Origin of the sequence: Clavibacter tessellarius (assembly GCF_001618005.1) — a bacterium.
Classification (GTDB): domain Bacteria; phylum Actinomycetota; class Actinomycetes; order Actinomycetales; family Microbacteriaceae; genus Clavibacter; species Clavibacter tessellarius_A.
Map to the genome: position 1 here is coordinate 56,388 of NZ_LQXA01000061.1, position 55,933 is coordinate 112,320.

Genomic DNA, 55,933 nt, shown 5'->3' on the forward strand with positions numbered 1-55,933 from the left:
GGAGCTTCATGCGGTTCCTCTTCCTGTCGTGATGCGTGTCGGGGTGGTGGGGGATCGGGTGACCGTCGGTCACTCGAGGTTCGCGTGGCGCGGCCACAGGTCGTCGGCCGAGAGGCCGGACGCCTGCCACAGCGCGTGGAACACGGCGTCGCCGACGAGCGCGACGGAGAGCTCGAAGAGCCCGCCCGCGTACTGCTCGGAGACCGTGCCGCCGTGGTCCTGCTTGGCGGCCGCGGGGATCAGCACGGTCACGTCCGCGAGGCCGGCGAGCGGCGAATCGTCCGCCGTCGTGAGCGCGACGATGCGGGCGCCGACCTCGTGCGCGATCTCGGCGGCGCTGACGATGCCGGCCGTGGTGCCGGAGCCGCTCGCGACGAGGAGGACGTCGCCCTCCTCGATCGCGGGCGACGTGCCCTCGCCGACGACGTGCGCGTGGAGACCGAGGTGCATGAACCGCATGGCGGTCATGCGGAGCGCGAGGCCCGAGCGGCCGGCGCCGAGCGCGAAGACGCGGCGGCCGTCGCGGATCACGCGGGCGGCCTCGTCGAGGCGCTCCGCGAGGTCCGGGTCCGTCAGCGCGCGGGCGACGCGGGTGTTCTCGTCGGAGATGAGCGTGAGGGCCGCGGCCACGTCGACGGGGGCGTCGCCGGTCGGGCGGGGGTCGGGCGTCGTGTTCGTCATCGTGTCCATGGTGGCCGCGCCGCGGCGTGCGCGCTGCCCACCCGACGGGTGGATCCGCCTACCCGTCCGGGCAGGTGCCGCTCGCCACGGCCGCACTTCCGGGTGGGCGTACGGTGGCAGGATGCCGTCCCGGACCCACCCTGCCTCGCCCGCCGCCCGTCCGTCCGCGCTCGCCGCCGCCGGCGCGGTCGGCCTCCTCGACGGCCTGCACGACGCGCTCGCCGCCCCGTTGCAGGAGGTGGCCGGCGCCCTGTCGACGCTGCTGCAGCCGGTGGTCGCGCATCGCGCGCTCGTGATCTTCACGGAGGACTGCACGGGCCGCCCGCGCAAGAAGGCCGGCGAGGCGGAGGTGGTCGAGAACGTGACCATCGCCGAGCTCGACGGGATCCTCGCGAGCCTCGCGGCAGGATCCGACGACGACGGCTCCGCCTGGGCCGTCGAGCACCCGGTCGGCGGACGCCCGCGCACTGTCGCCGCCTGGCGCGCCGACACGGGCGCGCTCCTCGTCCTCGTGGATCCCGTCGCCGCGCACGACGACGTGCCCGCCGCCCGCGAGCTGGTGCGCGCGCTCTGGCGGAGCGTGGCCCACGGGATCCGTCAGCAGGTCGCCGCGGCCCCGCCCGCCTACCTCGCGGAGGCCCGCGCGGTCTCCTCGGAGCGCGCCCGCGTGGTCGCCGAGCTCGGCGACGCGCACGCCACGACCCTCGAGTCGCTGCTCGCGGTGCTGCGCTCCTCCCGCACGGGCGACGCGGCCGCGCGCCAGACCGCCGCCGACCTCGCGACCAACGCCATGGTCGAGCTGCGAGCAGCGAGCGATCGCGACCGCTCGCTCGGCGAGGAGCCCGTCGCGCGCGCCTTCGCCCGGCTGCGCGACGACCTCCGCCCGCTCGTGCGCTTCCGCGACCTCGACGTGCAGTTCGTCGAGCCGCCCGTCGACGGCCGCGCGCTGCCGGGCGAGGTCGCGCACGCGGGCCGGGCCATCGTCCGCGGCGCCGTGCTCGCGCTGGTGGAGGAGCCGGACGTGACGCGCGTGCGCATCCAGTGGGACTGCGACGGCAGCAACCTCCTCGTCGGGATCCGCGACGACGGCGCAGGATCCACCACCGCCGACCTCGACGCGCTCCGCCGCCTCACCGACCGGGTCGCCGCGCTCGACGGCACGCTGGAGGTGACGGCGACGCCCGGCTGGGGGTCCGAGATCGCCGTGCGCCTGCCGCTCGACGCGCCCGCCGCGGGCCTCGACGCTGCGGGGGAGGCGGGCCTCAGCGCACGCGAGCGGGAGGTGCTCGCGCTCGTCGCCGGCGGATCCCGCAACCGCGCCATCGCCGCCTCCCTGGGGATCAGCGAGAACACAGTGAAGTTCCACGTCGCGAACCTGCTGCGGAAGATGGGCGCCTCCACCCGCGCGGAGCTCGCGGGGCTCGTGCGGGGCTGACGCGGGCGGCGGGCGCCGGGCGAGAGACGCCGGGCGAGAGGCGCCGGGCGCCCTCGGAGCGGGTGCGGGAGTTAACCCCATGGAAACCTCGGCTACGTAAGGTATTGGGCATCCCCACCACCCGCCCGCCCGAACGAGGACGTCCCCGCATGCGCTCTGCCCCCACCCGCCACCCGTCCGGGGCCGCGCGCTCCGGCGCCGTCCGCACGGGCGCCCTCGCCCTCGTGGCCGGTCTGTCCGCCGCCGCCCTCGGGCTCGGCGCCGCCCCCGCATCCGCCGCCGAGGGGGACGTCGCCATCGACGTCTACTCGATCAACGACTTCCACGGCCGCCTGGAGACCACGTCGTCCACCGCGGGCGCCGCCGTCATCTCCGGCGCCTTCCAGCAGGCGAAGGCCGCCAACCCGAACAGCACGCTCATCTCCGCGGGCGACAACATCGGCGCGAGCACCTTCACCTCGCTCTCGCAGCAGGACCAGCCGACGCTCGACGCGCTCAACGCGATGGGCGTCTCCGTCTCGACCCTCGGCAACCACGAGTTCGACCAGGGCCGCGACGACGTCGACGGCCGCGTCGTCCCCGCGTCGGACTTCCCCTACATCTCGGCGAACCTCTACGAGAAGGGCACGACGGAGCACGCGTACGCGGCGTACGACGTGCAGGACATCGGCGGCGTGCGCGTCGCGTTCGTCGGCGCCACGACCGAGTCGCTGCCGGAGCTCGTGAGCCCCGCCGGCCTCGCGACGCTCGACGTCGGCAGCGTCGTCGACTCCTCCACCGCGACCGCCCGCGCGCTCCGCGACGGCGACGACGCGAACGGCGAGGCGGACGTGGTCGTGCTCGTCGTGCACGAGGGCGCGTCCACCTCCGACGAGGCGTCCCTCACCGACGACTCGGTCTTCGGCCGCATCGTGACGGGCGTCCAGCAGGACGTCGACGCGGTGATCTCGGGCCACACGCACCTCGGCTACGACTACGAGCTGCCCGTCGCGGGCAGGGCGCTCCCGCTCCCGGTGCTGCAGACCGGCAGCTACGGCACGAACCTCGGGCACCTGTCGCTCACGGTGGATCCCGCCACGAAGGCCCTCACCTCCATCTCCTCCGAGCTCGTGCCGCTGCTCACCGCCGCGGGGAAGCCGGCGTTCCCGGCGGATCCCGCGGTGCAGCGCATCGTCGACGACGCGGTCGCGAAGGCCGAGGTCATCGGCAGCCGCACGGTCGGCGAGATCACGGGCGACATCAGGCGCGCCCGCCAGGCGGACGGCGCGGAGAACCGCGGCGGCGAGTCCACCATCGGCAACCTCGTCGCCGACGCGCAGCTGTGGGCCACGCAGGCGGACCTCGGCACGGAGATCGCCTTCATGAACCCCGGCGGCATCCGCCAGGACCTCACCGTGGCGTCCTCGGGCGCCGGCGACGCGGAGGGCGAGGTGACGTACAAGGAGGCCGCCATCGTGCAGCCGTTCGCCAACACGTTGACGACCGCGAAGATCACGGGCGCCGGGATCCGCGCGGTGCTCGAGCAGCAGTGGCAGGGCGAGGGTGCCACGCGCCCCCTCCTCAAGCTCGGCATCTCGCGCGACCTCACCTACACGTACGACCCGACGGCCGCGCGCGGCGAGCGGATCACGGGCCTGTTCTTCCGAGGCGCGCCCGTGGATCCCGCGCGCGTCTTCACGATGGTCGCGAACAGCTTCCTCGCGGAGGGCGGCGACGGCTTCACCGAGCTCGCGAACACGACCGAGCAGAGCGACTCGGGGCGCGTCGACCTCACGGCCTTCGTCGACTACGTGACGGAGTTCTCGCCGGTCGACCCCGACTCCGCGACGCGCTCCATCGGCGTCGTCGACACGACGGGCGCGGCGCCGCGCGCGGGCCAGGAGCGCTCCTACGAGCTGTCGTCGCTCCTCGTCTCGAACGCGCCCGTGCAGGACACCGAGGTGGTCACGCTCATCGACGGCGAGGAGGTCGCGCGCACGCCGATCGACGCCGCGGTGGTCGACACGACCGACGAGCAGGGCCGCGCGAGCGTCCGGTTCACGATCCCGGCCGACCTCGCCGCGGGCGCGCACCAGCTCGCGTTCCTGCTGCCGAGCACGGGTGCCTCGGTGCTCTTCGCGCTCGACACGGCGAGTGGATCCGTCGTCCCGTCGGGCACGGGCGTCGTGCCCGCGCCCAGCACCGAGCCGACGCTCGCGGCGACGCGATCCGAGGCGGGGCCCGTCCTCGGCACCTCGCTCGCGGCGCTCGCGCTCGGCCTCGCGCTCGTCGCGTTCCGCCGCCGCGCATCGGCGGCCGCGCGCCGCTGACGATCGCGGATCCCCAGGACGGGGCGGGTGCCGGGACGACCGGCGCCCGCCCCGTCCGCGCGTCCGGCCCGGCCTACGCTGGACCGGTGTTCGCACTCCACCACCTCAGCGCCCAGGATCAGTGGGACCAGCTCCAGCGCGGCGAGGTCACCCCGACCGAGCTCGTCACCCACTACCTCGAGCGCATCGAGCGGCTGGATCCGGGCCTCGGCGCCTTCACGACCGTCAACGCCGACCGCGCCCTCGACCGCGCCCGCCACGTCGAACGCGAGGTGCCGCGCACCGCGCCGCTCTGGGGCCTGCCGTTCGGCGACAAGGACCTCTCCGAGCGCGCGGGCGTCCGCACCACCTTCGGCTCGCGCCTCTTCCGCGACCACGTGTCCGAGCGCACCGACCCCATCCCGCAGGCCCTCGACGACGCGGGCGGCATCAGCCTCGGCACGACCAGCGCGCCCGAGTTCGGTCTGCCCTCCTACACGGAGAGCCTCGTCGCGCCGCCCGCGCGCACGCCCTGGGACACCACGCGCGGCGCCGGCGGATCCAGCGGGGGAGCGGCCGTCGCGGTCGCCGCGGGCCTGCTGCCGTTCGCGCCCGGATCCGACGGCGGCGGCTCCGTCCGCATCCCCGCGGCGGCGACCGGCCTCGTCGGCCTCAAGCCCTCGCGCGGCCTGGTGCCCGCGGGATCCGGCCAGGAGTCGCTCGCGGGCCTCGTGGTGCCCGGCCCGCTCGCGCGCAGCGTCGCCGACGCGGCCATGCTGCTCGACGCGATGATCGGCCGTGTCAACGGCCGCATCCCGCACCCGTTCACCCTGCGCGCGCCCGAGGACCACGACGGCGACCTGCTCGGCGCGGCCGTCCGCGGCGAGGGCCGCTTCCAGATCGGCGTGATGACCACCACGCCCTGGGACGACGCCTACGAGATCGCCCTCGACCCCTCCGCCCGCGACGCGCTGGCCCTCGCGGTCCGCGAGCTCGCCGCCGTCGGCCACGGCCTCGAGGACCTCGCGCTCCGGCCGGATCCGACCTACGCGCCCGCGTTCCGCACCATCTGGCAGGCGGGCGCCGCGGGGATCCCCGCCGAGGGCGCCGAGCTCGACCTCCTCGAGCCGCTCACGCGCTGGCTCGTCGAGCGCGGCCGGGCACTCAGCGCGCGCGACCTCGCCCGCGCGCTCGCGCAGCTCACCGCCTACGAGCGCAGCGTCATCGCCCAGTTCGCGCACGTGGACGCCGTGCTCACGCCCGCGCTCGCGCAGGAGCCGCGCCCGATCGGCTGGTACGACGCGGAGGACGGCGAGCGGAACTTCGCGCAGCAGGTGCAGTACACGCCGTACACGTCGTTCGCGAACGTCACGGGCCTGCCCGCCATCACGCTCCCGGTGCACCTCACCGACGACGGCCTGCCGATGGGCGTGCAGCTGATCGGGCGGCCCGGCGGCGAGGCGACGCTCCTCGCGATCGGCCGCCAGCTCGAGCGGCGCCTGCACTGGCAGCGGCGGCACCCGCCGCAGTGGTGAGACGCGGCGTCGTCGACGCGGGGGCTACGCGAGCGCGCTGACGCCCTTGACGATGGCCGTCGCGGCACCGGCGAACGAGATGACCACGACGGCCGTGCGCGCCCCGCGGCCCGGGATGCGGGGCGCGAGCAGCGTGCCCGCGCCGACGCCCGCGACGAGCGTCACGACGATGCCGATCCACGCCGCCGCGCCGAGGTCCGGCCAGCGCTCCGGCGCCAGCACGAGCTTCGTGATGAGCGACGCCGCGCCCGTCGTGAGGAAGAACGGCTGCAGCGTGGCCGCGAACCCGCGCTGCTCCCAGCGACTGACGACCGCGTAGACGCTCACGCTCGGGCCGCCGATCCCGGCCGCGGCGTTCATCACGCCCGCGGCGAAGCCGAAGCCGGCCATCACGCCGGGGCCGTCGACCACGCGCGTCGTCCGCCGCAGCGCGAGCGATGTCGTGAGCGCGGCGACCAGCAGCACGCCGATCCCGATCTCGAGCGCCGGCTCCGGGAGCAGGTAGGCGAGGAGCGCGCCCGGCACGATGCCGACCACCGCGGGCCCGGCGAGCAGCAGGTAGCGCCGCCACTCCACGTCGCGCCGCACGGCCGAGAGGACGAGCGAGGCCGAGAGCACGCTGCAGAGGTTCACGATCATCACGCCGTCGAAGGGCCCCAGCAGGATCACGAGCACGGGCGCCACCACCAGCGCGAACCCGAGGCCCGTCACGCGCTGTGCGATCGCGCCCACGAAGACGGCGACGAGGACGGGGGCGATCACCCTGACATCCTCCCGTGGATCGGGCGCCCGATCCGCTGCCCGCCCTCGACCGCTGAGGTTAGGCATGCCATACTTAGGCTGTGCTTACCTCCACTGCGACCCACGCCCGCAGCACCGCCGCCGTGGAGCCCGTGGTCGAGGAGCAACCCGAGGTCGAGCGCCCCGCCTACCGGCCGTTCGCCGCGCGCGTCGCCCGCACGGAGCGCGTGAGCCCCACGTTCCTCCGCATCACGTTCCAGAGCGACGACCTGCGCGACTTCGGCGACGAGTGCCTCGACCAGCGCATCAAGCTGCTGCTGCCCGTCGCCGAGCACGGCCTGCCCGACCTCTCCGGGGTCGGCGGCGACGACTGGTTCGCGTGGTGGCGCGCGCTGCCCGACGCCGAGCGCAACCCGCTCCGCACCTACACGTCCCGCGCGGTCCGCCGGGAGCTCGGCGAGGTCGACGTCGACTTCGCGCTGCACGGCGACATGGGCCCCGCCTCCCGCTGGGCCGGCGCCGCGGCCGTGGGCGACCCCATGGTCCTCATCGGCCCCGACGCCCTGAGCCCGGCGCGCGGCCTCGGCATCGAGTGGCACCCGGGCGCCGCGCGCTCGCTGCTCCTCGCGGGCGACGAGACCGCCGCCCCCGCCATCTGCAACATCCTCTCCTCGCTGCCGGACGATGCCGTGGGCTGCGCCTTCATCGAGGTGCCCGTCACGGGCGACCGCCTCGAGGTGCGCGTGCCGAAGGGCGTGAACCTCACGTGGCTGCCGCGCGACGGCCGCCCGAACGGGTCGCGCCTCGAGGAGGCCGTGCGCCACTGGGTCGACTGCCACGTGAAGGTCGGCGCCATCGCCACCCCCGAGGTCGCGCTCGCCGACGCGGCGCAGCCGCTCGCCGAGGACGACGCCGACGGCATCGTCTGGGACGCGCCCGTCGTCCACGAGGGCTCGACGCTCTACGCGTGGCTCGCGGGGGAGTCTGGCTGCATCAAGGCCATGCGCCGCTTCCTCGTGCGCGACACCGGCATCGACCGCCGCCAGGTCGCGTTCATGGGCTACTGGCGCCGCGGCGCGGCCGAGGGATCCTGACCGTGGCCGGATCCACCCGCACGCGCGCCGCGAAGGGCACGAAGCGGCAGGTGCTGTTCGTCACCGACGAGACCGGTCTCGCCCAGACGCAGGCCGCGCTCGCCGCGCTGCCGATGTGCACGCGCGGCAGCGTCTTCGTCGAGGTGCCGGATGCGTCCGTCGAGGTCGCGCTCGCGCATCCGCCGCGCATGGTCGTCACGGTGATCACGCGGGACGGCCGGGGCGTCGACGGCGCGCCGGCCGCGCCCATGACCGCGGTCGCCCGGGCCGTCGGCGCCTGGGCCAGCGAGATGATGGTGTTCGCGGCGCCCATGTCCGACGAGCACCCCGTCACCGAGGTCAGCGTGCTGCTCGGCGGACACGTCGGCGGCCACGACGACCTGCTGCACCTGCTCGCGACGCGCTGACGCACCGGCGGCTGCGCGTCGCCGACGCCGCCTGCCGTGCGCGCCTCAGCGCCGGGCGGATCCGTCGGCGCCGACCGCGAGCTCCAGCGCCGCCCACAGGTCCCGCCCCAGCTGCCGGTCCGCGGCCTGCGCGGTCGTCTTCCCGTCGGGCGTGAGCTGGTCGAAGTAGGTGCCGTTGGCCGCGCCCAGATCCGGCACCGACGCGAGCTGCACGAGCGGCACCGCGCCCACCTCCGCGGAGATCCCGTAGGCGCCCATCGAGAGCGCGAGCACCGCGCGCATCACGGTGCTGTCGGATCCGAACGACGTGCGCACCAGTCCGGGATGGAACGAGACCGCCTCGATGCCGCGCGGGCCGACGCGCTCGGCGAGCGTGCGCATCATCAGGATCATCATCGCCTTCGACGTGCCGTACGCCTGCCAGCCGCCGAGCCACGGGCGCTTCCGCCACTCGAGGTCGTCGAGGCGCACGCGACCCCAGAGGTTCGCGCGGCTCGCGGTGCCGATGACGCGCACGGGGCTCTCGTCGGCGCGGAGGTCGCGCTGCGTCTCCTCCAGCCGCGGCAGCAGCAGGCGCGTGAGGAGGAACGGCGCGAGCACGTTGCGCTGGAACGTCGTCTCGTGCCCGTCGACCGTGCGGGCGCGCCGCGGCACGAGGCTGCCGGCGTTGAGGGCGAGCACGTGGATCCGCGGGCACGTCTCGAGGAGCGTCGCGGCCAGCCGCCGCACGTCGGCCAGCCGGTCCATGTCGGCGACGACGTGCCGAGCCCCGAGCTCCGCCGCGATGCCGCGCGTGCGCTCCGGATCCCGGCCGACCACGACCACGTCGGCGCCGCGCGCGTGCAGCTCCCGCGCGGCGATGCGGCCGATGCCCGAGCTCGCGCCCGTGATGACGATCGTGCGCCCGTCGAGCGGGCCCGTCACCGGTAGCCGCCCTTCTCCAGGCCCGCCTCGATCTCGAACCGGTTGCGCAGCGGATCCCGCCCCGCCCACGCGTAGAGCAGCGGCATGAGCAGGCCGTACCGCCGCCACTGCGTCACGTGAACGGCCTCGTGCTCGAGCACCGCGGGCCCCGCGTTGTCGCGGGTGAGGTACACCCGGCCGATGCACGTGCCGCCGCGGCCGAAGACCCACGACGGCAGGCCGGTGAGGACGATGAGGTCGCCGTGGCGCCGCACCTCGCCCGTGCTGAGCGGCAGGCCGATGGACAGCGCGATGCCCGTGGCGACGCCGCTGCCCGCGCGCGAGACGGGCGAGTCGAGCAGGACGCCGCGGATTGCGCCCGCGACCGCGCCGAGGCCGGCCCGGATCACGCGGTCGGCCGCCCGTACGTCTCGAGCAGGCGCAGCCACACCTCGCTGATGGTGGGGTACGACGGCACGGCGTGCCAGAGGCGCGTGAGCGGCACCTCGCCGACGACCGCGATGGTGGCGGAGTGCAGGAGCTCGGCGACGTCCGGGCCGACGAACGTGACGCCGACGATGACGCCGCGGTCCTCGTCGACCACCATGCGCGCCTGGCCCGCGTAGCCGTCGGCGTGCAGGCTCGAGCCCGCGACGGAACCGAGGTCGAAGTCGACGACGCGCGAGCGGATGCCGGCGTCCTCCGCCGCCTTCGCCGTGAGGCCGACGCTCGCGACCTCGGGGTCGGTGAACGCGACCTGCGGCACGGCGCGGTGGTCGGCGGTCGCGACGTGCACGCCCCAGGGGGAGTCGTCGACCGTGCCGCCGGTCGCGCGCGCGGCGATGACCTCGCCCGCGGCGCGCGCCTGGTACTTGCCCTGGTGGGTGAGGAGCGCGCGGTGGTTGACGTCGCCGACGGCGTACAGCCACGGCGCGTCCGCGTTGACCTCGCCCGTGACGAGCATCGTGTCGTCCACGTCGAGGTACGCGCCGGGCTCGAGGCCCACGGTGTCGAGGCCCAGGTCGTCGGTGCGCGGGGTGCGGCCGGTGGCGACGAGCACCTCGGCGGCCGTGACGGAGGATCCGTCGGACAGCTCCACGAGCACCTCGTCTCCGTCGCGCGTGACCCGGGAGGGCGAGGCGCCGAGGCGCACGTCGACGCCCATGCCGCGGAGGCTGTCGGCGACGAGCTCGCCCGCGAAGGGCTCCTGTCCGCTGAGCAGGCCGCTGCGGGCGATGATCGTCACGGTGCTGCCGAGGGAGGCGTACGCGGTGGCCATCTCGGCCGCGACCACGCCGCCCCCGATGATGATCACCGAATCCGGCACGACCTCGACGCTCGTGGCCTCGCGGCTCGTCCACGGCTGCGCCTCGGCGAGGCCCGGGATGTCGGGGAGGAGGGCGGCGGTGCCCGTGGAGACGGCGACGGCGTGCGTCGCCTCGTGCTCGACGACGGATCCGTCGGGCGCGGTGACCGTGACGCGCCGGGGCCCGGAGATGCGGCCGTGGCCGCGCGCGAGGTCGATGCCGATGCCCTCGAGCCAGCTCACCTGGCCCTGGTCGTCCCAGGAGCTCGTGAAGGAGTCCCGGCGCTGCAGCACGGCGGCCACGTCGAGCTCGCCCGTGACGGCCTCCTTCGAGCCGGCGACGGCGCGCGCCGCGCGGAGGGCGCTGCCGGAGCGGAGGAGCGCCTTGCTGGGCATGCAGGCCCAGTAGGAGCACTCGCCTCCCACGAGCTCGGACTCGACGACGAGCACGGAGAGCCCGCCCTGCTTCGCGCGGTCGGCGACGTTCTCGCCGACGGGGCCGGCACCGATGACGATGAGGTCGTAGGAGGTCATGGTGCCGACCCTACGCCCGGCCCCCGTCACGCTCCCGGGGCCGCTTCGGCGAGCGGATCAGCGTCCGACGAAGTCCGCCGGGCGCCGCTCGGCGGCGGCCCGCATGCCGCGCGCGGCGTCCTCGGATCCGGCCAGGCGCACGAGCTCTGCGGGCAGCGTGGCGGCGGCCGCGTCGTGGCCGTCGCGCTGCGCGGCCCGGGCGTTCCGGAGCGTCGCCTGCACGGCGAGCGGGGCCTGGGCGGCGATGCGCTCGGCGATCCCGACGGCGGCCTCCAGCTGCTCGCCGTCGGGCACGACGAGCTGCACGATCCGCATCCGCCGGGCCTCCTCCGCATCGAAGAGGTCGCCCGTGAGCATCCAGCGCATGGCGTCGCCCCAGCCCGCGACGGCGGGGAAGCGCAGGGTCGCCCCGCCGAACGGCAGGATCCCGCGCGCCACCTCGATCTGCCCGAAGCGCGTGCCGGCGGACGCCACGACGACGTCGCTCGCGAGCGCCAGCTCGATGCCGAGCGTGAGGCACGTGCCCTGCACCGCGAGCACCACGGGCTTGCCGACGCCGGGACCGGCCACCCGCCACGGGTCGACGCCGTCGTCGGGCACCGTGTCGAGGCCGCCGCCCGGGCCACGGCCGATGTGCGGCGCGACGTCGGCGAGGTCGAGCCCGCCCGTGAAGTGGTCGCCGATCGCGTGCACCACGCCGACCCGCAGCTCCGGGTCGCGGTCGAGCAGGCCGTAGGCGCTCGCGAGCTCGCGGAGCATGCGCATGTCGGCGGCGTTGCGCTTGGCGGGCCGGTCGAGGCCCATGAGCAGGATGTGCCCGCGGCGCTCGACGCGCACGCGGGGAGCGTCGTCGTCGGCCGGGCGGGGCGCGTCGGGGGCGGATGCGGTGCGGGCGTCGTCGTCGGTCACGGCGGTCTCCTTCGATCGTCCCCGCCAGCCTCGCAGGGCGCGTCGCGCGCCGCGACCTCCCGAACGGGAGCAGGGACGCACCGGAGCGCGGGCGGCGCCAGGCCGGGAGCGCGGGGCGCGACGCCGCGCCCCGCGGATCAGACCGGCCCGGTGAGCGCTCCGATGACGCGGAGGATCGTGCCCATGTCGTCCACGGCGGCCGCAGGGGAGGAGGGCGCGAACTCGGTGATGCCCGCCCCCGCGAGCCCGTACGACCGGCGGAGCGCCTTGATCGCGTCGGTGAGGACCTGCACGTCGAGCCCGAACGGCTCGGGGAAGCCGACGCCGGACATGGCGCCCGGATCGAGCACGTCGAGGTCGACGTGGATGTGGACGTGCGTGGCGCCCGTCGCCGCGACGGCCACGACGAGCGACTCCGCGTCGAGCGCGTCCACGGGCAGGTGCGCGATGCCGGCGCTGGCGACGAACGCGGCCTCGGCCTCGTCCAACGCGCGCACCCCGGCGAGCACGACGCGGTCGGCGGTGACCGCCCCGATCGGGAGCGCGAGGCCGTCGGCGCCCTCGCCGAGCACGGCGCGCAGCACCATGCCGTGGAACGCCCCGGACGGGGAAGACGCGGGCGTGTGCAGGTCGGCGTGGGCGTCGAGCCAGACGATCGCGAGGCCCGGATGCGCCTCCGCCGCGTGCCCGATGGACGCCAGCTCGACCCCGCCATCGCCGCCGATGGTGATGACGGGCCCGTCCGCGGCCCGGAGCGCCGCCTCCTGGCGGGTGCGCACCGCGAGCAGCGACGCGTACCGGTGGATGCCGGTGCCGAGCGACTCCCCGGCTTCGACGGGCACCTCGACGACGCGGGTGGCCGACGCGGGCAGGTCGCCGCGGATCGCCTCCGCCCCGTCCGCGAGCCTCATGGCGCGGGACGAGCCCGAGCCCTGCCATTGGGGGACGACGACGAAGGAGGCGGGCACGTCCCCAGTATCGCGTGCGTCGCCGGACATGGCGATGCCCGCCCTCGCCGCGGTGGCGGGAGGACGGGCATCGACCCGGGGAGGAGCGGGGCTACTCCATGTCGCGGTAGCGCTTCGCCTCGGCGAGCGCCGTGCGGAGACCGTCGGCGTCGAGCGCCGGACCGTAGCCGGGGGTGTCGCGCTGGATGCGCCAGCCCTCCGCGAGCGGTCCCGCGTCGACGGTGTCGTAGCCGAAGGAGTCGAGGATCCCGGTGACCGTGGCCTTCGCCTCGGCGTCGTCGCCCGCGATGACGAGCGCGCGGCGGTTCGGCGTGCCGGCGGGGGTGCCGTGCTCCGTGAGGTCGGCGGCGTAGATGTGGTTGAAGGCCTTGACGACCTTCGACTCGGGGAGGTGACGCTGCAGCATCTCCGCGGTCGTGGTGGTCTCCTCGTCGAGCTCGGCGATGTGGCCGTCGCGCTCCGGGTAGTAGTTGTCGGTGTCGATGACGACCTTGCCGGCGAGGGGCTCGACCGGCACGCTGTCGATGTCCTTCAGCGGGATCGTCACGACGACGATCTCGCCGGCCTCGGCGACCTCCTGCACGGTGGCGGCGCGCGCGTGCTCGCCGAGCTCGGCGATCAGGTCGGTGAGCGTCTCCGGGCCGCGGGAGTTCGCGATGACGACGTCGTGGCCGGTGGAGGTGAACAGGCGGGCGAGCTGGCTGCCGATGAGTCCGGCGCCGATGATTCCGATGTTGGTCATGCAGGGGGGAACGGCTGCCACCTGGCAGGCATTCCCCGCGGACGACGACGGGCGCCGCCCCGGAGGACGGCGCCCGCGCATCTGGCCGGTAGGGCTACTCGCCGGACGTGACCTGCTTCGGCGCGGATCCGCCGGACTTGAGCGCGGCCAGGCGCGCCTCGACCTCGGTCAGCTCGCCGAGGTCCTCGAGCTCCTCGAACTGCGCGTCGAGGCTCGAGGCCTGCAGCTCCTCGGCGCCGCGGACGCGGGCCTCCTCGCGGCGGATCTTCTGCTCGAAGCGGCTCACCTCGCTGGTGGGGTCCATGATGTCGATGCTCTTCATCGCGTCCTGCACCTGCGACTGCGCCTGCACCGTCTTCTGGCGGGCGTTCAGCTCGTCGCGCTTGGAGGAGAGCTGCTGGAGCTTGCCGCGCATCGTGTCGAGGCCCTGCTTGAGCTTCTCGACGACCTCGGTCTGCGACGCGATGGTCGGCTCGGCGCCCTTCGCCTCGCTCTCCGACTGCATCTGGCGCTGCAGCGCGACGCGGGCGAGCGCGTCGAACTTGTCGGCGTTCGGGGTGTTGCCGGAGTTCCGGTACTCGTCCGCCTTCTGGCTCGCGGCGAGCGCCTTGCGGCCCCAGTCCTGCGCGGCCTGGACGTCCTCGCGGTGGTCCTCCTCGATCATGCGGAGGTTGCCGATGGTCTGCGCGACGGCGCTCTCGGCCTCGCGGATGCTCTCCGTGTAGTCGCGGACCATCTGGTCCAGCATGAGCTGCGGGTCCTCGGCCTGGTCGATGAGGTTGTTGATGTTGGCCTTCGCGAGCTGGGCGATGCGGCCGAGGATGGACTGCTTGGACATGGGTGCTGCTCCTTCTCGTCTGGTGCTTCGTCGGAATGGGTTGATCATGGGTCGCTCTCGTTCTCGTCGTCGTGCCGTCGTGCGTGCGATGCGTGGGGTGCGCGGATCCGCTAGAAGTCGCCGCCGCCGAAGCCTCCGCCGCCTCCGCCGCCGAAGCCGCCTCCGCTGAAGCCGCCGCCTCCGCCGCCGAAGCCGCCCCCGTCGAAGCCGCCGCCTCCGCCGCCACCCCAGCCGCCGCCTCCGCCGCCCCCGCTGAGGAGACCGCCGAGGATGCCGCCGATGATCGCGCCGCCGAAGGCGTCGCCCCCTCCGCCGCGGCCGCCCATCATGCCGCCGCCGTAGCCGCCGTACCCGCCGCCCTGGTCGAGGTCGCGCTGGGCGGCCTCGATGGCCTGGGCCGAGTAGGAGGTCGCGGCCTGGGCCGCGGCGACCGCGCGCACCGGATCCCGGGGAGCGGCCTCGTGCGCGTCGTCGAGCGCGCGCTGCGCATGGGCGAGGCGCGTGCGCGCCTCCTCGCCGACGCCGCCGCGACGGGTCGAGATGAAGTCGCGGGCCGTCGCCACCTGGCTCTCGGCCGTCGAGAGCGCGCGCGGCAGGTAGCCGATCGCGCGCTGCACCTGCTCCTGCTGCTCGCGTACCGGCGCGAGCGCCTCGTCGAGCCGGGCCTCCGCCTCCTGCAGGAGCGTGACGCTCGTGAGCGGATCCGCGAGGCGGCCCTGCAGCGGCTTCGCGTCGGCGATCGCCTGCTCGGCGGCCTCCACGAGGCGCGTCAGCTCCGGCATGCGCCCGCCGCGCTGGGCGGCGCGGGCGTCCTGGATGTCGCTGCGGACGTCCGCGATCTCCTCCTGCACGCGCGTGGACGCGTGCTCGAGGTCGGAGGACACGCGGTCGACCACGTCGAGGAGCTTCCCGGCCTGACCGACGGACTGCTGCGCGGCGCGGACCTTCACCGCGATCTCGCCGGTCGAGGTCCGGTCGCCCGCGCGGATCGCGTCGGCCGCCTCCTGCGCCGTGTCGGTCGCGAAGGAGAGGAGCGAGCGGGCCTGGTCGACGTTGCCGGTGACGGTCGTCATCGACGGGCCGGCGTAGCGGCGGCCGAGCAGCTCCACCGCCTCCTGCGTGCGCTCGATGCGCGACTTCAGCGCCTCGGCGTCGGTGACGATGGCGGCGAGCGTCTGCGGCGCGTTCTGCTCGAGCGCGCGCAGCTCCTCGAACGACGCGGCCTGCGCGTCGAGCTCGGCGCGCGCCTCCTCGCACAGGTCGACGATGCGGGCGGCCCACGTGCGGCGCTCCTCGTCGGTGTCCTCGATCGTGTCGTCGAGCTTCTGCTTGAGGGCGAAGGCCTCGCGCACCTTGCCGCCCGCGGAGACGAGCACCTCGCGGTAGGGCCCGACCGCGCCGGATCCGAACTCCGCCTCCGCGAAGCCGACCTCCTGCTCGCTGGTCTCGAGCGCGTCGTCGAGCTGCACGAGCATGCTGCCGGCGCGCTGCTCGGCGGTGCGCATCTCCTCGAGCACCGCCTGCCGCTTCTGGGCGACGGCCTTCTTCTTCTTGCGTCTACCGAGCAGGGTCGTCACGACGGTGGCCAGGAGGATCGCGCCGAGCACGTAGAGGAGGACGAGGCCGAAGTCGATGCCGGAGCCGTTCCCGGTCGAGGGGGTGGATCCGGTGCCGGTCTCGGCGACGGTGCCGGTCTGCGAGATGGACTGGAGCCCTTGCGCGGCGTCGATCGCGGCGCCGGACCAGTCGCCGTCCTCGAGGCGGGGCTTGACCACGCCGTTCTCGAGCTGATCGCGCTGGGCGAGGGAGACGCTGTCGGGGACGCCGACGACGAACTGCCGGCCGTCGACCGCGACCGCGACGATGGCGTCGTTCGAGCCGAAGCCGTTCGCGGCCTTCGTGGCCTCGCCCCAGGCCTTCTGGCTCGCCGCCCCCGTGAACGTGTCGACGTACGCGACGTGGAGCGTCACCCCGGTCTGCTGCTGCAGCTGGTCGATCGCCTGCTGGATCTGCTGCTCCTGCGCGGAGGTGACGGCACCGGCCGGGTCGAGGATCGACGCCCCGCCGAACTGCACCGGCTCCGTGGCCTGCGCCATCTGGGGCACGAGGGCCCCGGCCAGACCGAGCGCGAGCGCGGCCCCCAGCAATCTCGCGGACCGCGGCATGCGACTCCTCCGTCGTCTCAAGGTCGTGCTCCGTCCAGGCTAGTGGCGCGGGTGCCGTGCGGGGCCGCGGGGACGGCTCCCGTCCGGGTCACGCGAGCTCCGTGGTCGTGCGGTCGCGGGGGTCCCAGCGGCGGAGGCCCGCGACCGGGGCGGCGACCGGATCCAGCCGGCCGAGCGCGTCGACCGCCCGGCCCAGCTCCTCCGCGCTGAGGCGCAGCGCGAGGGAGACGTGCGGGGTCCAGGATCCGGGGCGCGTGTGGGGGACGACCTCGACCGGCTCCGCGCCGGCGTCCTCGTGGTCGCCGTCCGCGGCCGGCTCCGCGAGGCAGGCGTCGACGGCCGCGTGGATCCGCCCGTGCAGCGCGAGCAGCGCCTCGTCCACCACGACCTGCCGCGCCAGCACCAGGCCGCGCGGCGGGACGCCGAAGACGAGGAGGCCGCCCAGCCGGAGCGTCGGCAGGGGAGCGGACGCGGCGATCGCGCGCACGGCGTCGTCCGCGGATCCGACCAGGCCGTGCGCCGCGAGCAACGTCACGTGCGGCCGGTTCGTCGCACCGGCGTGATCGGCGAGGCTCGGGACCGCGGCGTCGGCGAGGGCGCGCCACATGCCGCGGACCGCGGCGTCGGACGCCGCGTCCAGCGTGAACTCGACGCTGCCGGCGCTCAGGGGCGGGGCGGGGTCGGGGGCGGCGTCGGGCCCTGGCCGCGGCCGCCGTCGGGGCCGAGCTTCCGCAGCTGGTCGTCGGCGGCCCGGCGCGCCTTCTGGATCTTGTCGGCGTGCTTGCTGCCGGTGGCCTTGTCGGCGATGCCCGACACCTTGTCGATGGCGGTGCGGCCGACGTCCTGGCCCTTGGACGTGCGCAGGAATCCGGTGGCGGCGGCGGCGATGCGGGACAGCTTCACGGGTGGTCTCCTATGTAGGGGATCGGGTGGGGCCGTGCCCGGGCGGCGCGGCGGTCGTCCTCCGACCATCCTGGCGGGTCGCGCCTGTGCCGGAGCGGGGAGTCTCCTCGGGAGAGGGAATGCGACGGCCGCGCGCGAGCCGGACACGCGCCCACCGCGGACGAGGGAGGCGGCGCGGCGGGCGTCCCCGCCGGTGCTACCCTGGATCCGCGCTCGCGCGCACCCTGGCCCCCATAGCTCAGGGGATAGAGCACTGCCCTCCGGAGGCAGGGGCGGAGGTTCGAATCCTCCTGGGGGCACACCTTCCCATATCCCGTGTTGGTGCGGTGAGCGGCCGGTCCCGTCAGCGGGGCCGGCCGCTCGTGCGTACGGGGTCGGGCCGTCGCGCTCGGCCGGCATCCCACGGGCGATGGAGTCGCGGCGAAGACACGCGGCGAGGCCCGAGACGGGTCTCGGGTCCCGCCGCGCGATGCTGGGCCCAACTGGGGGGCGGGCCTGTCGATGACGTTAGGGGAGGCCGCCGCGGCCGAGAAGGCGCGCCGGTACTGGAAAAGGCCAGTGGAGCAGGGGCCAATCCGATCCCCTCCGGGTGCCGAACGGCCGCTCCGGCGCGCCCGCGACGCCTCTGCCCGTCGCCTCCCGGCACCCCCGCACAGGCGGCCTAGGCTCGGCGCATGGCAGACGACGACGACTCCACCTCCCTCCGCGACCTCCTGAAGGGCGCGAAGCCGAAGCCCCACGACTTCCCCGAGCTCGACCCGGCCGCGCTGCCCGGCGACCCGATCGACCTCGTCATCGACTGGATCCGCGACGCCGTCGCCCACGACGCCGCCGAGGTGAACGCGGTCGTGCTGGCGACCGCGGACGCCGAGGGCCGCCCGAGCGCGCGCACCCTCCTCCTCAAGGACGTCACGCCCACCGTCGACGACGAGCCCGGCGCCCTGTGGTTCTCATCGCTCGCCGACAGCCCCAAGGGCCGCGACCTCGAGGCGAACCCGCGCGCGGCGCTCGTCGCGTACTGGCGCGAGCGCGGGCGCCAGATCCGCGCGACGGGCCCCGTCTTCCACGGCGACCGCGAGGTCAGCGAGCGCGACTTCCTCGCGCGCCACCCCGCGTCGCGCGCCGAGGTCATCGCGGGCGACCAGAGCGAGCCGATGCCCGACGCCGCCGAGCGCGACGCGCGCGTGGCCCGTGCGCGGGAGGCGGTGGACGCGGATCCCGAGCTCGTCGCCGAGTCGTGGCGCGCCTACGTGCTCCAGCCGACCGTCGTCGAGTTCTGGCAGGCGACGGAGGACCACGGGCAGCTGCGGATCATCTACCGCGCCGATGCGGACGGCACCTGGTCGCACACCCTCGTCTGGCCCTGACCGGCGTCGCCGGGCGCGGGCCGCGAGCGTGTTGCGGCAGATGACGCGGAGGGTGCGGCGCCGCACCCGAGCCCGCACACTGGATCCATGCCCGCACCCCTCCGCCGCCTCGCCGTCGTGCAGGTGACCCGATCCCGGCCCGAGGCCGTCGACTACCACCGGCTCGTGCAGGGCCTCAACATGCGCGTGGCCGAGGTCGCGGGCCAGGCTGGCTGGGTCGTGGAGAACCTCGCCGCGGAGGACGAGGGCGTGGAGTCGCTCCTCGAGCGCACGCGCGACGCGGACGCCGTCGTCATCATGGGCGGCGAGGACGTCGCGCCCCGCTTCTACGGTGGTCCCGCCGACTACGAGGGCCGCTCGCCGCACCGCGAGGTGGCGGACGCCGGCCAGATCGCGCTCGTCCGCCGGGCGGTCGCCGAGGGCACGCCGCTCCTCGGGATCTGCCGCGGTGCCCAGATCGTCAACGTCGCGCTCGGCGGCACCCTCCAGCAGCACATCGGCGGCGTGGGGGAGCACCGCAATCAGGCGGACGACATCACGGCGGTCATGCGCGACCACGACGTGCGGGTCGCGGCCGACAGCCGTCTCGCGCGCGTCCTCGGATCCACCGCGCTCGTCGTGCGCAGCGCCCACCACCAGGCGGTCGACCGGCCGGGCGCGGGACTCCGCGTCGTCGCCGTCGCGCCCGACGGCGTGCCGGAGGCGGTCGAGCACGAGACGGCGCCCATCACCGGCGTGCAGTGGCACCCTGAGGATGCCGCTGCCGAGCGCGACCAGCTCCCCGCGCTGCTGGCGGCGCTCGCCGAGCAGTGCGCCCGCCGCGAGCCCGCGCGGGCGGACGTCGCGGCCTGAGCCGACGCGGTCCGAGAACGCACGGCCCGCGCACGACGCGACCCGCCCGCGTCGTACGCGGGCGGGTCGCCGTGGTCCGGATCCCGGTGGGCGTCAGGGCATGACGTCGCCGCTGTTCGGCCCCAGGGTCTGGCCGACGAAGAGGTTGCCGTCGGGATCGGCGGCGAGCATCACCGCGACCGGCGCCACCTCGTCGACCGTTCCGAATCGCCCGAGGGGCAGCTCGCGCCGCTTGGCGGCCTTCCAGTCCTCGGAGATCCCGTCGACCAGCGGGGTCTCGATGGGCCCCGGCGCGATCACGTTGGCCAGCACGTTGGAGGCCGAGACCTCGAGCGCGAGCGACTTCGTGAACGCGATGACCCCGGCCTTCGCGGCCGCGTAGTGCGCGAGGCCCGTGCCGCCCTTCTGCCCGAGCTGCGAGGCGATCTGGATGATGCGGCCGTCGCGCCGGGCGAGCATCCCCGGCAGCACGGCACGCGTGACGAGGAAGACGCTCGTGAGGTCGACGTCGATCGTGCGCTGCCAGGTCGCGAGGTCCATGTCCGCGACGTGCGCCTCGGTGAGGATGCCGTGCGACGAGACGAGCGCGTCGATCCGGCCGAGCAGGGCCTCCGCCTCCGCGACGGCGCGCGCGACCTCGCGCTCGTCCGCGAGGTCGGCCGTGACGGCGCCGTCCGCGCCGAGGTCGGCGGCGACGTCGTGCACCGCGGCGGAGCGGTCGAGGAGCACGACGCGCGCGCCCGCCCGGAGGAAGTGCGCCGCCACCGCGCGGCCGATGCCGCTCGCCGCGCCCGTGACGAGGGCCGTGCGCCCGAGGAGCCGCTCGCTGCGGGCGGGTCCGGGCGCCGTCACCGCGCTCACTCCTGCATCGCGACCGTCAGGCCGCCGTCGACGGTGATGCACTGCCCGGTCACGTACGCCGCGTCGTCGGAGGCGAGGAACGCGATGACCGCGGCCACGTCCTCGGGACGGCCGACGCGGCCCGCCGGGATCCGCTCGGCAGCCCGGCGGAGGCCGTCGGGACCGAGCGAGTTGACGCCGTCGAGGGACTGCGGCGTCTCGATGAGGCCGGGGATGACGGTGTTGGCGCGGATGCCGCGCGGCGCGAGCTCCACGCCCACGCTGCGGATGAGTCCCACCACGCCGGCCTTCGCGGTCGCGTAGTGCGCGTGGTCGCCCCAGCCGTAGACGCCGCCCGCGATGGAGGAGACGGCGACGACGGAACCGCCCGCGCCGAGATGGGGCTCGGTCGCCCGGACGAGGCGCATCACGCCGCCGAGGTCGACGCCGAGCACCTCGTCCCACCGGTCGTCGGTCATGGCGCCGAGGGGCGCGCGGCGGAGGATGCCCGCGGCCGCGACGACGTGATCCACCCGGCCGTACGCGTCGAGGGCGGCCTGCACGAACGCGTCGACGGACGCCGTGGACGACACGTCGAGGTCCACCGCGACGCCCTCGCCGCCGACCGCGCGCACGGCCGCGAGCGTCTCGCCCGCATCGTGCGGATCCGCGGGGAAGCGCCCCACGACCACGCGGTCGCCGCGCGCGGCCAGCCGCACCGCCGTGGCCCGGCCGATGCCCGACGCTCCGCCGGAGATCAGCGCGACGGGCGCGCCCGCGCCGCCGCCCGCGCTGCCGCTCACGCCTCCGCTCCCCGCGACTCGCCCGTCGACTTCGCGAGCAGCATCACGAGCGCCGACGCGAGGATGCCGCCCGCGCCCACCCACAGGGCCGCCGTGCCGAAGGTCATCGACCCCGCCGTCAGCGCCGTGAGCAGGAAGCCGCCGATGATCGCGCCGGGCTGGCTCATGGCGCCGATGAAGCTGGACCCGGTGGCGCGGCAGTCGCTGTCGAAGCAGCCGGCCTGGAAGAAGAGGATGGCGGCGTAGGGCCCGAGCAGGAAGAACAGGCCCACCATGTACGCGACGAGGACGAAGCCCGCGTCGTCCGGCCCGAGCAGCATCGTGGCGAAGGCGAGGCCCGCGATGAGCCAGCCGCCGACGATCACGTTGCGCCGCCCGAGCCGGTCGCCCAGCCAGCCGTGCACGAGGTAGCCGAGGACGCCCACGCAGTTCGAGCCGATGACGAGCAGCAGCGCGTCGGACGCGTCGATGTGCTTGCCCGACTCGAGCACGGTCGTGCCGAGCACCGAGAACGTCTGGATCCCGAACCAGTTCAGCAGCCACGCGACGCTGAGCACGATCGTGCTGCGCAGGTGCTTGCCCTGGAAGATGCGCGCGAGCGGCGCGGACTTCTGCACGTCGAGGCCGGTGGCCCGCGCGAAGGCGGCGGCCTCGTCCTCGAGGCCGGCGGCGCGCAGCCGGCGGATCCGCTGCTGCGCCACGAACTGCGGGCTCTCCCGCAGCGTGAGGCAGACCGCGGCGACCACGAGCGCCGGCACGGTGGCGAGCCCGAACGCGATGCGCCACTCGCCCGGCCCGAATACCGAGGTGATGAGGGTCACGAACGCCGCCGCCAGCAACGCCCCGATGGGCCAGCCCGTCTGCACGATGGCGTAGACGAAGCCCTTGTTGCGGCGGATCCGCTCGTCCTCCGTCAGCTCGTAGATCTCGTTGAGGTACGTCGCGTTGATCGACTGCTCCGCGAGTCCGAGCCCGCTGATGCTGCGGATGCCGACGAGCGAGGCGGCGCCCGCGCTGAGGGCCGTCGCGCCGGACGACATCGCCGTGCCCGTGACCGAGACGACCATGCCCACGCGGCGGCCGAGCCGGTCGACCATCGGGCCGACGAGCAGCACGACCACGGCGGTGCCGACGCTCACGAGCGTCGAGACGAGCAGCGCCTCGCTGGTGTCCCAGCCGAAGTCGCGCGAGATGTCCGGCAGCAGCGTGCCGAAGAGGATGAAGTCGTAGACCGCGATGGTCCACGCGAGGAACGCGATGCCGGTCACGCGCCGGGTCTGCCGGACGCTGACGGTCTCGAGGGCGGCGGGCGCGGAGGAGCCGCCCGCCGGGGAGGCGGTGGGACGGGAGGTGCCGGTGCTCATGGTCGTGGTCCTTCCAGGGCGTCGGGGTCAGCGGACGCGCGGCGAGCGCGCCTGGAAGTCGCGGGCGATCTCGTCGAAGGTCGCCCAGCGGACGCCCTCGTGCGAGTTGATGTGGGCGATGAGCCGCTCGAGCATGAGCAGCACCTGCGGCCGGCCGGAGACGTCGGGGTGGATCGTGAACGTGAAGACGCCGTAGTCCTGCTCGCGGTAGACCCAGTCGAACTGGTCGCGCCACATCTCCTCGAGGTGCCGGGGGTTCACGAAGCCGTGGCTGTTCGGGCTGCCCTTGACGAACATCATGGGAGGCAGGTCGTCCAGGTACCACGACGCGGGGATCTCCACGAGGTCGGTCTCCTCGCCGCGCACGAGCGGGTGCATCCAGCTGGCGGCGTCCTTCGTGTAGTCGACGCCCTGCCACGTGTCGCCGACGCGCACGTAGTACGGCTCGAAGTCGCGGTGCATGAGCGAGTGGTCGTAGCGGATGCCGCGCTCGATGAGGAGCTCGTTCGTCACGCGGGAGAACTCCCACCACGGCGCGACGTAGCCGCTGGGGCGGCGGCCGGCCCGCGACTCGATGAGCTCGATGGAGCGGTCGAGCACGTCGGCCTCCTGCTGCCGCGACATCTCGATGGGGTTCTCGTGGCTGTAGCCGTGCGCGCCGATCTCGTGGCCCGCGGCGACGACCTGGTCGAACTCGCGGGGGAACGTCTCGATGGAGTGGCCCGGCCAGAACCAGGTGGAGGGGAGGTCGTGCTTGGCGAGCAGCGCGTTGAGGCGGGGCACGCCGACCTCGCCCGCGAAGAGCCCGCGGGAGATGTCGCCGGGGGAGTCCTGGCCGCCGTACGAGCCGAGCCAGCCGCTCACGGCATCGACGTCGATGCCGAACGCGATGATGATGTCCTTGGCCATGGGTGGTCCTTTCGATCGGGTGATGCGGGTCAGGCCGGCGTCGGGCTGTCGGCCGGGTGGGGGAGTGCGGTCGCGGGGGCGGCGGCGGCAGCCAGCAGGCGGCGCGCGTCGTCGACGGGGTGGTGGTCGAGGAGCAGGGCGATGGCGATGCGCGCCTGGGCCACGGAGAGGTGGCCGAGCGGGACCGCGCCCGCGCGCACCGCGTCGGCCGCGCCGCCGTCGCCGTAGATCGCGGCGACGGGTCCGTGGGCGACGCGCGTGCCGAGCGCGACGAGGATCCCGGCGCGCGTCGCCGCCGCGATCTCCGGGATCAGCGCGCGGTTCGTGTTCCCGGCGCCCGTGCCGATGACGACGACCGCGCGGGCCCCCGCGGCGACGGCGGCGCGGAAGAGGACCGCGTCGGATCCGGGGTGCACGCTCACGCAGTCCACGCGGATGCCGTCGAAACGGGGCGACGGCAGCGGCAGCGGCGGCAGCGCCCGCTCGGGCGCGAGGAGGGTGACGTCGTCGCCCGCGACCCGGCCGACAGGCTCGCCGTCGCGCGGGGCGAACGCGTCCGCGTCGAGCGTGCGGGCCTTGGCGACGCCGTCGGCGGCGTGGATCCGGGAGGCGAAGACGACGAGGGCGCCGGCGCCGCGCGCCGCGCGCGACGCGGCCACGACGATCGCGTCCCGCAGGTTGCCCGGTCCGTCGCCGCCCGGGGTGTCGGCGGCGCGCTGCGCGCCCGTGAGCACGACCGGCCGCGCGTCGTCGCCGACCAGCTGCAGGAGCGCCGCGGTCTCCTCGAGGGTGTCGGTGCCGTGCGTCACGACGACGCCGTCGACGTCGTCCCGGGCGAGACCCGCGGCGACCGCCTCGGCGATCGTGCGGAGGTCGGCGTGCGTCAGCGCGAACGAGTTGGCGCGGAGCACGTCGTGGCTCTCCACCGTGATCGCGGCGGGCAGGGCGGGCATGGACGAGAGGAGGCGCTCGGCGGGATCCGCGGCCACGGCGGCGCCGTCGGGGCGCGTGCGCGAGGCGATGGTCCCGCCGGTGGCGAGGACGAGGACGTGGGGCATGACGTCGATCCTGAATTCCGCAAACGATTGCGTCAATGGTTCTCGTGGAACGTTCGTGTTGCCGTCCTGTTGCGCGGGTGTTTCGGCGCCGGCGGGGCGGATGCCTCTCCCGGCGCCCCGCGGACGCTGTGCCATGCTGATCGGGTGAGGAGGCGCGAGTGACCCAGAAGCGCCGGCCGCCCACCACGCAGCGCATGATCGCGGAGCTCGCGGGCGTGAGCGTCACCACCGTCTCCCGCGTGCTCAACTCCCGCGAGGAGCACCCCGAGCGGTGGGCCGGACCCGAGACCGTCGCCGCGATCCTCGACATCGCGCAGCGCAGCGGCTACCGGCGGAACCCGCACGCGGCGAGCCTCCGCACGTCGCGCTCTGACCTCGTGGGCGTGCTCGTGCCGCGGCTGCAGGACTTCGTGCTAGCCACGGTCTACGAGGGCATCGACGAGGCGGCGACCGAGCGCGACGTCTCCACCTTCGTCACCAACAGCCTCGACCGGCCGGAGCTCCAGCGCACCCGCACGCGCAGCATGCTCGACCGCCGCGTCGACGGCATGATCTTCGGCGACGCCCACCTCGACGACCCGCTCCTCGACGAGCTGGCGGAGGAGGGCGTGCCGTTCGTGCTCGTGTCGCGCCGGCGTGGCGACCACGTCGCCATCACGTGCGACGACGTGGCCGGCGGGCGCCTGGCCGCCGAGCACCTCATCGCGCAGGGGCGGACGCGGCCCGCGGTCCTCGCCGGGATGCCGTTCGCCTCCACGGCGGTGGACCGCACGGCCGGGTTCCTCCGGGCCTATGCGGACGCGGGGATGCCCGTTCCGCCAGAGCGCGTGATCCACCTCGGCTTCGACGCGCCCGCGGGACGCGAGGCGGCGGAGACGGTGCTGGCCGCCGGTCCGGGAGCACGGCCGGACGCGCTCTTCGCGACCAACGACTTCGCCGCCATCGGGGCGATGGGCGCCCTCCGCGACGCGGGCCTCCAGGTGCCGGACGACGTCGCGCTCGTGGGCTACAACGACACGCCGCTCGCTGCGTCCGGGTCCATCGGCCTCACGAGCGTGCGCTCGCCCGCCCACCGGATGGGACGCCTCGCGCTCGAGGCGCTGCTCGCCCTGGTGGACGGGCGGGAGCAGGAGTCGCGGCTGCTCGAGCCGACCCTCGTCGCGCGCGACTCGAGCGGGCCGCACGGAGCCTGACCGCGTCCTCGCCGGGCGGTGCGGGTGCGCGCGCCGACCGGGGCGCGCGGCGCGCGGCGCCCGCCGCGGATGCCACCATGGACGCATGCGCCGCGACGTCTCCTCCCTCCTCGAGCTGCAGGTCGCCGGCGGGAGCGAGATGGCCTTCGCGGTCGCCGTGGCCCGCGGCGCCGACATCGCCTCCGAGACCCTCGAGTTCGCGCTCGACGGCCGCCCCGTCGCCGCGACCGAGGTAGTCGACCGGCACGACACCCGCCTGCACGTGCTCGAGGTCGGCGCGGGCGTGCTCACCATGGAGTACCGCGCCACGGTCACCGGCCGTCGGGATCCCGCGCCCCTCGACGATGTGGACCTCTGGGTGTACCGCCGCCCGAGCCGGTACTGCGAGTCGGACACGCTCTTCCCCACGGCGCGGAGCGAGTTCCGCGGCCTCGACGGCCTGCCGCTGCTCCAGGCCGTGCGCGCGTTCGTGGCGGACACGCTGCGGTACGCGCCCGGCTCCAGCCTGCCGACCGACGGCGCCGTCCAGACGCTGCTCGCCCGACGGGGCGTGTGCCGCGACTACGCGCACCTCGTCATCGCGATGCTCCGGGCGCTCGACGTGCCCGCGCGCCTCGCGGCCGTCTACGCGCCGGGCCTCCGCCCGATGGACTTCCACGCGGTGGCCGAGGCATGGGTCGACGGCGCGTGGCACGTGGTCGACGCCACCGGCCTCGCACCGCGGCAGAGCCTGCTGCGGATCTCGACCGGCCGCGACGCGTCGGACACGGCGTTCCTCACGAACACGCGCAGCCTCGTCACCATCTCCCGGATGGAGGTGCTCGCCACGGTCGACGAGCTGCCGGTCGACGACGCGACCGCGCCGGTCCGCCTGGGCTGAGCCGCGCCGGATCAGCCGCCGACGGTCTTCAGCACGGCGTTGCCGAGGTCGGCGTGGTCGCCGGGCTCGTAGAACGACGCCGAGCGCATGACGACCATGTGCTTCGACGCGTAGATGGTGGAGACGCCGACCGCGTCCTGCAGCTCGAAGTAGGCCTCGACGCCCGACGGGTAGCCCGCGATGGGGTCGGCGAGGAGGATGGCCGCGTCCCGGCGGGACTTGAGCTCCGCCGCGACGGGCTGCGCGACGTCGATCTCGACGGCGGTGCCGTCCGAGGCGCGGAAGGCGCAGGCGATGCCCTGCATCGCGAGGATGTCGGCGCGGAGGCCGTCCGTGGAGGTGTCGGCCGGGAGCGCCGTCACGGCGAAGCCGGGGCCGAAGGACGCGAGGTCGGGCAGGAGCTTCTGGCACGTGGTGGTGACCGGCGTGCCCTTCGGCGGCGCGGGCGTGGGCGAGGCGGTCGTGCTCGCGCCGGGACGGTCCGCCGGCGCCTCGGCGGCACCGCCCGCGCTCGCCGTGGGATCGGGCGTGGCGGGCTGCAGCGGCGCGGGGTTCGTGCACCCCGAGAGCAGGAGCGCGAGCGCGAGCCCGACTGCCGCGACGGCGGGCACGGAGCGCGGGGCCAGGGGGCGTGCGGGCGCGGGGAGGCGGACGGGCAAGGTGGTGCTCCTTCGGATCCGGTCGCGCCGCGCGGTGCGGCGCCAGGCGCGCGGCATCGTGCCACGCGCAGGGGAGGCGGGATCGCCACCCTACCCACCGCGGTCGCCCCGCCGCTGGGACGCTCCCCGTCGCCGCGGCCCGCACGGCGACGCGCGGGCGGGCGGGCGCGCGTCCGCCGGTAGGATCGATCCCCATGACGACCCCTGACCTGACCGGCGCACTGTTCGACATCGTGGCCGAGACGGCGGGTCGACGACCGGGGTCCGACGCCCTCACGCTCAGCCCCGACATGGTCGTCCTCGAGCGCCCGCGCAACCGCGACCACGGCGACTGGGCCACCAACATCGCCATGCGCATCGCCAAGCCGCTCGGGGAGAGCCCGCGCGCGCTCGCCGCCGAGATCGCGGAGGGCCTGGGCGCGCTGCCGCAGGTCGCGAAGGTCGACGTGGCCGGGCCCGGCTTCATCAACATCACGCTGGAGGCGGCCGCCGCGGGCGCCCTCGCGCGCACCATCGTCGAGGCCGGCCCCGCGTACGGCCGGGGCACGACGCTCGACGGGATCCGCATCAACCTCGAGTTCGTCTCCGCGAACCCCACGGGCCCCATCCACCTGGGCGGCGTGCGCTGGGCGGCCGTCGGCGACAGCCTCGCCCGCATCCTCCAGGCCGAGGGCGCGCTCGTCACGCGCGAGTACTACTTCAACGACCACGGATCCCAGATCGACCGGTTCGCCCGCAGCCTCCTCGCGAGCCACCTCGGCGAGGACACGCCCGAGGACGGCTACGGCGGCGCCTACATCGGCGAGATCGCCGAGCGCGTGGTGGAGGGGTACGACGGCGACCTCGACGCCCTCCCGCGCGAGGCGCAGCAGGAGGTCTTCCGCAGCGCCGGCACGGAGCTGATGTTCGGCGAGATCAAGCAGAAGCTCCACGACTTCGGCGTCGACTTCGACGTGTTCTTCCACGAGGACTCGCTGCACGAGTCCGGCGCCGTCGACCGCGCGGTCGCGCGCCTGAGGGAGCTCGGCCACGTCTTCGAGGAGGACGGCGCCGTCTGGCTCCGCACCACCACGTTCGGCGACGACCGCGACCGCGTCGTCATCCGCTCGTCGGGGGAGCCCGCCTACATCTCGGGTGACCTCGGCTACTACCTCGACAAGCGCGAGCGCGGCTTCGAGCAGAACATCATCATGCTGGGCGCCGACCACCACGGCTACGTCGGCCGCATGATGGCGATGGTGCAGGCCTTCGGCGACACCCCGGGCGTCAACCTCCAGATCCTCATCGGCCAGATGGTCAACCTGCTGCGCGACGGCGAGCCCGTGAAGATGAGCAAGCGCAACGGCACGATCGTCACGCTCGACGACCTCGTGGACGCCGTGGGGGTGGACGCCGGCCGGTACGCCCTCGTGCGCTCCTCCGCCGACCAGAACCTCGACATCGACCTCGCGGTCCTCGGCAAGCGCACGAACGACAACCCCGTCTTCTACGTGCAGTACGCCCACGCGCGCACCTGCGCGGTCGACCGCAACGCGGACGCCTCGGGCGTCGACCGGAGCGCCTTCGCGCCGGAGCTGCTCACGCACCCCACCGAGTCGGCGCTGCTCGGGCTCCTGCAGGAGTTCCCGCGCATCGTCGCCCAGGCCGCCGAGCTGCGCGAGCCGCACCGCGTCGCCCGCTACGTCGAGGAGCTCGCGGGCTCCTACCACCGCTGGTACGACAGCTGCCGTGTCGTCCCGCGGGGCGACGAGGAGGTCACCGACCTCCACCGCACGCGCCTGTGGCTGAACGACGCGGTCCGCCGGGTCGTCGCGAACGGCCTGGACCTCGTGGGCGTCTCCGCCCCCGAGCGCATGTAGGGGAGCGGATCATGGCGGGGCGGTTCCTGGGCACCGAGGTCTTCGAGGCGCCCGAGCGCCGCGATCCGCGGGAGGCCCGGCGGCGTCGGCGTGGGCCGCGCGGCGGCACCGTGTTCATCTGGCTGCTCGTGCTCGCCATCATCGGCGTCGGGCTCGCGTTCGGCCTGCGGATCATCGACCAGACCGTCCGCGGCGTCGCCGAGGACCAGGCCGAGCAGCGCATCGCCGAGCAGCTGCCCGGCCGCGTGTCGGGCAAGGTGAACGTGTCCATCCAGGGCGACTGGGTCATCCTGCAGCTGATCCGCGGCACGCTCGACCGCGTCGTGCTCGACGGGGCGAACCTCCAGGCGGACGGCACGCCCTTCCGGGCGCACATCGTCGCGACGGACGTGCCCACCGACCAGGAGCGCACGGTGGGGAGCGTGGTCGCGACCGTGTCCATGGACCAGGCGCCCGCGAGCGCGCTCCTCGCGAAGACGGCCGGCACCCCGCCCGACCTGCGTTTCGGCGACGGCACGCTCGGCTACACCGGGTCCACGAGGATCCTCGGCCTCACTCTCGGCTACACGGTGGCCGCGGAGCCCGTGCTGCGCGACCCGTCCACCGTGGTCATCACGCCCACCCAGGTGGAGCTGCAGGCGGGGTCGCTGAAGGTGGACCTCGCGCAGACCATCCAGGGCATCCGCGACATCACCTACCCCGTGTGCGTGGCGCAGTACCTCCCGGCGGGCGTCGCGGTGCAGGACGTGACGATCGCGGACGGGAAGGCGTCGATGACCGTCGCGTCGTCGTCCATGAAGCTCACGCGCGACTCGCTCGGGGCCACCGGCAGCTGCGGCTGAGCCGGGCGGTGCCCGTCGCCGTCACATGGCCCGGGCGCCCCGATCGGCCTCGGTAGGATGCTCTCACCGCCTCCTCCTCCGGCTTCAGGGACCGCACCGGGTCCGCTCGCCATCCCGCACGTCCGCCCCGCGTACGAACAGGTGACTCCGTGACCGCGAACCCGCTGGCCCCGTCCTGGCTGCTGCCGCCCGACGACGCGAACGCGCTGGACGCGCGCGTCTGGTCCCGCGGAGCCGACCGCGACGCCGACGGCGTCCTCCGCATCGCCGGGGTCGCCGCCCCCGAGCTCGCCCGCCGCTTCGGCACGCCGCTCTACGTGGTCGACGAGGCCGACGTGCGGGGCCGTGCCGCCGAGACCCTGGCCGCCTTCGAGCGCGAGGCCGCCGCCGTCGGCACGACCGCGCGCGTCTACTACGCGGGCAAGGCGTTCCTCAGCATCGAGGTCGCGCGCTGGATGGTGGAGGCGGGCCTCCACATCGACGTCTGCTCCGGCGGCGAGCTGGCCGTCGCGCTCGCGGCGGGCGCGGATCCGGCCCGCCTCGGCTTCCACGGCAACAACAAGTCCGTCGCCGAGATCGACCGGGCCGTCGGCGCGGGCATCGGCCAGATCGTCGTCGACAGCGTCATCGAGGTCGAGCGCATCGCCACCGCGGCGGCCGCGCACGGCCGGATCCAGCCGGTGCGCCTCCGCGTCAACAGCGGCGTGCACGCCCACACGCACGAGTACCTCGCGACCGCCCGCGAGGACCAGAAGTTCGGCATCACGCTCGCCGACGCGGCCGACGTCGTGGCCCGCATCCGCTCGCACGCGTCGCTCTCCTTCACCGGGCTGCACGCCCACGTCGGCAGCCAGATCTTCGAGACCGACGCGTTCGTCGAGTCCGCCCGGCGGCTGCTCGACCTGCACGAACGGCTGCTCGCCGACGGCCCCGTGCCCGAGCTCAATCTCGGCGGCGGCTTCGGCATCGCGTACACCTCGGTCGACCGGCCCGTGCCGGTGCCCGAGATCGCCCGGCGCCTCGCCCGCATCGTCGGCGACGAGTGCGCCCGTCGGGGGATCGCGGTGCCCGTCATCGCGGTGGAGCCCGGCCGGAGCATCGTCGGCCCGTCCACCGCCACGCTCTACACGGTCGGCACCGTCAAGGACGTGCTCGTCACGGTTGGCGGCATCGACGGCGAGGTCGCGGAGGCGGAGTCCGCCACGGGCGACGTGGAGGACCCGCGCGTCGCCGCGGAGGCCGAGACGGCGATCCGCCGCTACGTGAGCGTCAACGGCGGCATGAGCGACAACGCGCGGCCCGCGCTCTACGGCGCCGACTACTCCGTGCGCCTCGCCGGCCGCTCCTCGGACGCGGAGCCGGCCCTCGTGCGCATCGCCGGCAAGCACTGCGAGAGCGGCGACCTCGTCGTGCACGCCGACTACCTGCCCGGCGACGTGCGCGCCGACGACCTCGTGGCCGTCCCGGCGACGGGCGCCTACTGCTGGGCGCTCGCGAGCAACTACAACTGGATCGGCCGCCCGCCGGTCGTCGCCGTGCGCGACGGCGAGGCGCGCGTCATCGTCCGCGGCGAGACCGTGGACGACCTGCTGGCGCGCGACGCGGGCACGCCGGCCGCCGCATCCCCCGACGTGAACGGAGCACGATGATCGAGTACCGGAACCTGCGCGTCGCCCTGCTGGGCTGCGGCTCGGTCGGCACCCAGGTGGCGCGGCTGATGCGCGAGCACGGCGACGAGCTCGCCCAGCGCGTGGGCGCCCGGCTCGAGCTCGTGGGCATCGCGGTGCGCGACGCGGACGCCCCGCGCGACGCGTCCGTGCCGCGGGAGCTCCTCACCACGGACGCCGAGTCGCTCATCCTCGGCGCCGACATCGTCATCGAGCTGATGGGCGGGCTGGAGCCGGCCCGCGGGCACATCCTCGCGGCCATCGCCTCGGGCGCGGACGTCGTGACGGCCAACAAGGCGCTGCTCGCGACGCACGGTCCCGAGCTCTTCGAGGCCGCCGAGCAGGTGGGCGCGCAGCTCTACTACGAGGCGGCCGTCGCGGGCGCCATCCCCATCATCCGACCGCTGCGCGACAGCCTCGCGGGCGACCGGGTCGAGCGGATCCTCGGCATCGTCAACGGCACGACGAACTACATCCTCGACCAGATGGACGCCCACGGGCTCGGCTTCGACGAGGCCCTCGCGACCGCCACGGAGCTCGGCTACGCGGAGGCGGACCCGACCGCCGACATCGAGGGCTACGACGCGGCCCAGAAGGCGGCCATCCTCGCGAGCCTCGCCTTCCACACGCGCGTGCCGGTCGAGGCCGTGCACCGCGAGGGCATCACGGGCCTCGCGCCCGCCCAGTTCGCGTCGGCCCGCAAGGCCGGCTACGTGATCAAGCTGCTCGCCATCTGCGAGCGCCTCACGGATCCCGAGACCGGCCGCGACGGCGTCTCCGCCCGCGTGTACCCGGCGCTCGTGCCGCGCGACCACCCGCTCGCCGCCGTGCACGGCGCGAACAACGCCGTGTTCGTCGAGGCCGAAGCCGCCGGCGACCTCATGTTCTACGGCGCGGGCGCCGGGGGAGTGCAGACCGCCTCCGCCGTGCTCGGCGACGTCGTCTCGGCCGCGCGCCGCCACGTCGTCGGCGGCCCCGGTGTCGCGGAGTCGACGCACGCCGACCTCGAGACGCTGCCCGTCGGCGCGATCACGACCCAGTACCAGATCACGCTGCAGGTGGCGGACGAGCCGGGCGTGCTCGCCCGCATCGCGCACCTGTTCAGCGAGCACGGCGTCTCCGTGGAGACGCTCGAGCAGACCACCCACCAGGCGCCCGTGGCGGGAGGGGCCGGCGCCCGGCCCACCGCTAGCCTGGTGATCGGCACGCACCGCGCCACCGACGCGGCCCTCCGGGCCACCGTCGACGCGGTGTCGAACCTCGACGCAGTGACGGCAGTCGCGAGCGTCCTCCGAGTAGAAGGAGCCTGATGGCCCACCAATGGCGCGGACTCCTCCGCGAATACGCCGACCGCCTCGACGTCACGGACGCCACCCCCATCATCACCCTCGGCGAGGGCGGCACGCCGCTCATCCCCGCGCCCGCCCTGTCCGCCCGCACGGGCGCGCAGGTGTGGGTCAAGTACGAGGGCATGAACCCCACCGGCTCCTTCAAGGACCGCGGCATGACCATGGCCATCTCCAAGGCCGTCGAGCACGGCGCGAAGGCCGTCATCTGCGCCTCCACCGGCAACACCTCCGCGTCGGCCGCGGCCTACGCGACCCACGCGGGCATCACCGCCGCGGTGCTCGTGCCCGAGGGCAAGATCGCGATGGGCAAGCTCAGCCAGGCCGTCGCCCACGACGCGCAGCTGCTCCAGGTGCGCGGCAACTTCGACGACTGCCTCGACATCGCGCGCGAGCTCAGCGCCAACTACCCGGTGCACCTCGTCAACTCCGTGAACAACGACCGCATCGAGGGCCAGAAGACCGGCGCCTTCGAGGTCGTCGAGGTCCTGGGCGACGCCCCCGACTTCCACTTCATCCCCGTCGGCAACGCCGGCAACTACACCGCGTACACGCGCGGCTACCGCGAGGACCTCGAGGCCGGCAACGCCACGAAGCTGCCCCGCATGTTCGGCTTCCAGGCCGCGGGCAGCGCGCCCATCGTCGACGGCGCCATCGTCAAGGACCCCGACACCATCGCCAGCGCGATCCGCATCGGCAACCCGGCCTCGTGGAAGCTCGCCCTCGAGGCGCAGCTGCTCACCGACGGCTACTTCGGCGCCATCTCCGACGCACGGATCCTCGAGGCGCACCGCATCCTGTCCGCCGAGGTCGGCATCTTCGTCGAGCCCGCGTCGGCCATCAGCGTCGCCGGGCTCCTCGAGCGCGCCGAGGCCGGGCAGATCCCGAAGGGCGCGAAGGTCGTCCTGACGGTCACGGGCCACGGCCTCAAGGACCCGCAGTGGGCGCTCCGCACGGCCGACGGCTCCGACGTCGCCCCCACGAGCGTCGGCGTCGACGTCGCCGAGATCGCGGGCGTGCTCGACCTGGTCGCGTCGTGACCGACGGTCCGATGACCCGGGCGCTCCCCGTCGGGCGCCGCGTGCAGGTGCGCGTGCCCGCGACGAGCGCCAACCTCGGCCCCGGCTTCGACACGCTCGGCCTCGCGCTCGCGCTCTACGACGACCTCACGGTGACGGTGCGCGACGCGCCCGGCGCCACGGTCGACGTGCGCGGCGTGGGCGCGGGCGAGGTGCCGACCGACGCGACCAACCTCGTCGTCACCGCCATCGCGCACACGTTCGCCGCGTTCGACCAGCCGATGCCCGGCCTCGACCTCGTCGCCGAGAACCGGATCCCGCACGGCCGCGGCCTCGGCTCCTCGGGCGCCGCGATCGTCTCGGGGATCATGGCGGCGCAGGGCCTCCTCGCCGGCACCGTCGACATCGACGCCGACGCGCTCCTCCGCCTCGCGACCGAGATGGAGGGCCACCCGGACAACGTGGCGCCCGCCCTCTTCGGCGGCCTCACCATCGCGTGGGTCGACGAGACCGGACCGCAGCACAAGAAGCTCGCCGTGCACCGCGGGGTGTCGCCGCTCGTGCTCGTGCCGGTGGCCACCATGTCCACCGCGCTCGCCCGGAGCCTCCAGCCGGAGTCAGTGCCGCACGAGGACGCGATCTTCAACGTGTCGCGCTCGGCGCTGCTCATCGCGGCGCTCATCCAGAGCCCCGAGCTGCTGCTCGCGGCCACCGAGGACCGCCTGCACCAGGACTATCGCGCGGCGGCCATGCCGGAGACGAACGCGCTCGTCCACCTGCTTCGCGAGGCGGGCTTCGCGGCCGTCGTCTCGGGCGCGGGCCCGTCGCTGCTCGTCCTCGGGAGCGACCCGGGCCAGCGTCTGACCGCGGCCGAGCTCGTCGCCGCGCACGGCAGCACGCCGTGGAAGGCGCTCATGCTCGCGGTCGACGTCAAGGGATCCACCGTGCAGGTCGTCGACGCGGGATCCGCTCCCTCCCACTAGCCGGATCGCGCGGTCCCCCGACCCGGCGCGCCGTTCCCTGCGCGGGCGGGGCGCCGGGTGCTAGGCTCCAGACGACCCCGGGGTCGACGGATCCACGCACGAGCGTCGGAGATCCGGTCCCGGTGGTCGTTCTCACCACTCACCCGCTGTCGTCCCCGCCAGATCCCGCGCCTCCGTGCGCGACAGCAGCTCCGGACGGAATCAGACCGTCCGCCGCTCGGCGGAGACACACGCGATCGGCTCTCCTCCGCACGGGCTTCGTCCCGGCGGATCGGGGAAAGGACCCACGAACATGACCGATGTCGACACCCGCGCCTCGAGCGCCGACCTGAGCACGCTCCGCGTCTCCCAGCTCCAGGCCATCGCCTCCGAGCTCGGTATCCCGGGCGGCTCCAAGCTCCGCAAGGGCGAGCTGGTGGCCGCGATCTCCGAGATCCAGGCCGCCCGCGGACTCACCGCCCCCGCTGAGGAGGCTCCCGCCGCCGAGGCTCCCGTCGCGGATCCCGCGTCCGCCGAGGCTCCGGCCGAGGCGCCCGTCGCCGAGCCCGTCGTCGAGGACGCCGCTCCCGGCGAGAGCCCCGCCGAGGCGCCCGCCGCCCCTGCCGCCGAGGCGCCCGTCGCCGAGGCGCCGGCCGAGCAGCCCGCCCGCTCCGGCCGCGGATCCCGCCGCGCCACCACCGCCCGCATCGTCCCCGAGCGCATCGCGGAGCCCGTCGAGGCCCCGGTCGCCGCCGAGCCCGCGAGCACCGGCCTCGAGGCCCGCATCGCCGAGGCCGCGGGCGACCGCGCCGCCGAGTCCGATGCCCCGCGCACCGCGGATGCCGCCCCCGCGACCCGCGCCGACGCGCCCGCCGCACGCCGCGGATCGCGCCGCGCCACGAGCTCCGGCGTCGTGGACCCCGCCGTCGAGGCCCCGCGCCAGGCGGCCCAGCACGTCAACAGCGGCCAGACGGCCGATCAGCTCGTGCCGACGGAGGACGCCGCGGCGCCCGCCGCCGAGGACGGCGCCGACTCCGGCCAGGAGCAGGCCCCCGAGCGCCGCGGTCGCGGCCGCCGCCGCGGAGGACGCGACGACCAGAACGGCCAGGGCGGCCAGGGCGGCCAGAACGGCCAGGGCGGCCAGAACGGCCAGGCCCCGCAGGGCGACCGCACGCCGGACGGCCCCGCCGAGAGCGCATCGGACGCGTCCGACGCACCGACCTCCGGCGACGACCGCGACGGCGACGACCAGGGCGGACGCCGCGACGACCAGGGCCGCGACGGTCGCGAGGGCGGACGCAACCGCAGCCGCAACCGCCGCAACCGCGACCGCGGTCGCGACCAGGACGACCAGCAGCAGGGCGGTCGCGACCAGGCGCCCCGCGACCAGGCCCCGCGCGAGCAGGACGCCGACGACGAGGCGCAGGAGGAGGCCCGCACGGGCCGTCAGCGCCAGTCGGGCCGCGGCCAGGGCGACCGCACGCAGGACGTGCGCGCCGACCAGGCGCGCGCCGACCTCGGCCGCGACGAGGACCGCAACGGCCGCAGCCGGTACCGCGACCGCAAGCGCGGCCGCGGCCAGGGCGGCGACGACTTCGAGCCCGAGGTGACCGAGGACGACGTCCTCCTGCCCGTGGCGGGCATCCTCGACGTGCTCGACAACTACGCGTTCGTCCGCACCAGCGGCTACCTGCCCGGCACGAACGACGTCTACGTCTCCCTCGGCCAGGTCAAGAAGCACTCGCTGCGCAAGGGCGACGCGATCGTCGGCGCCATCCGCCAGCCGCGCGAGAACGACAGCCAGAGCCGCCAGAAGTACAACGCGATCGTGAAGATCGACTCGGTCAACGGCCTGCCGCCCGAGGAGGCCGCGAACCGCGTCGAGTTCGGCAAGCTCACGCCGCTGTACCCGCAGGACCGCCTCAGCCTCGAGACCGAGCCCAACAAGCTCACCACGCGGATCATCGACCTCGTGTCGCCGATCGGCAAGGGCCAGCGCGGCCTCATCGTCTCGCCGCCCAAGGCCGGCAAGACGCTCGTGCTCCAGGCCATCGCGAACGCCATCGCCACCAACAACCCCGAGGTCCACCTCATGGTCGTGCTGGTCGACGAGCGTCCCGAGGAGGTCACCGACATGCAGCGCACGGTGAAGGGCGAGGTCATCGCCTCGACCTTCGACCGTCCCGCCGAGGACCACACGACGGTCGCCGAGCTCGCCATCGAGCGCGCCAAGCGCCTCGTGGAGCTCGGCCACGACGTGGTCGTGCTGCTCGACTCCATCACCCGCCTCGGCCGCGCGTACAACCTCACGGCGCCCGCGTCGGGCCGGATCCTCTCGGGCGGCGTCGACTCGTCGGCGCTCTACCCGCCGAAGCGCTTCTTCGGCGCCGCGCGCAACATCGAGCACGGCGGATCGCTCACGATCCTCGCCACGGCGCTGGTGGAGACCGGTTCCAAGATGGACGAGGTCATCTTCGAGGAGTTCAAGGGCACCGGCAACATGGAGCTCCGCCTCTCCCGCGCCCTCGCCGACAAGCGGATCTTCCCCGCCGTCGACGTGAACGCCTCCGGCACGCGCCGCGAGGAGATGCTCATGGGCGCCGACGAGGTCAAGGTCACGTGGAAGCTGCGCCGCGCCCTCGCCGGGCTCGAGCAGCAGCAGGCCCTCGAGATCGTCCTCAGCCGCCTGAAGGAGACGAGCTCCAACGTCGAGTTCCTCATGAAGGTCCAGGCGTCGATGCCCAACACCGCGAACGGCCAGTCCCACCAGAGCCACGGGCACGGCGCGCACGAGAAGGGCTGACCCAGGTGTTCGAGTCCGTCGTCCAGCTGCTGGAGGAGCACGAGGAGCTCCAGCAGCAGCTGGGCGACCCCGAGCTGCACGCCGACGCGTCGCGCTCGCGCAAGGTCAACCGCCGCTACGCGGAGCTCAGCCGGATCGTCGCCGCGCACGCGGAGTGGACCCAGCTCACGGACGACCTCGCCGCCGCCCGCGAGCTGGCCGAGGAGGACCCGGCGTTCGCCGACGAGATCCCCGGCCTCGAGCAGGAGCTGGACGCGGCGCAGGAGAAGCTCCGGCGGCTCCTGATCCCGCGCGACCCCGACGACGCGCGCGACGTCATCATGGAGATCAAGATGGGGGAGGGCGGCGCCGAGAGCGCGCTGTTCGCCGCCGACCTGCTCCGCATGTACCTGCACTACGCCGAGTCGCGCCGCTGGAAGACCGAGGTCCTCAGCCAGACGCAGAGCGACCTCGGCGGCTACAAGGACGTGCAGGTCGCCATCAAGGGCACCTCTGACGACCCCGCGCTCGGCGTGTGGGCGCATCTCAAGTACGAGGGCGGCGTGCACCGCGTGCAGCGCGTGCCGGCGACCGAGTCGCAGGGGCGCATCCACACCTCGGCCGCGGGCGTGCTCGTGATCCCCGAGGTCGAGGAGGTGGAGGAGGTCGCCATCGACCCCAACGACCTCAAGATCGACGTGTACCGCTCGTCCGGCCCCGGCGGCCAGTCGGTCAACACCACCGACTCCGCCGTCCGCATCACCCACCTGCCCACGGGCATCGTGGTCGCGATGCAGAACGAGAAGAGCCAGCTGCAGAACCGCGAGGCCGGCATGCGCGTCCTCCGGGCGCGCGTCCTCGCGAAGCAGCAGGAGGAGATCGACGCGGAGGCCTCGGCCGTGCGCCGCAGCCAGATCCGCACGATGGACCGGTCCGAGCGCATCCGCACGTACAACTACCCGGAGAACCGCATCGCGGACCACCGCACCGGGTACAAGGCGTACAACCTCGACGCCGTGATGGACGGCGCCCTCGACCCGGTCGTGGAGTCCTGCATCCAGGCCGACGAGGAGGCGCGGCTCGACGCGCTCGGGACGGACGCGTGATCCGCGCGACCGCCCCGCGCGTCGCCCCGGTCGTCGCCCGCGGCCCGCGCGCCCGTGGCTGACGGGGAGGGCGTCCCCGCCACGGTCGACGCCCTCCGCATGCACGTCGGCACGACGCTCGCCGCGGCCGGGATCGAGCACCCGGCGGTCGACGCCGAGCTCCTCGTCGGGCACGTCCTCGGCCTCTCACGGGGGCAGGTGCAGTCACGCGCCATCACGCGCGCCGCGGTCGACGCCGCGGATGCCGCGCGCGTCCTCGAGCTCGCCGCCCGGCGCGCCCGCCGCGAGCCGCTGCAGCACATCACGGGCGTCGCCCACTTCCGCTCGCTCGAGCTGCTCGTGGGACCGGGCGTGTTCGTCCCGCGGCCCGAGACGGAGCACGTCGCGCAGCTCGCGATCGACGCGCTGTCCGCCGCACCGGGGGAGGCGCCCGTCGCGGTCGACCTCGGCACCGGATCCGGTGCGCTCGCCCTCGCGCTCGCCACCGAGGTGCCGCACGCGCGCGTGCACGCCATCGAGGTGTCGCCCGCCGCGCACGCGTGGACCGCGCGCAACGTGGCCCGCCTCGCGCCCGACGTGCACCTCGTGCTCGGCGACCTCGCCGACGCGTTCCCCGAGCTCGACGGCACGGTCTCCGTGGTCGTCTCGAATCCGCCCTACATCCCGGTCGACGCGGTGCCGCGCGATCCCGAGGTCCGCCTGCACGATCCCGCGCTCGCCCTCTACGGCGGCGCCGACGGCCTCGACGTGGTGCGGCTCGTCTCCACGACCGCGCGGCGCCTCCTGCATCCGGGCGGCGCGCTCGTCATCGAGCACGGCGAGCTGCAGGGCGCGGAGATCCGTGCGCTGCTTGACGCCGACGGCTGGCGCCAGACGCGCACGCACGAGGACCTCACCCGGCGCGACCGGGCGACGACCGCGGTCCGCTGACCACCGGCGCGCTGCGCTCCGCCCGGCTCCGGCGAGCCGGTCAGGCCGGCCGCACGGCGCTCCCGCGAGCCGGTCAGCCCCGCTGCGCCTCGATGAAGCGCTCGACCGCCGGCAGCAGGTCGCTGTCGCCGCGCACGTGGTGACCGCTGATCCCCAGTCGGCGCGCGGACTCGACGTTGTCGATCCGGTCGTCGGCGAAGAAGGTGCGCGTGGCCGGCTGGCCGTAGGCCGCGAGCACCCCGCGGAACACGGCCGGATCGGGCTTCCGCGCGCCGTACCCGCTCGAGGTCCGCAGGTGCTCGACGCCGAACAGCGGCACGAGCTCGGGCGCGAGGGTCGGCAGGTGCCGGGCGGCGAGGGCGTTGTTGTTCGTGAGCAGCGTGATCCGGCCCGCCTCCCTCGCCCGTGCCACGGCCTCGAGCGCGGACGGCCGCACCGTCATGGAGGCGCGACGCCGACGCACCCACTCGTCCTCGTCCATCTCCACGCCCACCGCCGTGCAGAACGCGTCGAGGTAGGCGTCGGCGTCGATGCGCCCCGCCTCGGCCGCCCACTCGCCGTCGTCGTTGTACCAGCGACGGCGGAGCTCGGCGATGTCGTGCCCCGTGGCCGCCGTGATCCGGTCCGCCGGCCCCCGCCAGTCGTGGTCGTAGAGCACGTCGTCCATGTCGAACACGAACAGGAGCCCGGCGGCGGGCGAGGGGGAGGGCGCGGAGGTCATCCGCCCCAGTATGCGGCCGGCCCGGTCGCGCGCATCCTCCCGGATGCTCGGCGCCGCCTCGCGGACCCGCGTGCGGCGGGTGCCGCCACGCGGATCCTCCGCTCAGGGCCGCGGGCGTGCGCTCGGCTACGATGAGCGACGACATGGCGCGCATCTACGACTGCTCAGTCGACACCGACCTCCTCACCGGCACGAGACTCGCCCGACAGGCGGTGGGCCGCGGCGAGGTGGTCGTCATCCCCACGGACACGGTCTACGGCATCGCCGCCGACGCCTTCAACCCGGACGCCGTCCAGCGCCTCCTCGACGCGAAGGGCCGCGGCCGCGACGCCCCGCCGCCCGTGCTCATCCCCGGGCAGTCCACGCTCGACGCCCTCGCCGACTTCGTCCCCGACGTCGTCCGCCGACTGGTGGACGAGTTCTGGCCCGGCGGCCTCACGGTGATCCTCGTCGCGCAGCCCTCCCTGGTCTGGGACCTCGGCGAGACCCGCGGCACGGTCGCGCTCCGCATGCCCGCGAACCCGGTCGCGCTCGAGCTCCTCGCGGAGACGGGCCCGCTCGCGGTCTCGTCCGCCAACCGCACGGGCCGGCCCGCCGCGGCGACGGCCCAGGAGGCCGTCGACCAGCTCGGCGAGAGCGTTGAGGTCTTCCTCGACGGCGGCGCCGCCGGGGGAGCGGCCTCGACCATCGTCGACGCGTCGCGCGTCACCGAGGCCGGCGGCCGCGTCCGCATCGTCCGCGAGGGCGCCGTCACGCGCGCGCAGATCCAGCAGCTCATCGGCGACGAGCTCGAGCCCGTCGTGGCTGCGCCGAGCGAGCCGGCCGACGATGCCGTCGACGCGGACGTCGCCGCCTCGGGCGAGGAGCCGGCCGCCGCCGATGCCGCCCCCGTGGCCGCCGCTCCCGCCGCGGTCCCCGACGAGCCCGAGGCCCCGCGCGGCATCGCGAGCGGCGCCGAGCGCGACGCGCCGTCGGCGTCCCAGCCGTCGGCGTCCCAGCCGTCGGCGTCCCAGCCCTCCGCGTCCCAGCCCTCCGCGGATCCGCCCGCGCACCCCCGGTGACCTACTACGCCGCCATGGCGGTCGTCTCGGCGGTCATCACGCTCGTGCTCTCGATGGTCGTGATGAAGCTCGGCTACCGCTACCGGCTCTACCCGGCGATCCGCGACCGTGACGTGCACACCCGCCCGACGCCCCGGCTCGGCGGCGTCGCTATGTTCGCGGGCATCCTCGTCGCGTTCGCCGTGGCGTCGCAGGTGAGCTGGTTCGGCCTCGTATTCGACCGGCCCGGGCCGGTGATCGCCATCCTCGGCGCCGCCCTCATGATCGTGGTCATCGGCGTTCTCGACGACATCTACGACCTCGACTGGATGATCAAGCTCGCCGGCCAGATCCTCGCCGCCGGCCTCCTCGCCTGGCAGGGTGTCGCCATCTCCTCGCTGCCCATCGGCGGCCTCACGGTCGGCTCCTCGCAGATGTCGATCATGCTGACGATCTTCGCGATCGTGCTCGTGATGAACGCCGTCAACTTCATCGACGGCCTCGACGGCCTCGTCGCCGGGGTCGCCATCATCGCCAACGGCGCCTTCTTCCTGTACAGCTTCCTGCTGTCGGACACCGCCACCGGCCAGACCGAGCGCTTCAACCTCGCGTCGCTCATCAGCGCGATCCTCATCGGCGCGTGCCTCGGCTTCCTCCCGTTCAACTGGCACCCGGCGAAGCTCTTCATGGGCGACGCGGGCGCGCTGCTCGTGGGCCTCCTCATGGCCACGAGCGCCATCGCCGTCACGGGCGAGATCGACCCGAACCCGGAGACCTTCGGCCGCTCGCAGCTGCTGCCCGCGTTCCTCCCGATCCTGCTGCCGTTCGCGATCCTCATCGTGCCGCTGCTCGACTTCGCCCTCGCGGTCTTCCGTCGGCTCCGGGCCGGCAAGTCGCCGTTCAGCGCCGACCGCAAGCACCTCCACCACCGTCTGCTCGACATGGGCCACTCGCGCCTGCACGCGACGCTGATCTTCTACGCGTGGACGGGCGTCGTCTCGGCCGGCTGCCTGCTGATGTTCGTCGTGCAGCCCTACGCCTGGGGCGTGGGCTTCATCGTCGTGGGCATGATCGCCTGCGCCGTGGTCACGCTCGCCCCGCTCAGCCGTCGCAAGCGCCTCGAGGCCGCCGCCCAGCTCGTCCCCGCGGACGCCGACTCCGACGACGCGGCGCACTACGACCCGCTCGACGAGGCCGCCGGCGACCGTCCGCTCGCGCGCCTCTCGGAGTCCGAGCTCGAGGCCGTCGAGCTCGAGCACGCCGAGCTCGCGCACGGCACCCCGCCGACCCGACCCACCGACCTCCCGCACGCGGGGGACCACAAGGAGACCGCATGACCGACGACACGAGCGTCCCCGGGACGACCGGCCGCACGCCCGCGCAGGCCGTGTTCACCCGCATCCTGGTGGCGGGCGCCCTGCTCGCCCTCGCCATCGCCGTCGTCGGCGGCATCGTCGGCTTCGCGGTCGACGGCGGACGCGGCGTCGTCAGCGCCGTCATCGGCAGCGCCATGGCGCTGGTGTTCCTCGGGATCACCGCCGGCAGCATCCTCTTCGCCCAGCGCTTCCGGGCCTCGGAGAGCTACCCGCAGCTCTTCTTCGGCATCGTGCTGGGCGCCTGGGTCGTGAAGTTCGGCGTGTTCCTCGCCATCACGCTCACCCTCAAGGAGCAGCCCTGGATCAACCTCATGGTGCTCTTCGTGACCATCGTGGTGGGCGTCGTCGGCGCCCTCGTGATGGACGTCGTGGTCATCAGCCGGGCCCGCATGCCCTACGTCAGCGACGCGCAGCCGCCCCGCAGCTGATCCGCACCCGGGTCCCCGAGTCGCGTGCGACGCGATTAGTCAGGGCACCCTCATTGTTGGTAGTCTCTCTCCAGACGATTCCCGTCGGGCCGTGCCCAGAACCACCTCACGCCGGCGTCTTCTCACCCCATCCGTTCGTCGCCGCGAGAGCTCGCGCTCCACGCCCCGAAACAGGAGATAGCGCTGTTAGCCATCGCTGCACCACGCATCATCACCCTCGCCGCTGAAGACTCGGGTGAGGGGTTCCACGCTCCCACCATCGGGGAGTTCTTCCCGCCGATCGCCTTCTTCGAGGGCACGGGCTTCGACCTGAACCGGATCATGCTGATCCGCCTCCTGGTCCTCGCGGTGCTCGTGGTCGTCTTCGTCCTGGGCACGCGCAAGCTCACGCTCGTCCCCGGCCGCGCGCAGAACCTCATGGAGATGAGCGTCGACTTCGTCCGCGTGAACATCGCCGAGGACATCCTGGGCAAGAAGGACGGCAAGCGCTTCCTGCCGATCCTCGCGACGATCTTCTTCCTCGTCGTCGGCATGAACCTCACGGGCATCATCCCGTTCCTCAACATCGCCGGCACCTCGGTCATCGGCCTCCCGATGCTCCTCGCGGTCATCGCGTACATCACGTTCATCTACGCGGGCATCAAGGACCGGGGGCTGGGCTTCTTCAAGAACAGCCTCTTCCCGGCCGGCGCCCCGTGGCCCATCTACATCCTGCTGACGCCCATCGAGTTCCTGTCGACCTTCATCATCCGGCCCGTCGCGCTCACGCTCCGACTCCTGATGAACATGGTCGCGGGGCACCTCCTGCTGGTCCTCTGCTTCTCCGCGACGTGGTTCTTCCTCTTCGAGTCGCAGGGCGCCCTCAAGTTCCTCGGCGCCGGAACCCTCGTCCTCGGCTTCGCGTTCACGCTCTTCGAGCTGCTCGTCGCGGTCCTGCAGGCCTACATCTTCGCCCTCCTCACGGCTGTCTACATCCAGCTGGCCGTGGCGGAGGAGCACTAAGCGATCTCGTCCACCCACGAGATCACCCAACCGGAAGGAAACCCCAGTGGATCCCATCATTCTCGCCGAGATCAACGGCAACATCGCGACCGTCGGCTACGGTCTCGCCGCGATCGGCCCCGGCATCGGTGTCGGAATCGTCGCCGGCAAGACCGTCGAGGCCATCGCGCGCCAGCCTGAGATCGCGGGCCGCCTGCAGACCACGATGTTCCTCGGCATCGCGTTCTCCGAGGCGCTCGGCCTGATCGGCCTCGCCACCTACTTCATCTTCCAGTAAGGACCACGCGCATGATCTCGTCCCACAACGTGATGGCGGCAGGTGAAGAGACGACGCAGAGCATCCTGCTGCCCGCTGTCTACGACATCATGTGGTCGGCGGTCGTGTTCGTCGTCCTCCTGCTGGTCATCTGGAAGTACGCGCTCCCGCGCGTGTACACGCTGCTCGACGCGCGTACCGAGGCGATCGCGGGCGGCATCGAGAAGGCCGAGCGCGCGCAGGCCGAGGCGGACGCCGCCAAGGCCGAGCTCACAGCGCAGCTCGCCGAGGCGCGTGCCGAGGCCGGTCGCATCCGCGAGCAGGCCCGCGTCGACGCCACGGCGATCGCCGCGGAGATCAAGGAGCAGGCCACGGCCGACGCCGCCCGGATCACCGCCAGCGCCCAGTCGCAGATCGAGGCGGAGCGCCAGCAGGCGGTCGTCTCGCTCCGTTCCGAGGTCGGATCGCTCGCGATCGACCTCGCGTCGGGCGTCATCGGGCAGAGCCTCACGGACGACCAGCGCTCCACCGCGCTCGTCGACCGGTTCCTCGCCGACCTGGAGGCCAGCGAGACCGCCGGCAGGACCGGATCCGCCAGCTGATGGGCAGTGCATCGCGCGCATCGCTGGAGTCGGCCCGTCGCGTCCTCGTGGGGCTCGGGGGCGTCGACCTGTCGACGGCCGGCCAGCTCCTCGGAGCCGGTCGCGCCATCGGCGGATCCACGCACCTGCTCTCCGCGCTGGCCGACACCGGCATCGCGCCGGAGGTCAAGCACGCCATCGTGGACCGGGTCTTCGGCCCCACCGTCCACGAGCCGGCGCTGCGCGTCCTCCGCGCGGTCGTCGACGGCCGCTGGTCGTCGAACGACGAGCTGCTGGCGGGCATCGAGGAGCTCGGCATCCGCGCCGTGGCGATCTCGGCGCCCGAGGGCACGCCCATCGAGGCGGAGCTGTTCACCTTCGGCCGCGCCGTCTCCACCGACGACGGGCTGGAGCTGGCGCTCGGCGACAAGCTCGGCGACGCCCGGGCCAAGTCGACGCTCGTCCACCGTCTCCTCGACGGCCGGGCATCGGAGCAGACGGTCGTGATCGTCGAGCAGCTCGTGCAGCAGCCCCGCGGCCGCCGCATGGGCGAGCTCATCCGTCACGCCGCCGCCCTCGTGGCCGACCAGGCGGGCCTCACCATCGCGACGGTCAGCGTCGCCTCGCCCCTGTCGCCCGAGCAGTCGGAGCGCCTGGCGCAGGCCCTCAGCCGCCGCTACTCGCGGCGGGTGGAGCTGAACGAGGTCGTGGACCGCGACCTCGTCGGCGGCCTCCGCGTGCAGATCGGCGACGACGTCATCGACGGCAGCGTCGCCACCAGGATCAACGATTTGAGACTCCAGTTCGCCTGACCGGCGGGCGTCACCTCGGGAGCCGTCCGCTCTCGTGAATGCAAAGGGAAAGAAGATGGCAGAACTTTCGATCAGCCCCGACGAGATCCGGGACGCGCTCAAGGACTTCGTGCAGTCCTACGAGCCCGGCAAGGCCTCGACCGAAGAGGTCGGCTACGTGCTCGACGCGGGCGACGGAATCGCCCACGTGCAGGGCCTGCCCGGCGTCATGGCCAACGAGCTCATCACGTTCGCCGACGGGACCCTGGGCCTCGCCCAGAACCTCGAGGAGAGCGAGATCGGCGTCATCGTGCTCGGCGAGTTCGCCGGCATCGAGGAGGGCATGGAGGTGCGCCGCACCGGCGAGGTGCTCTCCGTCCCCGTCGGCGACGGCTACCTCGGCCGCGTCGTCGACCCGCTCGGCAAGCCCATCGACGGCCAGGGCGAGATCGCGACCGAGGGCCGCCGCGCCCTCGAGCTCCAGGCACCCGGCGTCATGCAGCGCAAGAGCGTGCACGAGCCCATGCAGACCGGCATCAAGGCCATCGACGCCATGATCCCGATCGGCCGCGGCCAGCGCCAGCTCATCATCGGCGACCGCCAGACCGGCAAGACGGCCATCGCGATCGACACGATCATCAACCAGAAGGCCAACTGGGAGTCCGGCGACACGAACAAGCAGGTGCGCTGCATCTACGTCGCCATCGGCCAGAAGGGCTCGACCATCGCCTCGGTGAAGGGCGCCCTCGAGGAGGCCGGCGCCATGGAGTACACGACCATCGTCGCGTCCCCCGCGTCCGACCCCGCCGGCTTCAAGTACCTCGCGCCCTACACGGGCTCGGCCATCGGCCAGCACTGGATGTACGGCGGCAAGCACGTCCTCATCATCTTCGACGACCTGTCCAAGCAGGCCGAGGCCTACCGCGCCGTCTCCCTCCTCCTGCGCCGTCCGCCGGGACGCGAGGCGTACCCCGGCGACGTGTTCTACCTGCACTCCCGCCTGCTCGAGCGCTGCGCCAAGCTCTCGGACGAGCTGGGCGCCGGATCGATGACGGGCCTGCCCATCATCGAGACGAAGGCCAACGACGTCTCGGCGTACATCCCCACCAACGTGATCTCGATCACCGACGGCCAGATCTTCCTGCAGTCCGACCTCTTCAACGCCAACCAGCGTCCCGCGGTCGACGTCGGCATCTCGGTCTCGCGCGTCGGCGGCGACGCCCAGGTGAAGAGCATCAAGAAGGTCTCCGGCACGCTCAAGCTCGAGCTCGCGCAGTACCGCTCCCTCGAGGCGTTCGCGATCTTCGCGTCCGACCTCGATGCGGCCAGCCGTCGTCAGCTCGCCCGCGGCGCGCGCCTCACCGAGCTGCTCAAGCAGCCCCAGTACTCGCCGTTCCCCATCGAGGAGCAGGTCGTTTCGATCTGGGCGGGCACGAAGGGCAAGCTCGACGAGGTCCCCGTCGAGGACATCCTCCGCTTCGAGCGCGAGCTGCTCGACCACCTCCACCGCAACACGGAGGTGCTGTCGCAGCTCAAGGAGAAGAACGTCCTCACCGACGACATCGTCGACGCGATGGACAAGGCCGTGGACGCGTTCAAGCTCGAGTTCCAGACGGGCGAGGGCAAGCCGCTCGCCTCCGTGGGATCCGAGAAGTTCGAGCCCGCCAAGGCCGAGGACGTCAACCAGGAGCAGATCGTCAAGGGCAAGCGCTGACGCGCTCGCCCCACCGATCCGCCACCGACCGAGACCGATAGGGAGACTCATGGGAGCGCAACTCCGGGTCTACACGCAGAAGATCAAGTCCGCGCAGACGACGAAGAAGATCACCCGCGCGATGGAGCTGATCTCCGCGTCGCGCATCCAGAAGGCGCAGCAGCGGATGGCGGCGTCCGCGCCGTACTCCCGCGCCGTCACGCGCGCGGTCTCGGCGGTGGCGACGTTCTCCAACGTCGACCACATCCTCACGACCGAGCCCGAGAAGGTGGAGCGGGCGGCGATCGTCATCTTCGCCTCCGACCGCGGCCTCGCCGGCGCGTTCAGCTCCAGCGTCCTGAAGGAGTCGGAGCAGCTCGCCGAGCTCCTCCGCTCGCAGGGCAAGGAGATCGTCTACTACCTCGTCGGCCGCAAGGCCGTGGGGTACTTCAAGTTCCGCAAGCGCTCCTCGGAGCGCATCTGGACCGGCAGCACGGAGAAGCCGGAGTTCGAGACCGCGAAGTCGATCGGCGACGCGCTCGTGGAGAAGTTCGTCACCGAGGCGTCGGCGGGCGGCGTGGATGAGATCCACATCGTCTTCAACCGCTTCGTGTCGATCGCCACGCAGAAGCCCGAGGTCGTGCGGCTCCTCCCGCTCGAGGTCGTCGAGGGGGTCGAGGCGCCCGAGAAGGGCACCGTCCTCCCGCTCTACGAGTTCGAGCCCGAGGTGGGCGACGTTCTCGACGCGCTGCTGCCCGTCTACATCGAGAGCCGCATCTTCAACGCCATGCTGCAGTCGGCCGCCTCCGAGCACGCCGCACGCCAGAAGGCCATGAAGTCGGCGAGCGACAACGCCGACAAGCTCGTGACCACCTACACCCGGCTGCGGAACAACGCGCGCCAGACCGAGATCACGCAGCAGATCTCCGAGATCGTCGGCGGCGCGGACGCGCTCGCCTCCAGCAAGTAAGACCTCACGCACCACGGATGAAGAAGAGAGACATCAATGACTGACACCGCCACTGCGCCGGTCGCCAGCGACAGCGTGGCCGGCGTCGGACGCATCGTCCGCGTCACCGGCCCGGTCGTGGACATCGAGTTCCCGCACGACTCGATCCCCCCGGTCTACAACGCCCTGAAGACCACGATCACCATCGGCGAGGAGTCGACGGAGATCACGCTCGAGATCGCGCTGCACCTCGGCGACGACGTCGTGCGCGCCATCGCCCTGAAGCCCACGGACGGCCTCGTCCGCGGCCAGGAGGTGCGCGACACCGGTGCCGCCATCTCGGTGCCCGTCGGCGACATCACCAAGGGCAAGGTGTTCAACGTCACGGGCGACATCCTCAACAACGAGGGCGGCGAGCCGATCGAGATCACCGAGCGCTGGCCCATCCACCGCAAGCCCCCGATGTTCGACCAGCTCGAGTCCAAGACGCAGCTGTTCGAGACCGGCATCAAGGTCATCGACCTCCTCACCCCGTACGTGCAGGGCGGCAAGATCGGCCTGTTCGGCGGAGCGGGCGTCGGCAAGACCGTCCTCATCCAGGAGATGATCCAGCGCGTCGCGCAGGACCACGGCGGCGTGTCCGTGTTCGCCGGCGTCGGCGAGCGCACGCGTGAGGGCAACGACCTCATCATGGAGATGGAGGAGGCAGGCGTCTTCGACAAGACCGCGTTGGTCTTCGGCCAGATGGACGAGCCGCCGGGAACGCGCCTGCGCGTGGCGCTGTCCGCGCTCACGATGGCGGAGTACTTCCGCGACGTGAAGAACCAGGACGTGCTGCTCTTCATCGACAACATCTTCCGCTTCACGCAGGCCGGCTCCGAGGTCTCCACGCTGCTCGGCCGCATGCCGTCCGCGGTGGGCTACCAGCCCAACCTCGCCGACGAGATGGGTGTGCTCCAGGAGCGCATCACGTCGACGCGCGGCCACAGCATCACCTCGCTGCAGGCCATCTACGTCCCCGCGGACGACTACACCGACCCGGCCCCGGCCACCACGTTCGCGCACCTCGACGCGACCACGGAGCTCAGCCGCGAGATCGCGTCGCGTGGTCTCTACCCGGCCGTCGACCCGCTGACGTCCACCAGCCGCATCCTCGACCCGCGGTACCTGGGCCAGGCGCACTACGACACGGCCACCCGCGTCAAGGCGATCCTGCAGAAGAACAAGGAGCTGCAGGAGATCATCGCGATCCTCGGCGTCGACGAGCTCTCCGAGGAGGACAAGGTCACGGTGTCGCGTGCGCGCCGCATCCAGCAGTTCCTCTCGCAGAACACGTACATGGCGAAGAAGTTCACGGGCGTCGAGGGCTCCACGGTGCCGCTGAAGAACACCATCGAGTCGTTCTCGAAGATCGCCGACGGCGACTACGACCACGTCGCCGAGCAGGCGTTCTTCAACGTCGGCGACCTCGACGACGTCGAGCGCCGCTGGTCCGAGATCCAGAAGGAGAACGGCTGACATGGCCCGCGCTGATCTCACGGTGACCGTGGTCTCCGCCGACCAGCAGGTCTGGTCGGGCCAGGCGTCCATGGTCGTCGCGCGAACCAGCGAGGGCGAGATCGGCATCCTGGCCGGTCACGAGCCGCTCCTGGCGATCCTCGCGACCGGCAACGTCCGCATCACGCAGGACGGCGGCGCCGTGATCACGGCCGACGCCGACGAGGGCTTCCTCTCGGTCGAGAACGACAACGTGACCGTGGTCGCGCGCAAGGCCGCTCTGGTCGCGTAGCGTCACGTCACGTCACGTCACGTCACGTCACGTCACGTCACGTCACGTCGCATCGTCCGAAGGCGGGCGGTCCCCTCGGGGGCCGTCCGCCTTCGTGCGTCCGCCTGCCATCCGTCCCGTCCTGGAGGTCCCGTCCCGTGCTCGTCCTGCTGCCGCCGTCCGAGACCAAGCGCGACGGAGGGGATGCGGCCTCCCCGCTCGACCTCGACCGCCTGGCGTTCCCCGCGCTCACCGCCGAGCGCCGGACCGTGGTGCGGGCCGTGGCGGACCTCGCGCGGGATCCGGAGGCGGCGGCGCGTGCGCTGAAGCTCGGGCCGCGGCAGGCCGCCGAGGTGGAGCGGAACCGCGTCGTGGAGTCGTCCCCGACGATGCCCGCGCTCCTGCGCTACACGGGGGTGCTGTACGACCCGATCGGCGCCGCGGGCCTCGATGCGGAGCAGCTCGCCTTCGCCGGACGCCACGTCGCCGTGCACTCGGCGCTCTTCGGCCCGATCGCCGCCACCGACCCCATCCCCGCCTACCGCCTGTCGCACGACAGCCGCCTGCCCGGCGTGCGGATGAAGGCGCACTGGGCGGCGTCCGTCCGCGCGGCCCTGGCCGAGGTGCCCGGGCTCGTGCTCGACCTCCGCAGCGAGGGCTACGCCGCGCTCGGCCCGCGTCCGGGCCACGCGGACTCCGCCGTCGTGCGGGTGGTCGCCCGCGGCGAGGACGGCACGACGCGCGCCCTCAACCACTTCAACAAGAAGGCCAAGGGCGAGCTCGTGCGCGCCCTCGTGCTCGGCGGGCGGGACCTCGGCTCGGTGGCCGAGCTCCTCGAGTGGGCAGGGGAGTCGGGCGTCGAGCTCGACCGCGGCGCCGACGGCGAGCTGGTGCTCGTAGCCGCCGCCCGCTGACGGTCGCTCGGATCCCGCACGGGGGGGGCGAGCCCCGAGCCCTGAGCGCCGTGGCTCGCGCTCGCGGGTGACGGCCGGATCAGGCCGCCCGGTGGCAGCCGACGACGTGGTCGTCGACCAGGCCGGAGGACTGCATGAGCGCGTAGACGGTGGTCGGGCCCACGAACCGCAGGCCGAGCGCCTTGAGCTCCCGGCTCAGGGCGGTCGACTCCGGGGTCACCGCCGGGATGTCGTCCGCGGTCGCGGGGCGCTCCCGCGTCGTCGGATCCGCGGCGTGCGCCCAGATCAGGCGGTCCAGCGCGCCGCCGCCGCGCTCGTCGACGAGCGTCCGGACGATCCGGGCGTTGCCGCGGGCGGCCAGGATCTTCGCGCGGTTGCGGATGATGCCGGCGTCGCCCATGAGCCGCTCGACGTCGTCGTCGTCCAGGGCGGCGACCGCGTCGACGTCGAAGCCGTGGAAGACCTCGCGGAAGCGCGGGCGCTTGCGGAGGATGGTGATCCAGGCCAGGCCGGCCTGGAAGCCCTCCAACGACAGCTTCTCGAACAGCGGGCGGTCGCCGTGCAGGGGCCGGCCCCACTCCTCGTCGTGGTACCTGCGGTACTCGGCGTCGCCCGCGGACCACGCGCAGCGGACGAAGCCGTCCTCGCCCGTGACCAGGGAGGCCCGGGTCATGACGGCAGCACCGAGCCCTCGAGGGCGAGCAGGCGCAGCTTCGTGGACACGCCGTCCCCCGCGCTGAACCCCGTGACCCGGCCGTCGTAGCCGAGCACACGGTGGCAGGGGACGAGGATGCAGAGGCGGTTGGCTCCGACCGCCCCGCCGACCGCGCGGGCGCCACCCGGGCGACCGGCGGCCTCCGCGAGCGCGCCGTAGGTGATGACGCCGCCGTGGGGCACGCGCATGAGCGCCGCCCAGACGGCCAGCTGGAAGGGCGTCCCGACCAGCCGCACCGGGACGTCGAGGACCGGCAGCCGACCGGCGAGGTGCGCGTCGAGCTGCCGGGCCGCCTCGTCGAGCACCGGGCTCGGCCGGTCGGGCAGGTGGTCGAGCGGCAGCGCGTCCGCGGTGGCGATGGAGAGCGCGACGAGGCGGTCGCCGTCCGCGACGAGCTCGAGGCGCCCGACCGGGGAGGGGATGCGCAGCAGCGCGTGACCCGGCGCGAGGGTGCCGCGCGCGGGCCGGAGCCGGCTCCCGGCAGCGGCAGCGGCAGCGACATCGGCAGGGACCGCCCTCGGGCGGGCGGCGGCGGGAGCGGGGGCGGCGGCGGGGGGAGCGGTCATGCGGCGAACGTAGGGGCTGCGGGGCGGGGGATCCGGGCGGGCGGACGGCTGGGGGATCCGCGTCGACCACGCGGGCGGGGGAGGAGCCGGCCGGACGTCTCCCGCCTCACCGCGATCGCCCGTGCCCGTCCTGCGTGTGCACCTTGAGGTACACGAAGGTCTCGGTGCTGACGACGCCCTCGAGCGCCCGGATCCGCGCGTTCAGCAGCTCCACCAGCTCGTCGTCGTCCTCGCACACGACCTCGGCGAGGAGGTCGAAGGTGCCCGCGGTGATGACCACGTAGTCGACCGCCGGGATGGCCGCGAGGGCGTCGGCGACCAGCCGCACGTCGCCGCTGACCGTCACGCCGATCATCGCTTGGCGGGTGAGGCCGAGCTGCTGCGGGTCCGTGAGCGCGACGATGCGGATCACGCCGCCGTCGGTGAGCTTCTGCACCCGCTGGCGCACGGCCGCCTCGCTCAGCCCGACCGCCTTGCCGATCTCCGCGTACGACCGGCGGCCGTCGGCGCGCAGCTGCTCCACGATGGAGCGCGAGATCGCGTCGACGGGGAGCCCGCGGGCGGAGGGGCGGTGCGGCGTGCTCATCGCACGAGCATGGCAGTCCGAGGGAGGCCGGGCAACCGGATCCGCGGCCCGGCGCCCGCGCGACCGAGCGGATCATCCGCCGCGTCACGCCATCGCCGCGCGACCCGGTGCGGGGCGCACGAGCGGTAGGATCCGAGGCAGCGCGTCCGGCCGCCCGGGGCCCGGCGCCGACCCGCCCCTCCGGGCGCCGATCCTCGATGGAGCCGATGACGTGAGCGAGGGCTCCCACCGTTCCGCGCCGGCCTCCGCGGGCCCCGAGGGCATCGGCCTGGTCGTCCCGCACGCGGCGGTGCTCCTGCCCGCGGGCGTCGGATCCGGAGCGGTCGCGCGGGTCTGGGACATCCTGGCGGGCTCCGACGTGCAGGCGGAGTCCCTCGTCGCCGTGCTGCCGCTGCGGGGCGACGCGGAGGTCCCCTCGTTCGGCATCGCGGTCCACGACGGGGACGGACCGGACGGCGCGCGCCTCCAGGTGGTGCTGCGCGGCGACGCCGTGATCGACGTCGCCGCCGACGGCGGGATCCGCCGGATCGACGCACGGGGAGCCGTCCCGTTCTACCTCGCGACGCTCGACCGGGTCGCGGCCTACCGTCTGGGCCGGACGGCCGATGCGGTGGCGGCGGACGTCCTGGACGCGCTGCCGATCCTGGCGGGCGCCGTGGTCTGCGGACAGGTCGCCTGGTCTCGGCTCGCCGGGGACGCGCCGCCGTCCGGCCGTCGTCGCCGGGGCGCGCACGCGCGTCCGGACGCGGAGGCGGCGGCACCCGCGGAGGCGCCGGAGCCGGCCCACGCCGTCCCGCCCGCGACCGCCCCAGCCCCTGCGCCCGCCGTCTCCGAGGCCTCCGCGCGCGCGCGATCCGCGGCGGCCCCGACCGCCGCGATCCCCACGGCGCCGGCGGGCGACGGCGACCTCGCCCCGCTGCCCGTCCACGCGTTCCGCATCGTGCCGGCCGACCCCGCCCGCCGCAGCGACCCGGAGGGACCGGCGGACGCCGAGCGCATCCCCCTCGACGTGCCCGCGGTCGTCGGACGCCGCCCGCGCCCGCCGCGCGTCGTGCGTGGCGCCGCCCCGCGGCTCGTCGCCGTCGCGTCCCCGCTGGGCGAGATCTCGGGGACGCACGTCGGCATCCGGCAGGAGGGCGGCGCGGTCGTCGTGACGGACCTCGACTCCACGAACGGGACGGCGGTGCTCGTGCCGGGGGCCGAGCGCCTCGCGCTGCACCGCGGGGAGTCGCTCGTGGTCGTCCCGGGGACGCGCGTGGACATCGGCGACGGCGTCGTCCTCGAGATCCTGCCGGCCCGATGACCGCCATCGGCCCCGACGTCCCCGAGACGCGACTCGCCCTGCCCGACGGGCGCACGCTCGTGCTCGGCTGGGCGTCCGCCACCGACCGCGGGCTCCGCCGCGACCACAACGAGGACAGCGTCCTCGCCGCCGTGCCCTACTTCGCGGTCGCGGACGGCATGGGCGGTCACGCGGCGGGCGACGTCGCCAGCGACGCCGTCATCCGACGCCTCGCCGAGGAGCAGGCGCGGGCCGAGGGCGGCTTCGCGGATCCCGAGGGCGTGGAGCCGGCCCTCGAGCGCGCGGTGGAGGACATCCGCGAGGAGACCGGCGACCTCGAGCTGCACGCGGGCACGACCGTGACGGGCGCGTGCCTCACCATCGTCTCCGACCGGCCGTACTGGGCCGTGTTCAACGTGGGCGACTCGCGCGTGTACCAGCTCCGCGGCGACGTGCTCGAGCAGGTCACGGTCGACCACTCGGTGGTGCAGGAGATGGTCGACGCGGGCCGGATCACGCGCGCGCAGGCCGACCTGCACCCGGACGGCAACATCATCACGCGGGCGGTGGGCGTCGGCGACGCGGCGGAGGCCGACTACTGGCTGCTGCCCGTCACCGCACGGCTGCGGCTGCTGGTCTGCTCCGACGGGCTGACGAAGGAGCTGTCGGACGAGGAGATCCGCGGCCACCTGCTGCACGCGGACGACGCAGCGACAGCCGTGGGACGTCTCGTGCGCGGCGCCCTCGGGAACGGGGGGCGCGACAACGTCACGGCCGTGGTGGTCGACGTCCTGCGGATCGAGCCGCCCTCCGAGGCACCCGAGCCCGCGCGCCGCCGCGGCCTGCGCCGCTGACCGCGAGGTCGACCCGGTCCGACCCGGTCCGACCGCTCGGCGGTCCCGCTACGCGTGCAGCGCGTCGTTCAGGATCGACCCGCCGCCGCGGCGCGGCACCGCCTCGACGGCGCCCGTCAGGGAGTTGCGGCGGAACAGGATCCCGGGACGGCCGGACAGCTCGACGGCCTTTACCTGCGGCACCGACCCGTCGGCGGCGGGCGCCTCGCCCGCGAGCCGCACCTTCGTGCCGGCCGTGACGTAGAGGCCGGCCTCCACGACGCTGTCGTCGCCGATGGAGATGCCGACGCCCGAGTTCGCGCCGAGCAGGGCCCGTTCGCCGATGACGACGCGCTGCGTGCCGCCGCCCGAGAGCGTGCCCATGATGGACGCGCCGCCGCCGATGTCCGAGCCGTCGCCGACGACGACGCCCTGCGTGATCCGCCCCTCGACCATGGAGGCGCCGAGCGTGCCGGCGTTGAAGTTGACGAAGCCCTCGTGCATGACGGTGGTGCCGGGGGAGAGGTGCGCGCCGAGGCGCACGC

At 74.0% G+C, this 55,933-nt stretch carries 56 protein-coding genes and 1 tRNA gene (2 of these 57 only partly in view); 33 read left to right on the forward strand and 24 right to left on the reverse strand.

The window, feature by feature from the left end; genetic code table 11:
* Positions 1-10 carry the 5' end (the start) of a 3-hexulose-6-phosphate synthase gene (gene hxlA / locus AWH51_RS15045; protein WP_063072862.1) on the reverse strand. Its footprint begins 614 nt before the window's first position, so the window shows 10 of its 624 coding nt (coding positions 1-10); its start codon is at positions 8-10; the stop codon falls past the left edge of the window.
* A 59-nt stretch (positions 11-69) separates the two neighbouring features.
* Positions 70-681: a 6-phospho-3-hexuloisomerase gene (gene hxlB / locus AWH51_RS15050; RefSeq protein WP_063072863.1), complete on the reverse strand. Its 612-nt coding sequence runs from the start codon at positions 679-681 to the stop codon at positions 70-72.
* A gap of 121 nt (positions 682-802) precedes the next feature.
* On the opposite strand from hxlB, the gene AWH51_RS16525 reads away from it, so the two are divergent.
* From AWH51_RS16525 to AWH51_RS15065, 3 genes are all read left to right on the forward strand, one after another.
* Positions 803-2,116 carry a LuxR C-terminal-related transcriptional regulator gene (locus tag AWH51_RS16525; RefSeq protein WP_063072864.1) on the forward strand — a complete coding sequence of 438 codons (1,314 nt, stop codon included), beginning with the start codon at positions 803-805 and terminating at the stop codon, positions 2,114-2,116.
* 149 nt (positions 2,117-2,265) lie between these two features.
* Entirely contained in the window at positions 2,266-4,425 is a 2,160-nt protein-coding gene (locus AWH51_RS15060; RefSeq protein WP_063072865.1) for a bifunctional metallophosphatase/5'-nucleotidase, read from the forward strand.
* Between the two features lie 86 nt (positions 4,426-4,511).
* Positions 4,512-5,939, forward strand: a complete 1,428-nt coding sequence (locus AWH51_RS15065) for an amidase (protein ID WP_063072866.1) — start codon at positions 4,512-4,514, stop codon at positions 5,937-5,939.
* A gap of 24 nt (positions 5,940-5,963) precedes the next feature.
* Here AWH51_RS15065 and AWH51_RS15070 read toward each other — a convergent pair whose 3' ends face one another.
* Positions 5,964-6,701, reverse strand: coding sequence for a sulfite exporter TauE/SafE family protein (locus AWH51_RS15070; RefSeq protein ID WP_063072867.1), 738 nt, complete (start codon positions 6,699-6,701; stop codon positions 5,964-5,966).
* Positions 6,702-6,781: 80 nt separating this feature from the next.
* Between AWH51_RS15070 and AWH51_RS15075 the strand changes: the two genes are divergently transcribed.
* On the forward strand, positions 6,782-7,774 hold the full coding sequence (locus AWH51_RS15075; protein ID WP_414146364.1) for a siderophore-interacting protein: 993 nt from the start codon (positions 6,782-6,784) through the stop codon (positions 7,772-7,774).
* Positions 7,775-7,776: 2 nt separating this feature from the next.
* Positions 7,777-8,181, forward strand: coding sequence for an SIP domain-containing protein (locus tag AWH51_RS15080; protein WP_063072869.1), 405 nt, complete (start codon positions 7,777-7,779; stop codon positions 8,179-8,181).
* A 45-nt stretch (positions 8,182-8,226) separates the two neighbouring features.
* Here the strand turns inward: AWH51_RS15080 and AWH51_RS15085 are convergent, their stop codons facing one another.
* From AWH51_RS15085 to AWH51_RS15130, 10 genes are all read right to left on the reverse strand, one after another.
* On the reverse strand, positions 8,227-9,105 hold the full coding sequence (locus AWH51_RS15085; protein ID WP_063072870.1) for an SDR family NAD(P)-dependent oxidoreductase: 879 nt from the start codon (positions 9,103-9,105) through the stop codon (positions 8,227-8,229).
* Positions 9,102-9,494 (reverse strand): hypothetical protein, encoded by a 393-nt coding sequence (locus AWH51_RS15090; RefSeq protein ID WP_063072871.1) that lies wholly within the window; start codon positions 9,492-9,494, stop codon positions 9,102-9,104. The genes AWH51_RS15085 and AWH51_RS15090 overlap by 4 nt, the downstream gene beginning before the upstream one ends.
* Positions 9,491-10,924: a dihydrolipoyl dehydrogenase family protein gene (locus AWH51_RS15095; RefSeq protein ID WP_063072872.1), complete on the reverse strand. Its 1,434-nt coding sequence runs from the start codon at positions 10,922-10,924 to the stop codon at positions 9,491-9,493. The genes AWH51_RS15090 and AWH51_RS15095 overlap by 4 nt, the downstream gene beginning before the upstream one ends.
* Before the next feature lie 57 nt (positions 10,925-10,981).
* Positions 10,982-11,833 (reverse strand): crotonase/enoyl-CoA hydratase family protein, encoded by an 852-nt coding sequence (locus AWH51_RS15100; protein WP_302621248.1) that lies wholly within the window; start codon positions 11,831-11,833, stop codon positions 10,982-10,984.
* A gap of 137 nt (positions 11,834-11,970) precedes the next feature.
* On the reverse strand, positions 11,971-12,801 hold the full coding sequence (locus tag AWH51_RS15105) for an arginase family protein (RefSeq protein ID WP_081235159.1): 831 nt from the start codon (positions 12,799-12,801) through the stop codon (positions 11,971-11,973).
* A 91-nt stretch (positions 12,802-12,892) separates the two neighbouring features.
* Positions 12,893-13,543 carry an NADPH-dependent F420 reductase gene (locus AWH51_RS15110; protein ID WP_063072874.1) on the reverse strand — a complete coding sequence of 217 codons (651 nt, stop codon included), beginning with the start codon at positions 13,541-13,543 and terminating at the stop codon, positions 12,893-12,895.
* Positions 13,544-13,637: 94 nt separating this feature from the next.
* Entirely contained in the window at positions 13,638-14,381 is a 744-nt protein-coding gene (locus AWH51_RS15115) for a PspA/IM30 family protein (RefSeq protein ID WP_063072875.1), read from the reverse strand.
* 110 nt (positions 14,382-14,491) lie between these two features.
* The gene (locus tag AWH51_RS15120) at positions 14,492-16,546 is read right to left on the reverse strand and encodes a TPM domain-containing protein (protein ID WP_063072876.1); all 2,055 of its coding nucleotides are present in this window, start codon (positions 16,544-16,546) and stop codon (positions 14,492-14,494) included.
* A gap of 88 nt (positions 16,547-16,634) precedes the next feature.
* Entirely contained in the window at positions 16,635-17,153 is a 519-nt protein-coding gene (locus tag AWH51_RS15125; protein WP_081235160.1) for a 2'-5' RNA ligase family protein, read from the reverse strand.
* Between the two features lie 56 nt (positions 17,154-17,209).
* The gene (locus tag AWH51_RS15130) at positions 17,210-17,449 is read right to left on the reverse strand and encodes an antitoxin (RefSeq protein WP_063072877.1); all 240 of its coding nucleotides are present in this window, start codon (positions 17,447-17,449) and stop codon (positions 17,210-17,212) included.
* A 227-nt stretch (positions 17,450-17,676) separates the two neighbouring features.
* On the opposite strand from AWH51_RS15130, the gene AWH51_RS15135 reads away from it, so the two are divergent.
* From AWH51_RS15135 to AWH51_RS15145, 3 genes are all read left to right on the forward strand, one after another.
* Positions 17,677-17,748: transfer RNA gene (locus AWH51_RS15135), tRNA-Arg, on the forward strand.
* A gap of 375 nt (positions 17,749-18,123) precedes the next feature.
* Positions 18,124-18,816 carry a pyridoxine/pyridoxamine 5'-phosphate oxidase gene (locus tag AWH51_RS15140; protein ID WP_063072878.1) on the forward strand — a complete coding sequence of 231 codons (693 nt, stop codon included), beginning with the start codon at positions 18,124-18,126 and terminating at the stop codon, positions 18,814-18,816.
* A gap of 87 nt (positions 18,817-18,903) precedes the next feature.
* A complete protein-coding gene (locus AWH51_RS15145; protein ID WP_063072879.1) occupies positions 18,904-19,668 on the forward strand; it encodes a gamma-glutamyl-gamma-aminobutyrate hydrolase family protein in 765 nt (254 codons plus the stop codon).
* Positions 19,669-19,761: 93 nt separating this feature from the next.
* Here the strand turns inward: AWH51_RS15145 and AWH51_RS15150 are convergent, their stop codons facing one another.
* From AWH51_RS15150 to AWH51_RS15170, 5 genes are read right to left on the reverse strand one after another with little or no spacing between them, the layout of a single operon-like run.
* Positions 19,762-20,520: an SDR family NAD(P)-dependent oxidoreductase gene (locus AWH51_RS15150; protein WP_063072956.1), complete on the reverse strand. Its 759-nt coding sequence runs from the start codon at positions 20,518-20,520 to the stop codon at positions 19,762-19,764.
* Positions 20,521-20,525: 5 nt separating this feature from the next.
* The gene (locus AWH51_RS15155; protein ID WP_063072880.1) at positions 20,526-21,311 is read right to left on the reverse strand and encodes an SDR family NAD(P)-dependent oxidoreductase; all 786 of its coding nucleotides are present in this window, start codon (positions 21,309-21,311) and stop codon (positions 20,526-20,528) included.
* Positions 21,308-22,675 (reverse strand): MFS transporter, encoded by a 1,368-nt coding sequence (locus AWH51_RS15160; RefSeq protein ID WP_063072881.1) that lies wholly within the window; start codon positions 22,673-22,675, stop codon positions 21,308-21,310. The genes AWH51_RS15155 and AWH51_RS15160 overlap by 4 nt, the downstream gene beginning before the upstream one ends.
* Before the next feature lie 27 nt (positions 22,676-22,702).
* Positions 22,703-23,584 carry a polysaccharide deacetylase family protein gene (locus AWH51_RS15165; RefSeq protein ID WP_063072882.1) on the reverse strand — a complete coding sequence of 294 codons (882 nt, stop codon included), beginning with the start codon at positions 23,582-23,584 and terminating at the stop codon, positions 22,703-22,705.
* Positions 23,585-23,613: 29 nt separating this feature from the next.
* Positions 23,614-24,642: an asparaginase gene (locus tag AWH51_RS15170; RefSeq protein WP_063072883.1), complete on the reverse strand. Its 1,029-nt coding sequence runs from the start codon at positions 24,640-24,642 to the stop codon at positions 23,614-23,616.
* Between the two features lie 158 nt (positions 24,643-24,800).
* Here AWH51_RS15170 and AWH51_RS15175 point away from each other — a divergent pair, with 158 nt between their 5' ends.
* Both AWH51_RS15175 and AWH51_RS15180 read left to right on the forward strand, forming a co-directional pair.
* Positions 24,801-25,835 (forward strand): LacI family DNA-binding transcriptional regulator, encoded by a 1,035-nt coding sequence (locus AWH51_RS15175; protein ID WP_175345539.1) that lies wholly within the window; start codon positions 24,801-24,803, stop codon positions 25,833-25,835.
* A gap of 85 nt (positions 25,836-25,920) precedes the next feature.
* Positions 25,921-26,715: a transglutaminase-like domain-containing protein gene (locus tag AWH51_RS15180; protein ID WP_063072884.1), complete on the forward strand. Its 795-nt coding sequence runs from the start codon at positions 25,921-25,923 to the stop codon at positions 26,713-26,715.
* Between the two features lie 11 nt (positions 26,716-26,726).
* On the opposite strand, the gene AWH51_RS15185 is transcribed toward AWH51_RS15180, so the two are convergent.
* Entirely contained in the window at positions 26,727-27,374 is a 648-nt protein-coding gene (locus AWH51_RS15185; RefSeq protein ID WP_063072885.1) for a hypothetical protein, read from the reverse strand.
* Positions 27,375-27,568: 194 nt separating this feature from the next.
* Between AWH51_RS15185 and argS the strand changes: the two genes are divergently transcribed.
* From argS to prmC, 9 genes are all read left to right on the forward strand, one after another.
* Positions 27,569-29,233 (forward strand): arginine--tRNA ligase, encoded by a 1,665-nt coding sequence (gene argS, locus AWH51_RS15190; RefSeq protein WP_063072886.1) that lies wholly within the window; start codon positions 27,569-27,571, stop codon positions 29,231-29,233.
* Between the two features lie 11 nt (positions 29,234-29,244).
* On the forward strand, positions 29,245-30,075 hold the full coding sequence (locus AWH51_RS15195) for a DUF2993 domain-containing protein (RefSeq protein WP_063072887.1): 831 nt from the start codon (positions 29,245-29,247) through the stop codon (positions 30,073-30,075).
* A 149-nt stretch (positions 30,076-30,224) separates the two neighbouring features.
* The gene (locus AWH51_RS15200; protein ID WP_063072888.1) at positions 30,225-31,724 is read left to right on the forward strand and encodes a diaminopimelate decarboxylase family protein; all 1,500 of its coding nucleotides are present in this window, start codon (positions 30,225-30,227) and stop codon (positions 31,722-31,724) included.
* A complete protein-coding gene (locus AWH51_RS15205) occupies positions 31,721-33,052 on the forward strand; it encodes a homoserine dehydrogenase (protein WP_063072889.1) in 1,332 nt (443 codons plus the stop codon). The genes AWH51_RS15200 and AWH51_RS15205 overlap by 4 nt, the downstream gene beginning before the upstream one ends.
* Entirely contained in the window at positions 33,052-34,128 is a 1,077-nt protein-coding gene (thrC, locus tag AWH51_RS15210; RefSeq protein WP_063072890.1) for a threonine synthase, read from the forward strand. Before AWH51_RS15205 ends, thrC begins: the two co-directional genes overlap by 1 nt.
* Before the next feature lie 11 nt (positions 34,129-34,139).
* Positions 34,140-35,090, forward strand: a complete 951-nt coding sequence (gene thrB / locus AWH51_RS15215; protein ID WP_063072958.1) for a homoserine kinase — start codon at positions 34,140-34,142, stop codon at positions 35,088-35,090.
* A gap of 292 nt (positions 35,091-35,382) precedes the next feature.
* Complete coding sequence (gene rho, locus AWH51_RS15220) at positions 35,383-37,872, forward strand: transcription termination factor Rho (RefSeq protein ID WP_063072891.1); 2,490 nt, start codon at positions 35,383-35,385, stop codon at positions 37,870-37,872.
* Between the two features lie 5 nt (positions 37,873-37,877).
* Entirely contained in the window at positions 37,878-38,957 is a 1,080-nt protein-coding gene (gene prfA / locus AWH51_RS15225) for a peptide chain release factor 1 (protein ID WP_063072892.1), read from the forward strand.
* A 54-nt stretch (positions 38,958-39,011) separates the two neighbouring features.
* Complete coding sequence (gene prmC / locus AWH51_RS15230) at positions 39,012-39,887, forward strand: peptide chain release factor N(5)-glutamine methyltransferase (RefSeq protein ID WP_063072893.1); 876 nt, start codon at positions 39,012-39,014, stop codon at positions 39,885-39,887.
* 73 nt (positions 39,888-39,960) lie between these two features.
* Here prmC and AWH51_RS15235 read toward each other — a convergent pair whose 3' ends face one another.
* Positions 39,961-40,608 carry an HAD-IA family hydrolase gene (locus AWH51_RS15235; protein WP_063072894.1) on the reverse strand — a complete coding sequence of 216 codons (648 nt, stop codon included), beginning with the start codon at positions 40,606-40,608 and terminating at the stop codon, positions 39,961-39,963.
* A gap of 131 nt (positions 40,609-40,739) precedes the next feature.
* Here AWH51_RS15235 and AWH51_RS15240 point away from each other — a divergent pair, with 131 nt between their 5' ends.
* From AWH51_RS15240 to yaaA, 12 genes are all read left to right on the forward strand, one after another.
* The gene (locus tag AWH51_RS15240; protein WP_414146365.1) at positions 40,740-41,669 is read left to right on the forward strand and encodes an L-threonylcarbamoyladenylate synthase; all 930 of its coding nucleotides are present in this window, start codon (positions 40,740-40,742) and stop codon (positions 41,667-41,669) included.
* Entirely contained in the window at positions 41,666-42,985 is a 1,320-nt protein-coding gene (locus AWH51_RS15245) for an MraY family glycosyltransferase (protein ID WP_063072896.1), read from the forward strand. The genes AWH51_RS15240 and AWH51_RS15245 overlap by 4 nt, the downstream gene beginning before the upstream one ends.
* Complete coding sequence (locus AWH51_RS15250) at positions 42,982-43,452, forward strand: hypothetical protein (RefSeq protein WP_063072897.1); 471 nt, start codon at positions 42,982-42,984, stop codon at positions 43,450-43,452. The genes AWH51_RS15245 and AWH51_RS15250 overlap by 4 nt, the downstream gene beginning before the upstream one ends.
* A 177-nt stretch (positions 43,453-43,629) precedes the next feature.
* Complete coding sequence (atpB, locus tag AWH51_RS15255) at positions 43,630-44,454, forward strand: F0F1 ATP synthase subunit A (RefSeq protein WP_414146366.1); 825 nt, start codon at positions 43,630-43,632, stop codon at positions 44,452-44,454.
* A gap of 46 nt (positions 44,455-44,500) precedes the next feature.
* Complete coding sequence (atpE, locus tag AWH51_RS15260) at positions 44,501-44,731, forward strand: ATP synthase F0 subunit C (RefSeq protein ID WP_063072899.1); 231 nt, start codon at positions 44,501-44,503, stop codon at positions 44,729-44,731.
* Between the two features lie 11 nt (positions 44,732-44,742).
* Entirely contained in the window at positions 44,743-45,312 is a 570-nt protein-coding gene (locus AWH51_RS15265) for a F0F1 ATP synthase subunit B (protein WP_063072900.1), read from the forward strand.
* Positions 45,312-46,103, forward strand: coding sequence for a F0F1 ATP synthase subunit delta (locus AWH51_RS15270; protein ID WP_063072901.1), 792 nt, complete (start codon positions 45,312-45,314; stop codon positions 46,101-46,103). Before AWH51_RS15265 ends, AWH51_RS15270 begins: the two co-directional genes overlap by 1 nt.
* A gap of 55 nt (positions 46,104-46,158) precedes the next feature.
* Complete coding sequence (gene atpA, locus AWH51_RS15275; RefSeq protein WP_063072902.1) at positions 46,159-47,796, forward strand: F0F1 ATP synthase subunit alpha; 1,638 nt, start codon at positions 46,159-46,161, stop codon at positions 47,794-47,796.
* Between the two features lie 49 nt (positions 47,797-47,845).
* Positions 47,846-48,745 carry a F0F1 ATP synthase subunit gamma gene (locus AWH51_RS15280; RefSeq protein WP_063072903.1) on the forward strand — a complete coding sequence of 300 codons (900 nt, stop codon included), beginning with the start codon at positions 47,846-47,848 and terminating at the stop codon, positions 48,743-48,745.
* A 36-nt stretch (positions 48,746-48,781) separates the two neighbouring features.
* On the forward strand, positions 48,782-50,242 hold the full coding sequence (gene atpD / locus AWH51_RS15285; protein WP_012037855.1) for a F0F1 ATP synthase subunit beta: 1,461 nt from the start codon (positions 48,782-48,784) through the stop codon (positions 50,240-50,242).
* 1 nt (position 50,243) lies between these two features.
* Entirely contained in the window at positions 50,244-50,513 is a 270-nt protein-coding gene (locus AWH51_RS15290) for a F0F1 ATP synthase subunit epsilon (RefSeq protein ID WP_012037856.1), read from the forward strand.
* Between the two features lie 137 nt (positions 50,514-50,650).
* Positions 50,651-51,406: a peroxide stress protein YaaA gene (yaaA, locus tag AWH51_RS15295; protein ID WP_063072904.1), complete on the forward strand. Its 756-nt coding sequence runs from the start codon at positions 50,651-50,653 to the stop codon at positions 51,404-51,406.
* A 79-nt stretch (positions 51,407-51,485) separates the two neighbouring features.
* Here yaaA and AWH51_RS15300 read toward each other — a convergent pair whose 3' ends face one another.
* The 3 genes from AWH51_RS15300 to AWH51_RS15310 form a co-directional block, all read right to left on the reverse strand.
* Positions 51,486-52,079, reverse strand: coding sequence for a DNA-3-methyladenine glycosylase I (locus tag AWH51_RS15300; RefSeq protein WP_063072905.1), 594 nt, complete (start codon positions 52,077-52,079; stop codon positions 51,486-51,488).
* Positions 52,076-52,687, reverse strand: coding sequence for a methylated-DNA--[protein]-cysteine S-methyltransferase (locus tag AWH51_RS15305; protein ID WP_081235162.1), 612 nt, complete (start codon positions 52,685-52,687; stop codon positions 52,076-52,078). The genes AWH51_RS15300 and AWH51_RS15305 overlap by 4 nt, the downstream gene beginning before the upstream one ends.
* A 106-nt stretch (positions 52,688-52,793) precedes the next feature.
* A complete protein-coding gene (locus AWH51_RS15310) occupies positions 52,794-53,273 on the reverse strand; it encodes an Lrp/AsnC family transcriptional regulator (RefSeq protein WP_063072906.1) in 480 nt (159 codons plus the stop codon).
* 211 nt (positions 53,274-53,484) lie between these two features.
* Between AWH51_RS15310 and AWH51_RS15315 the strand changes: the two genes are divergently transcribed.
* Together AWH51_RS15315 and AWH51_RS15320 are read left to right on the forward strand one after the other, a co-directional pair.
* A complete protein-coding gene (locus AWH51_RS15315) occupies positions 53,485-54,576 on the forward strand; it encodes a hypothetical protein (protein WP_063072907.1) in 1,092 nt (363 codons plus the stop codon).
* Positions 54,573-55,409, forward strand: coding sequence for a PP2C family protein-serine/threonine phosphatase (locus AWH51_RS15320; protein ID WP_063072908.1), 837 nt, complete (start codon positions 54,573-54,575; stop codon positions 55,407-55,409). The genes AWH51_RS15315 and AWH51_RS15320 overlap by 4 nt, the downstream gene beginning before the upstream one ends.
* Positions 55,410-55,457: 48 nt before the next feature.
* Here AWH51_RS15320 and dapD read toward each other — a convergent pair whose 3' ends face one another.
* A protein-coding gene (dapD, locus tag AWH51_RS15325) for a 2,3,4,5-tetrahydropyridine-2,6-dicarboxylate N-succinyltransferase (protein WP_063072909.1) crosses the window boundary here: on the reverse strand, positions 55,458-55,933 show its 3' end. Its footprint extends 511 nt past the window's final position; only the last 476 of its 987 coding nucleotides appear in the window; its start codon lies off the right edge, out of view; it ends in the stop codon at positions 55,458-55,460.

What these genes read in the sequence shown, in the direction of transcription:
- AWH51_RS15145 (WP_063072879.1), top strand. Translation starts at nt 18,904, where the DNA reads ATGCCCGCACCCCTCCGCCGCCTCGCCGTCGTGCAGGTGACCCGATCC.
- AWH51_RS15250 (WP_063072897.1), top strand. Translation starts at nt 42,982, where the DNA reads ATGACCGACGACACGAGCGTCCCCGGGACGACCGGCCGCACGCCCGCG.
- AWH51_RS15265 (WP_063072900.1), top strand. Translation starts at nt 44,743, where the DNA reads ATGATCTCGTCCCACAACGTGATGGCGGCAGGTGAAGAGACGACGCAG.
- thrC (WP_063072890.1), top strand. Translation starts at nt 33,052, where the DNA reads ATGGCCCACCAATGGCGCGGACTCCTCCGCGAATACGCCGACCGCCTC.
- rho (WP_063072891.1), top strand. Translation starts at nt 35,383, where the DNA reads ATGACCGATGTCGACACCCGCGCCTCGAGCGCCGACCTGAGCACGCTC.
- AWH51_RS15110 (WP_063072874.1), bottom strand. Translation starts at nt 13,543, where the DNA reads ATGACCAACATCGGAATCATCGGCGCCGGACTCATCGGCAGCCAGCTC.
- AWH51_RS15180 (WP_063072884.1), top strand. Translation starts at nt 25,921, where the DNA reads ATGCGCCGCGACGTCTCCTCCCTCCTCGAGCTGCAGGTCGCCGGCGGG.
- AWH51_RS15305 (WP_081235162.1), bottom strand. Translation starts at nt 52,687, where the DNA reads ATGACCGCTCCCCCCGCCGCCGCCCCCGCTCCCGCCGCCGCCCGCCCG.
- atpA (WP_063072902.1), top strand. Translation starts at nt 46,159, where the DNA reads ATGGCAGAACTTTCGATCAGCCCCGACGAGATCCGGGACGCGCTCAAG.
- atpD (WP_012037855.1), top strand. Translation starts at nt 48,782, where the DNA reads ATGACTGACACCGCCACTGCGCCGGTCGCCAGCGACAGCGTGGCCGGC.
- AWH51_RS15320 (WP_063072908.1), top strand. Translation starts at nt 54,573, where the DNA reads ATGACCGCCATCGGCCCCGACGTCCCCGAGACGCGACTCGCCCTGCCC.
- AWH51_RS15290 (WP_012037856.1), top strand. Translation starts at nt 50,244, where the DNA reads ATGGCCCGCGCTGATCTCACGGTGACCGTGGTCTCCGCCGACCAGCAG.
- AWH51_RS15115 (WP_063072875.1), bottom strand. Translation starts at nt 14,381, where the DNA reads ATGTCCAAGCAGTCCATCCTCGGCCGCATCGCCCAGCTCGCGAAGGCC.
- AWH51_RS15140 (WP_063072878.1), top strand. Translation starts at nt 18,124, where the DNA reads ATGGCAGACGACGACGACTCCACCTCCCTCCGCGACCTCCTGAAGGGC.
- AWH51_RS15170 (WP_063072883.1), bottom strand. Translation starts at nt 24,642, where the DNA reads ATGCCCCACGTCCTCGTCCTCGCCACCGGCGGGACCATCGCCTCGCGC.
- AWH51_RS15300 (WP_063072905.1), bottom strand. Translation starts at nt 52,079, where the DNA reads ATGACCCGGGCCTCCCTGGTCACGGGCGAGGACGGCTTCGTCCGCTGC.
- AWH51_RS15195 (WP_063072887.1), top strand. Translation starts at nt 29,245, where the DNA reads ATGGCGGGGCGGTTCCTGGGCACCGAGGTCTTCGAGGCGCCCGAGCGC.
- AWH51_RS15205 (WP_063072889.1), top strand. Translation starts at nt 31,721, where the DNA reads ATGATCGAGTACCGGAACCTGCGCGTCGCCCTGCTGGGCTGCGGCTCG.
- AWH51_RS15235 (WP_063072894.1), bottom strand. Translation starts at nt 40,608, where the DNA reads ATGACCTCCGCGCCCTCCCCCTCGCCCGCCGCCGGGCTCCTGTTCGTG.
- AWH51_RS15165 (WP_063072882.1), bottom strand. Translation starts at nt 23,584, where the DNA reads ATGGCCAAGGACATCATCATCGCGTTCGGCATCGACGTCGATGCCGTG.
- AWH51_RS16525 (WP_063072864.1), top strand. Translation starts at nt 803, where the DNA reads ATGCCGTCCCGGACCCACCCTGCCTCGCCCGCCGCCCGTCCGTCCGCG.
- AWH51_RS15240 (WP_414146365.1), top strand. Translation starts at nt 40,740, where the DNA reads ATGAGCGACGACATGGCGCGCATCTACGACTGCTCAGTCGACACCGAC.
- AWH51_RS15125 (WP_081235160.1), bottom strand. Translation starts at nt 17,153, where the DNA reads ATGTGGCGCGCCCTCGCCGACGCCGCGGTCCCGAGCCTCGCCGATCAC.
- AWH51_RS15095 (WP_063072872.1), bottom strand. Translation starts at nt 10,924, where the DNA reads ATGACCTCCTACGACCTCATCGTCATCGGTGCCGGCCCCGTCGGCGAG.
- AWH51_RS15120 (WP_063072876.1), bottom strand. Translation starts at nt 16,546, where the DNA reads ATGCCGCGGTCCGCGAGATTGCTGGGGGCCGCGCTCGCGCTCGGTCTG.
- AWH51_RS15160 (WP_063072881.1), bottom strand. Translation starts at nt 22,675, where the DNA reads ATGAGCACCGGCACCTCCCGTCCCACCGCCTCCCCGGCGGGCGGCTCC.
- hxlB (WP_063072863.1), bottom strand. Translation starts at nt 681, where the DNA reads ATGACGAACACGACGCCCGACCCCCGCCCGACCGGCGACGCCCCCGTC.
- AWH51_RS15060 (WP_063072865.1), top strand. Translation starts at nt 2,266, where the DNA reads ATGCGCTCTGCCCCCACCCGCCACCCGTCCGGGGCCGCGCGCTCCGGC.
- argS (WP_063072886.1), top strand. Translation starts at nt 27,569, where the DNA reads ATGACGACCCCTGACCTGACCGGCGCACTGTTCGACATCGTGGCCGAG.
- AWH51_RS15270 (WP_063072901.1), top strand. Translation starts at nt 45,312, where the DNA reads ATGGGCAGTGCATCGCGCGCATCGCTGGAGTCGGCCCGTCGCGTCCTC.
- AWH51_RS15310 (WP_063072906.1), bottom strand. Translation starts at nt 53,273, where the DNA reads ATGAGCACGCCGCACCGCCCCTCCGCCCGCGGGCTCCCCGTCGACGCG.
- AWH51_RS15280 (WP_063072903.1), top strand. Translation starts at nt 47,846, where the DNA reads ATGGGAGCGCAACTCCGGGTCTACACGCAGAAGATCAAGTCCGCGCAG.
- thrB (WP_063072958.1), top strand. Translation starts at nt 34,140, where the DNA reads ATGACCCGGGCGCTCCCCGTCGGGCGCCGCGTGCAGGTGCGCGTGCCC.